Below are 50,222 nucleotides of genomic sequence, written 5' to 3'. Positions count from 1 at the left end.
GCCTGGTGGCCGGGGTTAACATCCCCGTGTCGGTGAGCGACGCCAACGGCTGCACCTCGGCCACGACGGTGACCATCGCCCAGCCCACGCTACTAAGCGTGACGGCGGTATCAGCCAACGTGCTCTGCTTCGGCGGCACGGGCAGCATCACGGTGACTGCCAATGGGGGGACGCCTGGTGCCGGCTACCGGTATGCCTTGGACGGCGGGGCCTTTGGCTCGGCTAATGTGTTCAGTGGCCTGCGGCCCGGCATCTACAACGTGAGCGTAATCGACGCCAACAACTGCATAGCCACTCGCACAGATGTGCGCATCACGGAGCCCGCCTTGTTGGGGATTACGCTCTCTAACCTGATGAGTGCGACGTGCACTACAGCCACGGGTTCGGCCACACTGACGGCCACGGGCGGCACGGCTCCCTACACGTACTCGCTGCAGCTGGGCACCAACGCGCCCATCGTGCTGACGGGTAATGGTGCGGTGAACTTCACGGGCCTGCTGGCCGGCACCTACCAGGTGCTGGTGCGCGACGCCAACAACTGCACGGCCACGTGCGCCGCGATTACCATTGAGGGCGCGAACGCTGTTACTTTGAACCGTCTGTCGGTTATCGATGCCACGTGCTTTGGTGGAACAGGCAGCTTCACGGTAGTAGCAAATGGTGGCTCAGGCTACCAGTTCAGCCTCATCAGTGCTTCGGTGGTCACCGCACAGGGAACGATTAACAATCCTCCTTACATCACTCTTAACGTGCTTCAAAGCTCTGCGACCTTCTCGGGTCTCCCAGCTGGCACGTACGGTGTGCGTGTGATTGCGGCTGGCGGCTGCACTGCTACGGTGAACGTGGCCATCGGGCAACCGGCACAATTGGTGTTGGGAACGCCTTCGGTCACCCAAATCACCTGCTTCGGTGCTAACAACGGCCGGGTACAACTCTCTGCTACCGGTGGTACAAGGGATTATACCTTCACGTTGGATGGCATGAGCAACGGAACGGGCTTGTTCACGAACCTGGCTCCCGGTGTTTACCCCATCTCGGTGCGCGATGCCAATGGCTGCGTAGCAACGGGTGTTTCGGTAATCATCCTGCCACAGCCTGCTCGTCTGAGTGTCATCTTCTCCAGCACGGTGAATGCTTGCGGCAGCGCGGCTGGCCAAGCTACGGTAAGCGCAGTAGGCGGTACGGCTCCGTACACCTACCAGCTCCGCATTGTCTCGACCAATTCTGTTGTAGCAACCTCTCCTGCGGTGAATGGGTCATACAACTTCACTGGCTTAGCAGCTAGCACTTATCAACTCGTCGTAACCGATGCACGTGGCTGCGTGGCTGAATGCCCGACGCTGTTGCAAATCACCAACGCCTGCTCTGCATTCAGCAGCAACGGTTCTTCGAGCGCTAAGTCTGCCGACCAGATTGTGGTGTACCCGAACCCCTTCAAAGAGAAGGCAACGGTTGAGTTCCGTGTAGCCGAAGGTGAGCACTACTCGCTCGCCATCTACGACATGGTAGGTCGCGTGGTGAGCCGCGTAGCCGAAGGCACGGGCGAAGCCAACCACACCTATCAGGTGGTGGTAGGCCAAGGCCTGGAAGAAGGCATCTACATGATGCGTCTGACCCTCGGCAACAAAGTGAAATCGGTCCGTCTCCACGTACAGAAGTAAATCTGTAGCAAGGAGTGTCTAAGAAGCCGCCGGCAATTTGCCGGCGGCTTTTTTGTTTTTGCCAGCCCAACTAGCTCCAAATTGACCTAGCTCGGAAAAGGGCAGGGGTGAAGCGCAGCAGGGGCTTCCATCATTCGATGGAAGCCCCTTTGCACGTATTGCAGCAGCAACCAATCGCCAGGGACGAGGAGGTGGGGTCAACTTTCGGGGGCGCAATGGCTGGCCGTTACCTGCCGGGCCCCGGTTTCAACTTCTCTGATCTACCACGGGTAGAACGAAACAGGTTTTGGAAAGGCCTCCAAAGTTCAATTTTTAATTGAGCCAAGATGAGCCTTCAGTAGGAACCGTGCGCTTGCCGTTCGGCCTTTTTGTTGCCGTGCTGAGAAAATTTTTACCGGCGAAAAAACAGGCGGTCACTACACCTTGGCCTTGGCCGGGACGAAGCCAGTGTTTTACTGGCCTTTAGAAGATGAGTGGAGCTCGGCAGTATAAGATTATTGGGCAATTAATTTTATATATACCGTTGTTTTATAGAATTTTAATCGCGAATCTGGAGCGATTTGAGAATCAGATTCTCGCGAAAAATTCAGGTCGAGTAGTAATGATTTGCTTATGGTCGAGCCTATGATAATATCTATTTTTTATTTGACTAATACAATGTATATTCAGGTGCTCAATTACGCCGCGGCCTGCTAAGCTCAGCCGTAGCATTTGCTGGTGATAGTGTATGGTATGGCAGGAATTTACTCCATTGGCTTCCCTGCGAAATATAGTAGAGTGCTACTGGGCTTACGAAGATCCGAACCCTGCTGCCCCCCGGCAACACGCGGTGTTGCCCTCGCCCAAGCCGTCGATTATCGTAGTGTTGGGCAAGCACGACGAGCCGGTGGCTTTTGAGAGCACCAATGGGCAGCGCATTACGGAAAGCTGGATGCTGGGCCAGGTCACCGACCATCGCCTGAGCCTGCGCTGCGCCCGGCCGGCCGGCCTATTCGGCATCATGTTTCAGCCCACCGGGTTTTACCAGCTGCTGGGTATATCCATGGCCGCCGCGGCGAGCATGGCCCCGGAGCAGGCGTGCGCCCCGCGGCAGTTTGGCGAGGCGCTTACGAGCCGGGTGCAGGCCGCCGCCACCCACGCCGAGCGCGTGGCCGCCGCCGAAGACTTGCTCCTGGCCCAACCCATGCGCCCCACGCCGGGCACCCCAGTGGTGGAGGTGGTAGCGGCGGCCCTGCGGCAGCGGCGCGGGCAGGTATACGCCGACGAGCTGGCCCACTTGGCCCACCTTAGCCGGCGGCAGCTCGAGCGGCGCTTTCGGGAAGCGGTGGGCGTCTCGCCTAAGCTCTTCGCCGAGATTAGCCGCTTCGCCCGGGTATTCGAATTGCTGAAGGAACAGCCCCAAACCAACTGGCACGACCTGGCTCAGGCCTGCGGCTACTTCGACCAGGCCCACTTCATCCGCGAGTTTCGGCGCTTCACGGAGGAGACTCCCGCTGCCTTTTTCCAGCACGGCCGCGATGCTGACCCGCTGTTTTGGAGCGGCTGAAAACGTCGCATCTGTACAATGCTGGCTGTAGATATGGAATTAGGTTTGCACCATTTTCGGTATATTGTGTAAATAATTGATAATCAACCTGAACACTATTGGCCCACTTATTTATTGTTCAACTTTTAACCCTAAACGCTATGACATAACATTAGGCCATATCCCTCCGCTTGTGTATTGCAAGCATGTGGCAAACTGGTTTGTATCAGTATCGCCACCTTTTTTAGTCCGGGGCCGATGCTTAAGTAAGTCGTGCCGCGGTGGCTGCTTGGCAGCCAAACAAATGTCCTTTAACCCTTAAGCCTCCTTTATGTAACACTTCATTATTATGAACAAGCTATCATTGGCTCTCACGCCTGCCAACATAACTGGTCCTAACCACTGTTACGAATCAAGCGTCACAGCTACTGGACTAAAGCCCCGGCATTTGCCAAAGACCTTACCAAGTAGAGGGTGGCTGCTACTGCTGCTATTGATTTGCAGCCTCTTCTCCTCGAATCTATTTGCGCAACCAATACAACCTACCTATTGTGATGGTACGCTCGACAACCTTACTAGTTTTCACACGGTTCAAGACGCAGTAAATAGCCATACAGACAACCAATTTACGGAGGGTTCCAAAGACAAAGACGCCATTGCAGACTGGCACTGGAGCCCAGGCAACGCCAACAACAAAGGCGATATAAAGACCGCCGGGGTGGCCTTAACGGGCACAAACAATTGCATCCTGCGCTTCTACAGCGACCGGGTGTCTAGTAACGGGGACGGCTCCCTTGGCTTCTGGTTTTTTGTAAGCTCCGTCAGCACCAATACTGATGGCACGTTCAGCGGCACTCACACCAACGGAGACATCCTCATCTTGAGTGATTTTACGAATGGTGGGAAAAAATCTGAACCCAAGGTCTACGTGTGGACCAATGGTCAACTAGTACTAAAAAATAATGCTATTTTCTGCATTGGAACCAACAGGGATAATACCCTTATCGAAGGAGCTATTGACTTATGCCAATCGGGCCTTCAAACCTGTTTAAGTTCCTTTTTAGCACAAACCCGGAATTCGCAATCGATAAACGCTTCGTTGCAGGATTTTGCGCTGGGCGACATGAGCCTCACCTTGGGCCAGCCGACAGTCACGAATGCCGGGTGCGCACCTAACAACACGGGCAGCATTCGCTTCGCAGCTAGTGGCTTTGGCAGCGCCACGCCCGCGTTTGCCCTCGCCACAATTACAGGCACAACGGTTGGTACTTTCAACCCAGTCACAGCCACACTCAGCGGGGGCTTCTATACTATCTCGGGACTGGCCCCGGGCACCTATCGCCTGCGCCTAAGCGCGCCCGGCTTCTGCCCCGTGTACCGGGATGTGACCATCACCAACACTTGTCCGCCGTGCACGCTGGCTTTGACGGCGGGCAACGTGTCAACCCAAGGGGTGCTGTGTTTTGGCGGCAACACGGGCAGCCTCACGGCCGTGGCCTCGGGCGCCGGCACGGCGCCCATTGCCTACGAGCTGGTGGGCACGACCAACACGACGGGCGCGAGCAGCGGCATCTTCACGGGCCTGACGGCGGGCACCTACACGGTGCGGGCCACGGCCGGCACGGGCTGCACGGCCACGGTGAGCGGCGTGGTGGTCGGCGGGCCCACGGCGGGCCTCAGCCTGGTGTATTCCATTCCGACGAATTCGTGCGGTCAGCTGCGGGTAACGGCAGCCGGCGGCACGCCGCCTTACGTGTACACGTTGCGCAACGCGTCGGGTACGTTGGTCGGCACGTCGCCTTCGGTGGCTGACGGCTTTACGTTCATGAACCTGGCCACGGGCGTGTACACGGCCACCGTGGTCGACGCCCACAACTGCGTGCTCGTCTGCCCGACCAGCATCGCGGTGACGGGCTGCCCCCCGCCGTGCACGCTGGCTTTGACGGCGGGCAACGTGTCAACCCAAGGGGTGCTGTGTTTTGGCGGCAACACGGGCAGCCTCACGGCCGTGGCCTCGGGCGCCGGCACGGCGCCCATTGCCTACGAGCTGGTGGGCACGACCAACACGACGGGCGCGAGCAGCGGCATCTTCACGGGCCTGACGGCGGGCACCTACACGGTGCGGGCCACGGCCGGCACGGGCTGCACGGCCACGGTGAGCGGCGTGGTGGTCGGCGGGCCCACGGCGGGCCTCAGCCTGATATATGGCATCCCAGGAGGTTGCGGTCAACTTACGCTTACTGCCACGGGCGGAACAGGTCCATACCTATACTCGCTGTATAGCAATGTAGGTACGATTTATACCGCAAGCACGACTACTTCTGGCTCATTCACGTTCACAGGCTTGCCTACAGGTACGTATACCGGTTTCGTTGTCGACCACAATGGCTGCACCCTGGCATGCCTTTTCGGTGTAAATATTACTGGTTGCCCAATTACCATTCCATGCAACTGCACTACTCAGACAGCTGTAGCTGCCAACGGGGCTGCGGTACAGAGTGGCAAGTTTGAGCCCTCGCTGGCGGTATTCCCGAACCCGGTGACCGACAAAGCTACAGTGGAGTTCCGCGTGGCCGAAGGCCAAGCTTACTCGTTGTCTCTCTACGACATGGTGGGCCGGCTGGTACGCACCGTGAGCACTGGCGTAGGCCAAGGTACGCACACCTCGAAAGTTGCGTTAGGCAGTGGCTTGGATGAGGGCATCTACCTGATGCGCCTGACCACGGGCAGTACTGTGAAGACCATTCGTCTCAACGTGCAGAAGTAACGCTGCAGCCTTGAGTGTACAAAAGCCGCCGGCACCCGCCGGCGGCTTTTTTGTTGCCGACGGCTGGGGTCGCGGCAGCTTGTTTAAAATTGGGCTGATTAGCAAGTTGGGCTAAACTCAAAAGCGCCCTGCCAGCCATGCAGAGCGCAGCGAAGCATCTCGTGAAGAGTTGTAATCAAACCAGATAAACAAAGCGAGCAAGAAGCAAGATGCTTCGCTGCGCTTTGCATGACCGTTTAAAACGAAAAGCCAAACAGCTTCAATTAGAAGTTGGGCTAAATGCAAAAACGGCTTCCATCTCAGATGGAAGCCGTTTCTTATGTGGGAGGGCTAGCCTTACTTGGGCTCTTGCTCTTCGGGCAGCGTGAAGGCCCGGTCGCTGGGGTTGGTCAGTTCGCGGGGCAGGTTCTCGTCCGACGCGGGGGCAGGGCCGGAGGCCATACGGGCTTCGCGGTCCATGCGCATGGAGTCGTCCTCCAGGTCGGCCATGGCCTGGCCCGAAGGGTTGTTGTCGTCTACAATCTGACCGTACGTTTCGGCGTCGAGCATGGGCGTCGATGCCCCGTCGCCGGCGTTTGGGTCTTGGTTGTTTTCGAACTGGTCTGAGTTTTCGGGAGACATGGTTTCGGTTGGTTAGTGGAGCGCCCCAACAGGGTCGGGGCGCTTCGAGTAATTAGGGGCAAATGCTATTCCTGGCCGGTTTTGGTGCTGGCCGATTCGTCGCGCGTATTGTGCGAGCCACCACCTGCATAGCGGGGGTCGTCGAGGGCCCAGGCGGCGCGCTGCTCGTCGTTGTCTTCGTTCTGGGTGGCGCGCACGGCGGCGGGGTTCTGGTTTTGCTCCACGTGGCCGGGCTGGTCGGCGGGGTTGCTGGGAGCCTCATGGGCATCTTTTTCCCGGCTGCGGAATTCGCTGAACTCGTCGGGGTTGTCGTTGGAGCCGTCGCGGCCGGAATGCTGGGCAGCAGTAGGCGCGTTGGGGTCGATGCCGCCGAACTCCCCGTAGTTGGGGCTGCTGGCGGTTAGAATAGGGTCGTTGGGATTGGGGCGGGCCGTGGCCGCGCGCTCCTGCTGGTCTACGGGGCGGGTGTCGTTGGCCGGCGAATTGGGCGTGTTTTGCGTATCCATGGGAAAGAAGAAAGTAAGAAACCAAACGGGCCAAGCCCGTCTTTTAGTCTCTTTACGCAAACCAGCCGCCGCCGGCTATTTTCACGTACTGGGGCAGCCTTTCCCCATCGATTTACCCAATACCAAGCATGGCAATTCAGCACAATTCCAACGACCAGCAGTTCACCGTAATCCGACGCGGCCACGAGGGCGAGCTGGCCTATTCCCTTCCAGCCGAGGGCATCATCGATTTCACCCACACCTTCGTAGCCGAGGAGCTGCGCGGCGAGGGCGTGGCCGACGAACTGGCCCGCGCCGCCCTGGAGTTTGCCCGCAACGAGAAGCTGAAAGTGAAAACCTCCTGCACCTTCATGGCCAAGTTCGTTCGGCGCAATCAGTCGGAATACGCCGACCTGCTGGCCTAGATTCTGGGTACTCGCCGTCATCCTGAGCGTCGTCAGTCATGCTTGGGTGCGTCTGTCATGCAGAGCGCAGCGAAGCATCTTATCAGGTCAGAACCAATCGTTGAAGCGTGATAAGATGCTTCGCTGCGCTCTGCATGACAGATGATTAGCGTTTTCGTTTTAGAGCAAGCAAAAGCCCCGGCCGTATGATACGGCCGGGGCTTTTGCTTGCTCTAAAACGAGGTTGGGCTACTGCACCACCACGCGGCCCGTGTATTCCAGGCCGGCGCAGGTTACGCGCACGGCATACAGGCCGGCGGGCAGGCCGTGCAGGTCCACCAGCGTTGCATCGGTGGCGCTAAGCTGGGCGGTGCGCTGGCGCACGGGGCGGCCCAACATATCGAGCACGGCCACGGTGGCGGCGCGGGCGGTGGGCACGCCGGGCAGGCGCAGCTGCACGGTTCCGGTGGCGGGGTTGGGGAAAATCTCCAGGGCGTTGCGCAGCACCGTAGCGGTGCGGGTGGCCGTGGGAATGAAGCAGCCGGCACTCACGTAGCTACCGACACCAGCATAGTTATCCACGCCGCCAGCCGACCATGTGACGCTGCCGAAGGGGCCGTACCAGCGGCCGCCCTGGCTCACGGTGGGCTGGCGCACCAGCGTGTTGTTCAGCGTAGAGCCGTTGGGCACGGTCCAGGCGCCACCAGCGGGCGCCTGCCCAATCACCCCAATAACGTCGAGGGTATCGGTGCCATCGAAAAGCGCTATTGCATCGTCGCCATTGAAAAAAGCCACCCCGCTCTGAAGGTCGGTTTGGGCGGCTACGCCGGGGTCGGTTACGCCGGTGTTGGCAACCACGTAAACATCGCCGGGCGCGATGGTGCCCGTGAGCTGCTGCGTGGTGGTGGGGGTGGTGGCGCCGTTGGAGTACAGCACCACGCGTTTGCCCGTGAGCGACATAGGCGCGTTGGTGGGGTTGTAAATCTCCACCACTTTGGTATTGCCCAGCTGCGACTCCACGTACTGCGAGAAGTAGGCTTTGGTGCAGGGCGCCCCCGCCGGGGCGGCGTCATCGTTCACGATGGTGAGCACATGGGCCCCGGGCGTGCCCCGGATGATGGTCGTGTTGGAGGGCGCGCCCAGCACCAGCCGCACGGTTTCGCTGGGCTCGTAGGTGGCGTCGCCGGCCACGGTCACGGTCACGGGCTGGGTGAGCGCCGTGGCGCTGGGGAACGTGACGGTAGTAGTGGTGAAAGTATAATCGTTGGGGCTGGTGGCGGTGGTGCCGGCCGCATCCACCGTCACGGGCACCGTGATGGGGAAGGTGAGGCTGCTCGGGTTGGTCAGAACGACGTTGGCGGTGTAGGTGGTGGTGCCGGTGTTGCCCTCCGGAATGTTGCCCGCGGCCGTGGCGAAGGCCAGAGTAGGAGCGGGGCCGTCATCGTTGGTCAGGGTGAGGGTGTGGGCACCGGGGCTCCCCACGCTGGTGCCGGTGCTGGGGTTGGTCAGGGTCAGAACCACAGTTTCATCGGCTTCGGGCTGGGTGTCGCCGTTCACGGTCACGGTCACCGTCTGGCTGGTGGAGCCGGCGGGGAAGGTGACGGTGGTGGGCGAGGCGAAGGCGAAATCGGTGCCGCTGGTGGCCGTGGAGCTGGCGGCGTCCAGGTTCACCTGCACGGTGACTGGGGCCGTGGCGGCCGGGGCCAGGTTCAGGGTCACGGTGTAGGTGCTGGTGCCGGCGTTGCCTTCGGCGATAGTACCGGTGGTGCTGGCAAAGCTGAACAGCGGGCCGGGAGGCGCCAGGCCCCAGGCTGTGGCTACTGTGGCTGGGTAGGCAATGTAGGGGTTGAAGTTGCCCTGGCTGGCGGCCACGCGGTTGTTGCGCTCGATTTCGTGGGCATCTACCGGGTCGGCGAGGTGCCAGGCGTAGAGGGTGTTGATGTCGGCGGCGGCGCTGATGTTGTTGTGGCCCGTCAGAATCAGGTCGGGCTGGTCGGCGTGCACGGTATAGAAATAGAAGATGGCGCGGGCCACGTTGCCCTTGTGGTCTTCGCGGGGCTCAAACTTGGTGTTGGTGTCTTCGCTCCACTCGTCAATATTGGTGGCCGGGATGGTGGGCTGGCTCACGAGGCCGCGCATCCAGGTCTGGGTGGTGGCGTCGGGAATGTCGGCGTAGGGGTCCGAACCGCGCAGATTGTTCCAGGTATCGTAGGTCGGGAACAGGTGGTGCATGTCGGAGCGCATCCGCACCGTCTGGTTGAACCACGACTGCGGCACGGTGTGCTCGCAGTTGATGCGGCTAACTACGGTGGTGCTCGTATTGGTGGCGCTGTAGGGCACCGTTTCCTGGTAGCCCGAGTACACGCAGGTCACGGTGTTGTTGTAGTTGTCGGCGTAGTTATACATCTTGCCCCGGGCCGTGGCGTAGCTCAACTCCACGCGTTTGCCGTCGTACCAGTTGGTGCGGTACCAGTCGCGCAATTGCACACCCGATAAGTTGGCCGGCGGGGCGGGTGGCATGGGCGGCACGGTCTGGGCCTGCAAGGCCGCCGGTGCTAGCCCAAGCACGACCACCAAAGAAGCGAAAAAGTGTTTCATAGATTTGAATTAGAGGGGGGAGTAACAAAGGTAAGCGCTGGAGTAGCCGCTGTGATAAGCTCGGCCGTTACCATATCAAGATGACTTCCGGCGTACTTTCGCCCACCCGTTTATCCGTTCACTTTACCACCCATTTTCCATGGCTGACATCACCCCCGCCGAACTCCTCCAGCGCCAGAAAGCCGGCGAAGCTCCCATTATCCTCGACGTGCGCGAACCCTGGGAGCACGAGGAAGGCCGCATTCCCGGTGCCCAAAACATTCCGCTCAACTCGCTGCCCGAAAAGCTCGACGACCTCGACGAATGGAAAAACCAGGAAATCATCGTGCATTGCAAAGGCGGCGGCCGCGCCACCTCGGCCAAGGCCTACCTCACCCAGCAAGGCTTCACCAACGTGCGCAACCTCGAAGGCGGCTTCCAGGCTTACACCGCAGCTGGGATTTAGTATAAACGCACCCGGCGGAACCTCACCCCCGGCCCCTCACTATGGGGATAGGGGAGCCAAGTGACAGCCGGACGGCGCCCCTGTCATTGCGAGCGCAGCGCGGCAATCCGTCCTGTCAACACCAGACATTTTCTAAAGCGACAAGCCCCGGTACTGCGCAGTACCGGGGCTTGTCACATTTCAGGGCTGGTCGCTGAGAACAGGACGGATTGCCGCGGCCTGCGGCCTCGCAATGACAAAACGCGCTGCGGTGGCTCCCCTCTCCGCGGGGGCCGGGGGTGAGGTTCCGCCAGTAGAGGTTCACCGCCCCAGCAAAAACTGCATCGGCAGCGGCACCCGCTTTTTCCAGGCCGCCTCGTTGTGCTCCGCGCCGGGGAAGCTGCGCGTCAGCCACGTTTTGGAGTCGTAGTGATGGGCCCGCAGCACGCTGTCGATGCGCAGTTGGTGGGGCTCATACCAGGCATCGAGGGTAGCGGAGCCGTAGTCAAAGTACAGCTTGGGCTTATTGCGACTCGGCAGCTTCTTGTCCAGATACTGCACCATGGCCTCGGTAAAGGCCGGTGAATTCTCTTTGAGGCTCAGCGGCCAATGCGTCGAAAAGCAGGCCGCGCCGCCGAATACTTTGGGGTACTCCAGCGCCGCATACAGCGAAATCAGCCCGCCCATGCTGGAGCCGGCCACGAAGGTGTCGGCGCGTCGGGGCGAGGTCTGGAAGTGCTGGTCTACATAGGGCTTCAGCTCCTGCACCATGAACTTCAGGTACTCATCGGAGAGAGGCGCACCAGGACGTTCCAGCTCAATTTTGGCGCGCTGGGCGGCGCTCATGGTGTAGTAGGGCTTGGCTGGGGTGTACTCCGGAAAGCGGCGGTCGGTGTTCCAGATGCCCACCACAATGCACGGGCGCACCTCGCCGCGCTGGCGCAGGGCGGCCAGGGTGCTGTCTACTTCCCAGGCCACGCCGTAGCCGGCCTTTTTGGGGTCGAAGAGGTTTTGCCCGTCGTGCATATACACCACGGCGTAGCGCGTGCCGGGCTGTGGGTAGCCGTCCGGCAGCCAGACATCGATGTTGCGCGGCTTCACAAACCGCGACGGGAAATCGGCCACATGCTCTATCCGGCCAGGTGCAGCAGGGTTGGGGGCATCGGCACTTACCAGGGCCAGGAGTAAAGGCAACGCGGCCAACCAGGAAGAAAAAGCCATGGGAGAAGGAGAAATTGAGCTAAAAAAAGCTAGCCATTAACTGGCCGGTACCTGCAATTTGCCATCGGCCGCATAGGCCAGCTCGCCCCGGTCCACCAGCTCGCGCAGCGTGGCCGTGACGGCGGCCGCTTGCTGCGGCGCGAAAGCCGCCAGCAGCTGGCGCGGCGTTTGGGCGGCTTGCCGAACGTGCTGCAGTAGCGGCTCCCGCAGCGAAGCCACCTCAGCGGCGGCCTGGGCTGCTTTTTTCTCGGTTAGGCACATGTCGCAGACCCCGCAGCGGGCCGGGTCAGTCTCGTCGAAATACGTGAGCAGCAGCTGCTGGCGGCAACGCGTGCCCACCAGGTATTGGGCTACGGCGTTGGTCTTGTGGCGGGCCAGGTCGCGGGCCGCCGTCATGCGCACCTGGTCGATGGGCAGCTTGGGGGCATCGAAGCGCGGCGTGGTGAACATGGCCTGCGGCGATTCCCGCCGGGGCTGGTAGTGCAGGATGCCCGCCGTGTGCAGGTAGCGCAGCTGCTGGCGCACCTCCACCACACTGCGGCGCAGGTGCGTGGCCAGGGAGTTTTCCGAAATGGTCTGGAAATCGGCAAATAGCTCGCCGCCGTGCACCCGCAGCAGGGCCTTTATCAGCAGGTCGTGCTGGGCATTGGCCACCTGGAAGGCGTACAAATCTTGGTGGTTCATTACTAGGTGCACCCGCGCCGGGGTGTTTACGGCCTCGTTGAGCTGCACAAAGCCCTCGCGCTGTAGAATCTTGAGCGAGTTGTGCGCGTCCATGGCCTTGATGCGGTAGGTTTCGGCAAACTGCTGCAGGTCGAAATCGAACGCGGCCAGCTCACCGCCGCCCACGGCCGTGCGCGAGTAGTTGGCCAGCGCCTGGTACACGCGGCGTACCGTATCGAGCGGCGGAAACGACTGGTTGGTGCGGCGCCGCAGCTCGTCGCCGTCGTTGGGCCCGGCCAGGAGCACGGCAAAGGCATACTGCCCGTCGCGCCCGGCGCGGCCGGCCTCCTGGTAGTAGGCTTCCAGGGTATCGGGCGCGTCGAGGTGGGCCACCAGGCGTACGTCGGGCTTGTCGATGCCCATGCCGAAGGCGTTGGTGGCCACAATGAGGCGGACTTTGTCGGCTATCCAGTCCTGCTGCACCTGCGTGCGTTTGTCGGAGGGCAGCCCGGCGTGGTAGGCCGCTGCCGAGAACTTGTGCTGCTGCAGAAAGGCCGCCGTGTCTTCCGTTTGCCGGCGGGTGCGGGCGTACACAATGCCGGTTTTGCCGGGCCCCACGCCGCGTACCACTTCCAGCAGCCGGCGCAGCTTGTCCTCGGTTTGCAGCACCGAGTACGACAGCTTGGGCCGGGCAAAGCTTTGCCGAAAAATGCCGCTGCCCGGCCGAAATTTTAGCTTCTCTACAATGTCAGCCTGCACCTGGGCCGTGGCGGTGGCCGTGAGCGCAATCACCGGCACTCCCGCCGGCAAGGCCTCCCGCAGCTCGGCAATGCGCAGGTACGGCGGCCGGAAATCGTAGCCCCACTGGGAGAGGCAATGCGCCTCGTCGATGGCCAGCAGGCCCACGTTCATCTTCTTTACCCGCACCTGAAACAGCTCGGTGAGCAGCCGCTCCGGCGACACGTACAGAAACTTTACGCTGCGGCCGTACACACAATTGTCCAGCGCGTGGTCGATTTCCTGGTGGCTCATGCCCGCGTAAATGGCCTCGGCTTTCAGCCCCCGCTTGCGCAGGTTGTCAACCTGGTCCTTCATCAGGGCAATGAGCGGCGACACCACCACGCAGATGCCCGGCCGCGCCAGGGCCGGCACCTGGAAGCAGATGCTCTTGCCGCCGCCGGTGGGCAGCAGCGCCAGCGTATCGTGCCCCGCCAGCACCGAGGCAATGATTTCTTCCTGCCCCGGCCGAAACGCCGTGTGGCTCCAGTGCTCGCGCAGCAGCGCCAGGGGCGAGGTTTCGGGAGGGGAGGAGGGCATGGGGCGAAGATACTGCCGCCGAAAAGCCGAATCGTACTTAAGTGAAAAGAGCGGTCACCGTTGCGTTAAGGCTTACGGGCGGCACCGTGCTCCAAGAATGGGCATTACCGTACTTGTTCATGTGGGGCGCGATGGCCCTGGAAGAGAGTTGGACGCCCCGCGAAGGAGGGAATGTGCCGGCGGGCCGAGTGGAAAAAGTGCCCAACAAGTATTTGTGTACCGACTGACGGAACTGCCCAATCGGCCAACCGTTCAGGGTCCGCTTCGGAACCATGGGGGATGCCCTTTGGAGAACTCAGCTGTTTGACGAGGTAAGGCGTATACGGGCACACCCCGCGACGCCCCTTCCCCTCACCCCTTGAACCCAAGGCCGTCGGGGCGCTGGTCTGGTGGTTTTTCCCATGCCTGCGAATACTCCCCAACTATACTACCGCAACGCGCTCGGCACTATTAGCTACGACCCCCTCGGATTTGTGGTCTTGACCTGGTCGGATGTGCCGGTTGCCTCTGCCGAGTTGCATTCCCTTTACACCCACACCCTACAGGCCCTCCGGCACTACGCCACCTGCAAATTACTCACCGACCAAACGCACCGGCAGCCGTTGTCGGACGAGATGCAGACCTGGATTGTGGAGCAGTGGATTCCCCAGGCCATCGCCGACTGCGCCTATAGCCACTGTGCAATTGTGGAAAGCACCCAAGAAGGTAGCCGACAGGGAGCACGGGCCGTGGGCAGCCGCCTTACCGGCCCGCTCGAGTTTCGGTACTTTCCGGAGGAAACCGAAGCCCGCCAGTGGCTCCTGACCACGTAATGGGCATTATTGGGCTCATATCCCGAACAGGAGGCTGCAAGACGTAATTGGTAGGAGCGAAGTGCCTTCAGCGGGGTGGCAATGTCAGAAAGGGCGCAGCGTGTGCTAGGCCGGCCAGCACGGCCGGCCGCGTTACTTGCCCCTGATTGCGTATGTTCGGTCTGTGAAGCCGGCGCGGTTTCGGTGCAACACTAGGTCTCCCACAGGCCGCTGCATACGCCGAAACCACGCTGGTCCTGCCCCTGCTGTAGGCTCTCGCACACTTCAGCAGGCTTCTCTGCTCAATGGTCTCCCAATGCAACTTCTGGCATCCTACCCATATTTAGAGCTTTACCTCCACGAGGGTGCTGGCCGCGCGCTGGAGGCCCAGTGGACCGGCGTGGCCGCCAGCCCGGTGCTGCGCCGGGCCACGCTCGAATGCATCGAGTTGGCCCGCGCGCACGGCGTCACCGGCTGGGTGGCCGACGACCGGCGACTGGGCCCGATCAGCCCAACGGACCTGTCCTGGATTTACACTTACGTCTTTCCCTTGTTGGTCCAGGGAGGCGTCCTGCGCTTCGCCTGCCTCGAGGCCGAGGACCCGCATACCCAGCGGGATGTGAACCAAGTCCATGAAATCGCCGCCCAGCAACTGCCCTTCGAGCTGCGCTCGTTCACTGACCCCACGGAGGCGCGGGCCTGGGCTTGCGGGGCGCAACCCTAGGTAGCCCAATCGAGGCTATAAAAACGGTTCGAAAGGCAAACGAGGATTTTCAACATGAGCCCACTGCCAATTGCGGCACGCGTCGAAAACCAGCACCTCGGGTAAGTGGGTACCAACTCAGCCCAGGGGCAGACCGCTGGAAAACAAAAACGCCCTGCTAAGCCAGGGGCTCGGCAGGACGTAATGAGTTGTTGAGCTAATTTACTTGGCCGCCGGGTACCAGTTGCGCAGCCGAACGTCAATTTTCTTGTTGGCCGCGTTCACGGTTTTCTTGAAGGCGGCCACGTCGCTCAGGCCGTTCTGGCCCCGGTAGTGGTACGGGTACACAATGCCCGGCTTGAAGGCCAGTACGCCCTGCGCGGCCTGGTTCACGTCCATGGTATAGGGCAGGTTCATGCACACAAACGCCACGTCGATGCCCTTGAGGGCGCGCATTTCGGGAATGTCTTCGGTGTCGCCAGACAGGTACACGTTTTTGCCGCCCAGGCCCAGCACGTAGCCATTGCCGCGGCCTTTGGTATGGGGCGCGTCGGCCGCTTCGGGCAGGTTATACATCGGAATGGCCGAAACCGTCATACCCAGCGTGTCCAGTCGCTGGCCGTTGCTGAGAATGCGTACCTGCGGTTTGTACTCCGCCGGCAGCTTCTCGGCTACTGCTTTCGGCACCACCATCAGGGCCTTGCCCACAGGGAGGCCCGCCAGCGTCTTCGGGTCCAGGTGGTCGCCGTGAATGTCGGTGATAAGGATAACATCGGGCGCAGCCAGTCCCGCATAAGCGTCGGCACCACCGTAGGGGTCCACGTAAATGGTCTTGCCGTTCCACGTAAATACTACGCTACCGTGCGTGATGGGCTGCACCGTGAGCAGACCTTTTTTGGTCGGAATCTGGTCGGCGGCCACACGCGGCGCGGCAGCGGTGGCGGTAGTTTGGGCTTGTGCCTGAATTGAAAAAACAGCCAGAGCAGCCGTGAGGAGGAGTGTTGACTTCATCAATTTTGTGCCTGTTGATTAAGAGTTATTAGCGGATTTTTCCAGTAGCATGGCTCCGTAGCAGTAGCTGCCACCGAAAACCGTGACCATAACCTGCTAGCCTCGCACAAGTTTAGGCCAGATTACAGCCAGGCCAATAGCGGCCCTAGTGTGGCCCTTGTTGCCTGGGTGCTCCGTAATGGCCTTAGTTAAAAGTTTGGCCTAAAAGACAGCTGGGTTCATCACCAGGACGAAGCAGGCTAGGCCAAAGGAGCCGTGTACTAGCTGCCCTGGTCGGAATGCACGACGAACCCGGCCGGGGGCCGGCGCACGGCCAGCGCGCGACGCAGGGCCTCCGCCTTAGACGCCTCGTCGTATGTGCGTCGTTTATCGGGCGACGTTCCGCTCTTTTTAGCTGTCATCACAGAAGAAATATATGTCCTTCTTCTGTTCGGCTTAGCTAGACCACCTCAGTACACGGAGCTCAAAATAAATTAAATTTTTAATACATAAAATACAGTAACTTATTTGAATCTTACCTTTAACAGGCCACGCCACGCTGCTCTTCGCCATGCTATCCGTACTTAATTGGCTGCGGGCGCGCCCCTGGGTGCCCACTTTGCTGGCCCTGTTGGTGCTGCTGCCCGCGCTGCTGCTCAACCTGGGCCTGCTCCCGCTCATCGGCGATGAGCCCATTCGGGCACTGGTGGCCCTGGAACTGAAGCTGCACGGCAATTTCTTTGTTTCGACGCTCCAGGGCGAGCATTATTTCAACAAGCCGCCGTTGTTCAACTGGCTGCTGGTGGGGCTTTTCCAGCTTTTCGGCTCTGTCGAGGAGTGGGTAATCCGTCTGCCCACGGTGCTGGCGCTGCTGGGCATGGGGGGTAGTCTGTACTACTTCGTGAGCCGCCGGCTGGGTTGGGCGCTGGGCGTAGCCGCCGCGCTGGCCTTCATCACCAGCGGGCGTATGCTGTTCTACGACTCCTTCCTGGGGCTGATTGACACCCTGCACGCCTTGGTTACCTACCTCGGTTTCATGGCGGTGTTTGAGTTGGGCGCGCGGCGGCGCTGGGTGGCCCTGTTTGTGGTGAGCTACGCCCTCACGGCGGCCGGCTTTCTGCTCAAGGGCCTGCCGTCGCTGGTGTTTCAGGGGGTGGCGCTGGGCGTGTATTTCGTTTTTGTTGACGGCCACTGGCGGCGGTTGCTGTCGGGGGCGCACGCCCTGGGGCTGGGCGTGCTGCTGGGCGTGACGGGCGTTTATTTTGCCGTGTACCGCCATTTTTACCCCCTGCACGACTACCTGACCACGCTCCTCGACCAGTCGATGCAGCGCACCGTGGCCGCCCACACCTGGCGGGAATCGTTGGCTCATCTGGCGAAGTTCCCGTTTGATTTCATCTCCTATTTTCTGCCCTGGACCCTGCTGTTGGTGTGTTTGGCCCGGCCCGGCTGGCGCCAGGTGCTGCGCGAGCAGCCCTTCCTGCGCTTCAATGCGGTGCTGTTTGCCGCGCTCACGCCGGTGTTCTGGCTGTCGCCGGGCACTATTCCGCGCTACTTGTTCGTGCTCACGCCGCTGTGCTTCACGGTGGCGGTCTATTTCTACCAGCAGTTCTGGGCCGAGCGCCGCTGGCCCCACCGGGTGCTCGATGCCGTGCTGCTACTGGCCATGGCACTGGTCAGCCTTAGCCTGGTGGCCGTGCCCTGGATACCAGCGGCCGCCGTGCAGCCCGGCGTGGTCTGGAAATCGGCGCTGGGGGCGCTGGCGCTGGCCGGCTGCACGCTGGCCTTCGGGTACCTGCCGGCCCAGCGGCTGGCGTGGCTGGGGCTGTTTTTGCTGTGCGCGCGCGTCGTTTTCAACTGGTTTGTGCTGCCGGCCCGCCTGCTCACCCGCGACGAAACGCCCTATCGCGCGGCCGCCATCCGGGTGGCGCAAATAGCCGGCCACGCCCCGGTGTACAGGCTAGCCGATACCCACGTCGATAACGACGAGGCGTTTTACATCACGCGGGGCACGAGCCACATCTTGTATTCGTCCACGTCGCCGCAGCTGCCCGCCGCTCCCGCCAAAAACGCCTTCTATCTGGCCGAAGACCGGTGCCTCACCGGCCGGCGCTACCGCCAGTACTACGAGTTCGTCATCGACCGGGGTATCTGTCTGCACTTGGTGAAATTCAACTAGCAGTCCATATTTTACTTGCCAAACGGCGGTTTGCACTGCCACTTCTACCGGTGCCTTGACCCTCCCGCCCCCCTTGCGCGCCGCCCTTCTGCTGCTGCTGAAGCTGGGGCTGCTGGCGGCCGCGCTGTGGTTCGTGTTTCGCCGCATCAGCCCGCGCCAGGTTGCCCAGGTGCTAGCCAGCGTGCAGCCAGGCTGGCTGGTGCTGGCGGTGGGGCTGTTCGCCGTTTCCAAGTGGCTGGCGGCCCGCCGCCTCAACGGTTTTCAGCGGGCCATCGGGGTCGATTTATCCGAGACGGCCAACCTGCGCCTCTACTGGCTGGGCATGTTCTACAATCTTTTTTTGCCCGGCGGCATCGGCGGCGATGGCTACAAGGTGCTGGTGCTGCGGCGGGCCTACCCGACCAAAACCACCGCTTTGGTGCGCGCTCTGGTGCTGGACCGCGTTAGCGGCCTGCTGGCACTGGGGGTGCTGCTGGTAGCCCTGGCCTGGGTGGTGCCCCTGCCACTGCCCGGGCTTTGGGTTTGGCGCTGGGTGGCAGGCCTTGGCGCAGCGGGCCTGCTGCTGGGCGGAGCGGCCGTTACGGGGCGGTGGTTCGCACCTTTTGGCCCCACGTATTGGCACACCCAGGCGTTGGCGCTGGGTGTGCAAGCGGCCCAGCTGCTGTGCACGCTGGCCTTGCTCGCCGCCACGCATACCACCACGCAACTGCCGGCGTATTTGCTGGTTTTTCTGGCTTCATCGGTGGCCGCGGCGTTGCCCTTCACGGTGGGCGGGGCGGGAGCGCGCGAGGTGGTCTTTCTGCTCGGGGCGCAGTGGCTGGCGCTTAATGCGGCGGTATCGGTCAGCCTCAGCTTGCTCTTTTACCTGCTTTCGGTAGCAGTGGCATTACCGGGGGCATTGGTGGGCGGAAAAAGCTTGCAGGGGACAATGGAACGAGGTTAAAAAACCGATTTTTACCCAGGTGCGGGTCAGATTTCATCGTACCGAATCAAGCTGCCGCCCAGCTCCGCCAGATGGTCGCGCCAGGTACCCGCGCGCCAGAACTCATACTCCGTGCGGCGGGCCAGGTACGAGTCGGGCCGGTCGCTCAGGCCGGGGTGGGTCATAAATTCCACGGTGGGGCCGTGCCGCCGGGCGCGGGCCAGTCCCTGCGCAAACAAGGGCAACGTGGCCGCCTGCGCCGCCGAGAAATCAGCCACCAGCGCATTTGGTGTGGCGAAACCCCTTAGGCCGCGGGATGAAATGCGGCCGAATACGTTCAGAATGCGGCCGCGCTGCCCGTAGCTGGGCTGGGGCGTCCAGCGCCGGAGCCGCCGCACGCCCAGTTGGCTCAATATGCGCGTAAGGGCGGGCCCCAGCTGGGGGAAGAGGTGCAGGTGCCGGTGCGAATCGGCATGGCTCGGGGGGAGGCCGTGGGCGCGCAGGCGGTCAATTTGCGCGGTCAGCTCCACGGCCAGCTCGGCCGGTCGCACCTGGCCGGCCAGGTAACGCAGCCACAGCTGTTGCGCGGGCCAGAAATGGCCATCCGGCCCCAGCAAACTAGGCACTGCGGCGGCAGGGGCCACCGACGGCCCCAAAATCAGGTTCAGGTGGTAGCCCACCGATACGCGGCCGGCGAACCGGCGCAGGGCGGCTAGGTCCATCTCGCTGGCCAGATTGGCCATGACGGTGGTGCTGCTGAGGCAATCCTGGGCGGCCAGGTCGAGAATGGCGGCCGTGGCGGGCGCATCCCAGCCAAAGTCGTCGGCGTTGATGATGAGACGCAGGGCCATGCTTAAAGCGTTGGGGACGGCGCTCGCAACTCGTGCCGCACCACGTAGGGTGCCCGGTTGCGGCGGGCGTAGTAGGCGTGCGTGCCGATTTCGGCCAGCAGGCCGAAACAAATCAAAAAGATGCCGCTCATTATCAGGAACAAGCTGAAAATAAACTCCATGGGAAATCGATGGGAAATATTCACCCCAAAGAAAACGGAGCCGACCAGCAGGCCGGCAGTGGCCAGCAGCCCCACTGCCAACGTCACTATCCCGAGCACCCCAAACAGCCGGAACGGCTTGCGCGAGTAACGCAGAAAAAAGCGCAGCATCACCAAATCGACCACCACCACCAGGGCTTTGCCCAAGCCGTAATGGCTGGCCCCAAACGGCCGTTGGTGCACCTCAATCGGAAATTCGCGGTAGCGAATGCCGCGCTGCGCTACCAGGGCCCCCAAAAAGCGGTGCGAGTCGCCGAGCAGCTCCACGTTGCGCAACAGGTAGCGGCGGTAGGCCTTGTACGTGGCCCCAAAATATTCGAGCTGCACCCCCGATAACAGGGAAATGACCTTGTGAGCCGTGTTGGCGAGCAGCGAATGGGCGCGGCCTTCGGGGCGCTTGGCTTTGGCCCCGCTCACCATGTCGTAGCCCTCGCGGATGTAGGCCACAAACTGCGGCAAGTAAGCGGGGTCGTGCTGCAGGTCGCCATCCATGGCCACCACGATGGCGCCCCGGGCCCGCTCAAAGCCCGCCCGTAGGCAGAGGGTCTGGCCGTAGTTGCCCGCCAGGTCGATGCCCACCACGGCCGGGTTTTCGGCGGCCAAGGCGGTAATGCGCGCCCAGGTCTGGTCTTCGCTGCCGTCGTTCACCAGCAGCAGCTCGTATGGCAGCCCGTGGGCAGTCATCACGCCATCAATCTGCTCGGCCAGGGGGCGTACACTGTCTTGCTCGTTGTAGAATGGCACCACGATAGATACCAATTCCTCAGTTTCCACGGCTGGTTCAGTAGCTGGGACGGCCGGTGGGAGAGCAATAAAATCAGTGCACATGGGTTGCTGACCGGTCAATGGGGCCTAGTTGTAAATATAAATTTATTTTATTTATTATTGGTAAAGCACAACTATTGCTGAAGAACAACTCAATCAATTTTGGAGAAAAGCCGCATGCGGCGCCTTTTAGAGGGTTTTAAGGTCACAGGGTTATATCTACACACCAGTGGCTGGTTGGTCAGCAACTGAAGGTAGGCGGGACAGCTGCATCCAGGGCCGAAAGTGCCGCTGCCCTCCCCACTTCGGCGCAAGCCATGCACGCAGCGACATCAGTGGCAATTGCTGACCTAGATGGCGACGAGGACGTGGATTTCGTGGCGGGCGTGGACAACGCCAGTCCGCTTCGTTGAGGTGCGGCCTTCCTGTTTTATCGATGCACAGTATAATTTTAGCCCACCGCTCCTCAAAAGAAGGTCAAATAAAAAGCCCGGCACCTTGCGGTACCGGGCCTTTTGTTTGAATTAAGCAGCTCAGGCGGCGGCCTTCTCGCCGTTCTCACGGTCGTCGATGGCTTTGCGCAGCTTGGCGATTGCCTGCACGGCGCGCTCCTCATCGAGGCGGTTGATGTTGAGCAGCATCTTGGTCTTCTCCGGACGGGTAATCACCGGGTGGTTGAGCAAGCGGATGATTTCCTCTTTCTGCGAAGCCGTGGCGTACTGCACCGGCGCGGCTTGCTCGGCGGCTACTGCTGGCACTTCGGCGGGAACGACCTGCATGGCGGGCACGGCCTGGGCTACGGCTGCTGCCGGAGCGGGCGCCGCTGCTGGCGTGTTGGTGTTGTACTCCATTTCCTCAGCGGGCGTGGGCTCGTAGCCAGCGGCGCGGATAATCCAGGCCAGGCAGTTGCGGTACGCCTTGCCAATGGCCCGGGTCTGGGCCATGCTCATGATGGCAAATTCCTGGTAGAACTTCTTGCCGCTCTCCTTATTCGAGCACACGGCAAAGCCGGCGCCCACGGTGAGCTGGTGGCGGATGTCAAACAGCGTCACCTTGGCTTGGTATTTTAGTTCCTGGTCGCTGCTCACGTTGATGACGTGCTCCACGATGGGCACGATGCCCAGGCGCGAGCCTGCATACTGCCAGCCTTCGACGTTCACGAACTCCTTGCCCTGCACATTCGTGGTGAGCTTGTTGTCCTTGATGAACTTAGCGAGGTCCTTCGCCAGGTCCAGCGTCTCGTCGGAGCGGCTCAAATCCAGGCTCTCGATTTTAACTTTTTTGGTAATGTCCTTGGTGGTTTTGGTGGCCTCGGTCATGGCTGTGTTTTTTATTAATGTGTCCAACTGATGTTCGGATGTATAACCCGCAGCTTGCACGAAACGTGCCAGAAAAGCCAGAAATATTAGTAAATTTTATGGCTGTCTATCAGCTGTTTGTGGGCAATAAGAAAAATATAGTAAACTAATGAGGTTGGGAGAGCTGCGGTGGGCTGGAAAAGTCCGGTTTCGCCAGCAGGCGGCGGACCGCTGGCCCCGCGTTTGCTCCGGTTCGGGTTGAGCCATTTCCCTTGCGGCTGATTTTTACTTGGCCGAAACAACCATTATTCGCTTCGCTCCGAGTATCAGTTTGTAGCCCCAACAGACGCGTTTGGCTGGTACCCAACCTGCAGCGCTTGTGGTTGCCCTGGCCGGCTTTTGGCCCAGCGTTAGTTCAGCAGTCGGCGCCGACTGCGGGCTGCGGGCTCTCTGCCGCCGGGTGGTTCTCGTCGTCCTTTTCTTATCAGGCTAGGCGCCGTGCCGGGCCCGCCTTTCCCGCCATTGCCCTGGCCGGGAACGAGGCTTCTTGTGCCCAATTTTTTCGGCCCAGCAGTCTTGCCGCAGCCTTTTCTCAAAAGCTTAACCCCCACATGTCATGGTAAAATCGACACATACTTTCTTGATGCGCTTTTGGTCGCTTGGGCTGATTTTCGCGTTCATCGGCTCGCTGAGCCTGGCAATAGTCAGCTGTAAAAAAGACGCCGCAGCACCGGCCGAAGACCCGGATGCCGTGGCCACCGTGAAGCTGGCCAACTCGGCCACCCTGGGCACTTATATGACCGATGTAAACGGCAACACGCTCTACTTCTTCGCCCGCGACGTGGACGGGGCCAATACCTGCACCAGCGCCACTTGCAACCCCCTGTGGCCCGTGTACTACGAGGCCAACCTGAAAGTGCCCAAGGCCCTGAAAGCCGAAGACTTCGCCACCAAAACCACCGCCGACGGCCGCCAGCAAACCACCTATAAAGGCTGGCCCCTCTACTACTACGCCCCGGCCGCGAGCGGCGTGTACACCCGCGAGGCTGCCGGCCAGACCGGCGGCAACGGCATTGGCGGCATCTGGCACGTGGTAAACCCGAGCTACGGCGTGGTGCTGGCCAGCAAGAGCGTGGAAGACAAAACCACCCACGTCGTCAGCACCAAAACCTTCCTGACCGATGCCCTGGGCCGCACGCTGTACTTTTTTGCCAAAGACAACACCAGCTCAAGTACGCAGGCTACCAACTGCACAGGCGGCTGTGCCGCCATCTGGCCGGCGCTATACATGAGCGCGCCCGCGGTGCCGTCCACGCTGTCGGCCAGCAACTTTGGTACACTTACCCGCGAGCAGAGCGCGGGCACCGGGCCCTATGGTACCGGCGCTACCTCCCGCGAACAGCTCACCTACAAAGGACACCCGCTGTACTACTACGCCGGCGATGCGGCCACTCGGGGCAAAGTGGAAGGCCACGACTTGGATGATTCCGGCGATAAGTGGTTTGTGGCCACTCCCTGATTGAGCTAAAAGCGGGCGAGGAGGGAAGCGTACGAACGTCATCCCAAGCTTGCCGAAGCATCTCTACCGCTTCGTTGCAGCGAGGCAAATACTCACCTGGTAGGGGTGCTTCGGCAGGCTTGGGATGACGTGCTTTTTATTACCAATCAGCTCAATTTGCGAAGGGCGGCGCAGTTAAGGCCATTTAGAGCCAGTGTATAGACCGCTGCATGTAGCGCGAGCAGTAGCGCGGACTTTGTAGTCCGCGTCGCCGCGCCGTTCGGGAGTCGTTCTGGTTTCCGTCGGAGACGCGGACTACAAAGTCCGCGCTACTCAACACTAACCCTGAGACTACTTCAGCCGCCTTCCAGAATGTGGCCGTCGCGCATCACAATCTTGCGGTCGGCCATTTCGGCCAGCTGGTCGTTGTGCGTCACAATCACGAAAGTCTGGCCCAATTCCTTGCGCAGCAGGAAGAATATCTGGTGCAGCTCCTGGGCGTTTTTGGTGTCGAGGTTGCCGCTGGGCTCGTCGGCGAAGATGATTTCGGGCGAGTTAATCAGGGCGCGGGCTACGGATACACGCTGCTGCTCGCCGCCGCTCATTTCGCTGGGCTTGTGGTCGGCCCGGAATTCCATGTTGAGCATGGCGAGCAGCTCGCGGGCCCGCACGCGCACTTCTTTTTCGGAGCGGCCGGCCAGGTAGGCGGGCAGGCACACGTTTTCGAGGGCCGTGAACTCGGGCAGCAGGTTGTGAAACTGGAAGATGAAGCCGATGTGCCGGTTGCGAAACCGGGCCAAGTCGTTGCGCCCTAAGGAGCTCACCGATTCGCCGTCGAACAATACTTCGCCAGAATCGGGGTTGTCGAGGGTGCCGAGAATGTGCAGCAAGGTGCTCTTTCCCGCTCCCGAAGAACCGACGATGCTCACGATTTCCGACTTTTCAATCGTTAAATCGATGCCCTTGAGTACGTTCAAGGAGTTGTAGCTCTTGTGAATGTTGATAGCTTGCAGCAACGGGGGGTAGCAAAAGACGTGAATGGTGCAGTAGTGGCAAAGCTACGCACAATCCCGCCGGAGCGGAACCCTAGCCGTTGTGCCGCCAACCAACTGGCACAGACAAGATTTTGGCTTCACTAAAGAAACGACCGTTGACTGGATTCTTTTCCATGGCCCTACCTTCCTTTTCGTGGCGGCGCTGGGTGCCGCTGGCGCTGCTGGGGGTGGTGCCGCTGCTGGCCTTGTGGTGGCCCCGCCGCCCCGGCACTACCGGCATGGACCGCGCCGATGCTAGCGAATTAGCGGCCCCGGCTGCTTCGTTTGGCGGCCTGGGCGGGTTCGACAGCACGCGGCTGCGCGGGGTGAGCTGGGTGGGCGGCGATTCCATTACGGCCGCCGAGCTGGAGCCGCTGCGCAAAGCCCACGTGACGTGGATAGCGCAAATGCCCTTTGGCTGGCAGGGCGGGGCCACCGAGCCGGTGATTCGGGTGCAAACGGCGCGGCGCTCCGGCCGCGGCGGCATGTGGGGCGAAAGCGATGCCGGCCTCGTGTACACGGCTCAACTGGCCCGGCAGTACGGCATTCATACTTTGCTCAAACCGCACTTGTGGGTGCGCGGGCGCGGCACTTGGCCCGGCGACATCAACATGACCAGCAAAGCCGACTGGGACGCCTGGTTTGCCAGCTACGCCAGCTACATCCTGCACTACGCCCAGGTAGCCGAAGCGGCGCATTTCGACGGCCTGTGCATCGGCACCGAGCTGCTGCACGCCACCGAGCCGGCCCATGACCGGGCCTGGCGCAGCCTCATCCGGCAGATTCGGCGGGTGTACCACGGCCCGCTCACCTACGCCGCCAACTGGAGTGGCGAGTACCAGCAGATTAAGTTCTGGGACGCGCTGGACTACGTGGGCATTCAGGCGTACTTCCCGCTTAGTACCGCCGCCAGCCCGTCGGTCGATACGCTGCTGCGCGGCTGGCAGCCCCACTTGCGCGCGCTGGCGGCCTGGCAAAAGAAAATTAAGAAGCCAGTGGTTTTCACCGAAATTGGCTACAAAACCACCCCCGACGCCGCCGCCCGCCCCTGGGAATGGCCCGAGCGCACGGCCGCTTTTGCGACCCCCGACGAGGCCACCCAGTCGCGCTGCTACGAGGCCATGTTCCGGGCCTGTTGGGGCCTGCCGTGGCTCAAGGGCATGTTTATCTGGAAATGGTACCCCGGCCTGGCCCCCGACGGCCCGGCCCGCCGCCACGCCGATTTTACGCCCCAGCACAAGCCCGCCGAAGCCGTGTTGGCCCGGTGGTATGGGCAATGACGGGCTAAGGCGTACTTTCGTGCCACCAACCTAGAGTCAGCCTAGCTAAACCACCCCTTTACCGTTTTTATGAACATTCACGAATACCAGGGTAAGGACATCCTGAAAAAATACGGCGTGCGCGTGCAAGAAGGCATCGTGGCCGATACGCCCGAGGAGGCCGTGGCCGCCGCCGAGCGGCTAACCGCCGAAACCGGCACCAGCTGGTACGTCATCAAGGCGCAAATCCACGCCGGCGGACGGGGCAAAGGGGGCGGAGTGAAGCTGGCCAAAAACCTGGAGCAGGTGAAGGAAATTGCCGGCAACATCATCGGCATGCAGCTCATCACCAAGCAAACCGGCCCCGAAGGCCGCAAAGTGCACAAGGTATTGGTAGCCCAGGACGTGTACTACCCCGGCGCTTCGGAGCCGAAGGAGTACTACATGAGCGTGCTGCTGGACCGCACGGCTGGCAAAAACGTCATCATCTACACCACCGAGGGTGGCATGGACATCGAGGAAGTAGCCGAGGCGCATCCCGAGAAAATCAACCGCGAGCACGTGGACCCCGCTGTGGGCCTGCAGCCGTTCCAGGCGCGCAAAATTGCGTTTAACTTGGGCCTCGAAGGCGAGGCGCACAAGGAAATGGTGAAGTTCGTGACGGCCCTCTACAAGGCCTACGACGAAACCGACAGCGCGATGTTCGAAATCAACCCCGTGCTGAAAACCTCGGACAACAAAATCCTGGCCGTTGACGCCAAGGTAACGCTGGACGAAAACGCCCTGTACCGCCACAAGGATTTCGTGGCCCTGCGCGACTTCAACGAGGAAGACCCCTTGGAAGTGGAAGCCAGCCAGAACAACCTGAACTACGTGAAGCTCGACGGCAACGTGGGCTGCATGGTGAACGGCGCCGGCCTGGCCATGGCCACCATGGACATCATCAAGCTGAGCGGCGGCGAGCCGGCCAACTTCCTCGACGTAGGGGGTGGAGCCAACGCCCAGACCGTAGAAGCCGGCTTCCGCATCATCCTGAAGGACCCGAACGTGAAGGCCATTCTCATCAATATCTTCGGCGGCATCGTGCGCTGCGACCGGGTGGCTAACGGCGTAGTAGAAGCCTACAAAGCCATCGGCGACATTCGCGTGCCCATCATCGTGCGCCTGCAAGGCACCAACGCCGAAGAAGGCGCCCGCATCATCGACGAAAGCGGCCTGAAGGTTTCTTCGGCCGTACTGCTGAAGGATGCCGCCGCCCGCGTGAAAGAAGTACTGGCTACCGCATAGTTGTTGGTTGCTCGTTATTAGCTGTTAGTAAAAAGGCCCGCCTGATAGTTCAGGCGGGCCTTTTTATTAGCTCAAGTTGAGCTGAAAATCGACGACTATTTATGCTCGGCTACGCCAAGGTTTTCTTCGGCTTTCACCGGGAGGGGCTTGCCCAGCACGCGCAGCTCAACTTCCATGTTACCGCGGGTGCCCACCGAGTAGGGGCAAATCTGGTGGGCGTGCCGCACCATGGCAATGGTTTTTTCTTCGTTGAACTTCTTCAGGTCCACGTCGAGGATGGCGCTGAGCCCAAAGGCGTCGCCTTCCTGGAACAGCGTCACCGAGCATTTCACGGTGCTTTCCTTATCGAGGGTGTCGCCGGCCTTCAGGGCCGTAACGAGCAGCGCCTGCTGAAAGCACGAAGCGTAGCCAGCGGCAAACAGTTCTTCGGGGTTGGTGGCGCCTTTCTTTCCGCCCAAGCCTTCGGGTACCGACATTTCCATATCAATGGCACCAGTCGCGGAGCGGACGTGGCCGCTGCGGCCACCAACGGCCGAGGCATCGGCCGTGTACAGGTTCTTTTTCATAAAAGGATGTAGAGGGTTGAGGTTTTAAAGCAAGCACACGGTTGACTTAACTGCTTTTGCGCCCCCTGGGTTTTTACGGTTGAGGATAAGGCGCCGAGAATTATGCTGCATATTTGGTCGCCCTTGCTTTTGTGGCTACTTTTGCAGCCCTATCCAGGCCCGGTGATGTCGTACAACGGATAGTATGAGAGTTTCCGAAGCTCTTGATCTAGGTTCGATTCCTAGCATCACCACTAAAAGCCCCTTCTGCACTAGCTGGAGGGGCTTTTCTCATTCAAGGGGTATCGGTAAGCAGACTTTTATGGCAATTTCCTGCTCCTTTTCCAGGGCAGGCATCTGCAAGTCCTTGCTGGAGAAAGAGGCCCGGGGTGGAGTAGAGGCGTAGTTCCGGGCCTCAGCTTCGCTCCCTTATTTCTTCCTGGGGGCGGCCTGGAACTGAGCCAACGGCACCCCCAGGGTATCGGCGGTGTAGAGGCTCAGGGTGTTTCCCCGAATGCGGTAGTGCCGCGCTTTATTCAAGGCTTGAAAAAAGCTGGCTTCGGCGGTGAGGTCGGGGCAGGCACTCCGGGTCGTGACCAGCGGGCCCAGGCGGAGCTGGCCCTGGGCAGGCGCGGTGTAAGGTCCCGAAAACTTATTGCAGTTCGCCCGGCCTTCGGCGCGGGCGCGGCCGTCGTGCAAGACCAGAAACGGGGTTTGCTCCGAAAATGGCGCCGGTTTGCCACTGAGTTCGCTCAGCTCCCACCGGATGTCGCGCAAGGGGGCTGCCGTGGGAGCCGTTTTGTCGACTGCCGCATCTACCGGGCCGCCCGTGGGCCGTTCGGCCAGGTCATAGCTGCACGCCGTGGGCACCAGCAGCACGACGGCCCAACCCAAACAAGCAAGTGACTTCATCGCAATCAGGGCTTGAATGAAACGTCAGGCTTGTTTACGTGAGCAAACTGGTTTGGTAGACAAGCGCCGGGGCTGGCTCAGCCATTGCTTGCGGGAGGCAAGAGGAGGCCGTCACCGTGAGCCATCGGCGAATTCACAAGATGGAGCTAAAAATAGGAGCGGTGACGCTTGCTGAATAGCTCGATTTCGTGGACTCTATATGGTGGCGCTCCGCTACAATTTGGCAATTATCAAGTGTTGTAATTTTTCTTAATTATCTCATCCATAACCTTGTGTAATGAAATAAGTATATCCGATGTATTTGCGCGTGCCCGGCCGGGCAATGCGTTCGGACCCTTTAACCCCCTTTCTGCATTATGAGACTTTCTCTACTCCGCATGCTCGCCCTACTGTGCGTGACGGTGCTGGCAACTTCGCAGGGGCGCGCGCAGAATTCTGACCAACGAACGGCCGTGAGCCTCTCCGGCAGTGCTTACCAGTACAAGGGCAGCCTGGGTTCCGATTTCTGGAAATGGGACCGCAACAAATACGGCCCCGGCATTGGCATCAACCGCTACCTCACATCCGGCGCCGACCTGGGCCTGCACCTGGGCTACGTTGAGCTGAAAGGCAGCCAAAGCTCTGCCACGTTCTTTAACACCAACGTGGTGAACGCGAATCTGGCCCTGAAGCTCAAGCTCAACAACGGCTGGGCGCTGAAGGAAGAATCCGTGGTGCAGCCCTACCTGCTGCTGGCCCCAGGGCTGGCCTTCACCAGCCGGGAAGGCCAGGTGCGGGGCCGGAACATCGACGAAAACAAAACCTATTTCGACGCCTTTGGGGCGGCCGGCATCACGTTTCGCCTCAGCGATGCGGTGGGCATCTTCCTGCAAACCGGCCAGCACTTCCCGCTCAATGGAAACATCGACGGCGAGTTTAACCGGGACGCCAACAAGATTGACGACCGCTACCTGCAGCACACGCTGGGCGTCACCTTTGGGGTGGGCAAGCCCAAAGACACCGATGCCGATGGCGTGCCCGACCGCAAAGACAAATGCCCCGGCACGCCCGCTGGCGTGAAAGTGGATGCCAACGGCTGCCCGCTGGACGGCGACGCCGACGGAGTGCCCGACTACCAGGATAAGTGTCCCACCGAAAAAGGCCTGCCCACACTGGAAGGCTGCCCCGACCGCGACAATGATGGCGTGCGCGATAGCGAGGACGCCTGCCCCGACGCGGCCGGCACTGCGGCCCTCAAAGGCTGCCCCGATACCGATGCCGACGGCGTGGCCGACCCCAACGACAAGTGCCCCGGCACGCCCGCCGGCACGCCCGTGGATGCCAATGGCTGCCCGCTGGTGGTAGATAAGGACAGCGACGGCGTTCTCGACAGCTTGGACCGCTGCCCCGATACCCCCGCCGGCGCCCGCGTTGATTCGGTGGGCTGCCCGCTGGCCATCGACCCGAAAACCAAGGCCTTGGAAGTACCCATCCGCTTCCGGACCAACAGCACCATCATCGACCGGCGCTCGTACCCGACTGTCAACAAGTTGGTGCGCGCCCTGAAGGACTACCCCGACTACATGCTGCGGATAGCAGGCCACGCCGACAGCCGCGGCACCGAGGAGTACAACCAGGGCTTGTCGGAACGGCGGGCGGAGGCCGTGAAACGCTACTTCACGGGCAAGGGAGTCGACCCCAACCGCATAGTCACCGAAGGCCACGGCGAATTGGAGCCGGTGGTGCCCAACACCACGCCCGCGAACATGGCCCGCAACCGCCGCGTCGAGTTCCATTTCGACTACATGCCTGCGCCCACTCCCACGCCGCCCCCCACGCCCCAGCCCTAGGCTGGGGCACCGGGCGCCGAGGCGTCGGGCCCTGAAAAAACTCCCGGCTACGGGCCGTCCAATTCCAGTTGGGCGGGCCGTAGCCGGGAGTTTTGCTGTGTGGTGGATACCTGGCCCGACTATATTTTGCCGAAGCGGTACGTGAGCGCCGCATTAAAGCGGCGGATGACCACCCGGGATTCCTGCACTTGGTGGAAGGTGGGGTCGGTTAGCTCACTGGCGTTTCGGCGGTACTGCTGGAAGGGACTGCTGACGGAGAGGCTGAAGCGCGCCTTGTTGTTTTTCAGCAAGTCCTTGTTCAGCGCCACCGTATTCCAGAGGGTGCTCGCCGTCTTTCCCTGCAGCAGAATGCCGGAAGAAGAGTAGCCCAGGCTGCCACTGGTGCGCCAGGTCTTGCCGAGCCGATAGCTGGCATTGGCCGAGGCCTGGAGGGTATAGCCCGCATTGGTGCGGGGCCTGCCGCCCAGCTGGCTGCTGTACCGGGCATAGCCGAGGCTACTGTTGGCGCTGAGGGTGAGCTTGCGGAGCACCGTGGTATTGCTGTTTAGGGAGAGGCTGGTGCGCTGGTTTCGGCCGTTGTTGGCCGAAGTGGTACGGGCCACCGAGTCGGGCCCGACGGTGGTGAGCTGCTGGATGGCACTGGCCGTGAAATCATGCGTTAGGCTCACGTTTATCGACGTGCTTTTTACAAAGCTGCTGAAGCTCGCACTGAAGACGTGGCTGATGGTAGAATGCAGGCCGGGGTTGCCGTAAGAGATATTTTGCGGGTCAGTCAGGTCTACGTACGGGTTGAGCAGGTACAGCGCGGGCCGCAGCAGGCGCTGGGTGTACGAGGCGCTGAGCGTGCTTGCCTCCTTGAGCCGGCGCGAGATGTTCAGGTTGGGCACCAGGTTGGTGTACTGATGCCGGGCCAGGGTGCCCGAGGTTTTAAAATCGGCATCTACGCGGGTGAGCTCCAGGCGGGCCCCGGCTTGCAGCCGCCACTTATTCTTCTTCAGAATCAGGCTAGTGTAGGCCGAGTGGATGGCCTGCTGGTAGCTGAAATTGTTGCTCAACTTGGGGTCGAGCACGAATACATCGGTGAGCGAATCCCGGGTTTGGTAGAAGTAGTCGCTGCTGTTGCGTTGGAAACTGGTTTTCAGGCCCATTTCCAAGGTTTGCTTCCGGATTGGCTGCACATAATCCAGCTGCAGCGTTTGCTCCTGGGTGCGGTCGTCGTTGTGGGTGGTGCTTACCCGGCCCTTGTAATTTAGCAGGGGCAGCACCGTGAAATCCGAGCCGTTGGTGCTGGTACTGGAGCTGGTTTTGTAGGCCAGGGTGAGCAGCCGCGCTTCGTTGTTTTTAAAGCTGTGCTGGTAATTCAGCCCCACGTCGTAGCCGGATTGGGCATTCTGGCCGGCGTTCAGGTTTTGGTAGGCCTGCTTCAATTCGCCCGCGCCATTTAGCAGCTGAGCTTGCTGCACGCTGCTATTGGCGCCGTTGCCCCGGCTCAGGCCATAGTTGAGGCTCAGTTGGTTCTGGGCATTGGACTCGAAGCCAGCCTCGCCGCTCAGGTAGTAGGAGCGGCTGTTATTATTGCTCGTGCCGGTCTGTTCCAGCCGGCTCCGGCGCAGGAAGTCCTCTCGGAACATGCTACGGCGGGAAGTTGGGCTGGTGCGTTCCTGCCCGCCCGCGTTAGCCGACAGGCTAAACAGCCCAACTTTAGCGCTGGTGTAACCCCCGTATGACAGGCCATTGGGGCTGCTGGCGCCCGCATTTGCCGAACCGTTGTAGCCATTAAGGCTTTTCTTGTACGTAATGATATTCAAAACGCCGCCCACGCCCTGGGCATCGTAGCGGGAAGGCGGATTGGTAATCACTTCGATGCGCTTAATCATGCCCGCGGGCATGCTGCTGAAAACCTCGCTGGGGCTTTGCGCAAACAAGGCAGAGGGTTTCCCATTGATGAGCACCTGGTAGTTGTCTTTGCCGTTGAGCTGCAGGTTGTCGTCGGCATCCACGGTCAGCAGGGGCACTTTGCGCAGCATTTCCAGGGCCGTAAGCGTGCTGCTTTCCGGGTCGGCGTCCACGTTGTAGCTGATTTTGTCGAGGTCGTGCTCAATGAGGGGTTTTGGGGCCACTACCTGAACTTCGCTGAGCTCGGTGGCGGTAGGGGCCAGCACGATGGTGCCCAGGTCAAGCGTTGGGGTAGTAAAGGCTGGAATCTGGATGGTTCGGGACCGGTAGCCAAGTCGGCTAAGCAAAAGCGAATGAGTTCGATTGGACAACACCTCAAATTCAAATCTCCCATAATCAGTGGTAGTTGTTAGCGCAGTTCCAGCTTTGCCGTTCTCCTGCGATAGCACCACAATGTGGGCCAATCCTATCTGGCTAATCGAATCTATAACCGTTCCCTTTATAGTGCCTGCAGCAATGTGGGCAGGACTTTGCAGGGGCTCAGCCATACCTACCAAACAACAAAGTGAAGTCAGCAACGCTGTTGGTGCCACCAGCTTCTTCATTACCACGCGGAAGTACTGCTGCAGCATAACCAAATTCTTCCATTACAACGCTAGAGGCTAATAAGCAGCGCATGATAAGAAGCAGTAGCACTACTTCCCATCATGCGCTGAGTCCTAAGATAAGGCCTTTGGCAAGGCCAGCACTGGTGCTGAGCGGCAGCACAACAGCATGCTGAGAGCTGCTTCTTTGCCTTACTAGCTAACGTTAGGGCACTACATTGGTGGGAGTACCAGTATAGAAGGTTTTGCCGGCCAGCGTAAAGGTTACCTTACTGTATATGGCATCGGCAATCTCAGGGCGCCACTTTCCATTTGGGCAGTCTGCTTGGGAAAGGTCCACTGTGGGAGCCGGGGTCGTGTAAGAGCCTTTTGCACGACCGTTTTTATCGACGCGCACAGGGAATGTCTGGTCGACACTCGTGTACTCGAAATCCTGACCGGGAGCAATGTTTCCACCGGGGTTCCGGCACTGGGTTTTAACTAAGACGTCATAGTTAAGCGTGCCTGTAGTGGAGCTAACATTTCCCAGACCCGCGATGTCGTATGACACAGTAAGCGTGAGGCCATTATCCACCACAGTGGTGGGTTTCATCTCGTGAGGGTTCTGGGCCAATACCTTACCATAGCTGAGAAGGGCAATTATAAAGAGGACGAAGGATGAAATCTTGGTTTTCATGGCAATAGGAGTTAAAGAAATACGAATAATGATTTAAAGTGTCCCGATAAAGCGAAGGCTTTACCATCAGGCAGGAGGTTGTTGGCGTATGATTGATTCTAAGGCCTTGGGCGAAATTGGGCTGCAATGAATAGTTGGGCAAGAAATGGTTAATAATCAGTGATATAACTTGACTCATAGGCATCCCAATCAGGCACATAAAGGTCACTTCCTCATAGGCAAGGATGATTTTAGGTTCCGTTTTCATACAGGGCCACACGACAGCCATCGGGCTGGAAGACCGGGTGGTACTAGCGCCGCCGCGCGGCAGACCCGGTAGTTGTTAAGGGCATTGGTAGCTGTGAAACCGGGCCCGGTTAGGCACAGCAGCGAGTAGCAACTTCCTGCAAGGAAATTGAGCCGACGTCGGAGGAGCTGGCGCCGCCGCGCCAGTAGACCAGAAAATAGGTGTGGGCTATCCGGGATAGCGAATACTGCGCTACGGGAATAGCGGTAGGTCCCTAAAGGTTCGTTGTAAGGAGCTTGTAGTGGTTCACCATAATATCAATATCTCAGTGTTCTCCACGCTTGTGGGCTCACAAGCTGAGGGGTAACAGCTTGTGAATAGGTATATTGTTCATTATTAGGTAAATACTGACCTTGAAACCATTCGTTGCCATTACCAATTTACAATGAAAATCATAAAAAATATCAAAGTTATACAAAAAATATTTCTATTGTTGAGTCCGCTTGTTTATCTTAGCTCAAGGCCAAATAATGCTCTGATATTCCTAATATTTATGAATAGCGGATGTTATAGGTAAGAAGCTTCCACGCCATCAAACGGTTAGGAACACTATCGAGCCCCTTGTTTATTTTGCCGAATTCAAGAATAGGGTAGGGAGAATTTTAAGTGTGAGAATGTCCTTGGCGGAGAAGAAATGCTTGTTTTTTTTCTTCTCCGCTTAGCTATCCAACTGCTACTTGGCAGCGCAACGCCATTGGGCTCTTCCGTACCGATGCTCCGGGCGGATGCTTCGGGCAAATCAGGGCTTCCACCGAAACGACTGCGGGTCGATGGCGCGCATGGTGCACAGTACGCCGTCGAGGTGGTCGCATTCGTGCTGGAGCAGCTCGGACAGCGCGTCTTGCACCGGCCAGACTTGCGGCTGCCAGTGCTCGTCGAGGTAGCGAACCGTCACGGCTTGGTGGCGCAGCACCCGCACCAGCAGATTGGGGAAGCTCATGCAGTCGTCCCACAGCTCAAACATGGCCTCGCTGTGGTCGGTCAGCTCGGGGTTGATGAGCACCATCGGGCGGTCGAGGTTGAGGTACACGAGGCGTTTCATGATGCCCAGTTGCGGGGCGGCGATGCCGCGCCCGAAGTGGTACCGGGCCCGCACTTCGCTCATCACGTTGTGCAGGTCGGCCACCCACCTGGCCAGGTGCGGCAGGTCGGCTTCCACCACCGGCGCACACGCCTCGTACAGGCGCGGGTCGCCGAGCAATACCATGTCAGCTAGCGTTTTCATTCGCGAGGGAGGTATAAGGAATGTAGGGGTCTAAAGTAAGGCAGCCCGATTAAGTTAAGCTGATTGGGGGCGCGAGGCGTGTGCAGCAAAAGGTTTGAAGTGGGAATGGGGCACTGAGCAGCCCGAGCACTCTACCACGCAAGCGGCTCGCACCCAAGCCCGGTTACCAGTTGGTGCGCCGGAGCTTATCCGGCTGCAGCACCCGGATAAAGCGGGGATTCAGCTCCAGAATGCCGGCCTGGCGGAACTCGCTCAGCGTGCGGCTCAACGACTCGGGGGCGGTGCCGATGAGGGCGGCCATGTCGTCGCGGGAGAGGGGCAGGCGCGGGTCGGTGGGCTCGAGGGCGAGCTGCTGGGAGTGGAGGCGCAGGAGCGTGTCGGCCACGCGCTTGCGCAGCGAGTTGTAGGCCATGTCGAGCAGCAGCTCTTCCTGCTCGCGCACGCGGCCGGCCAGCAGGCGCACAAACTGCTGGCTCACTTCGGCGTTGCGATTGAGCAGCTGCGTGAAGTCATCGGCCGGAATGTAGAGCAGCACGGCGTCTTCCACGGCGGTGGCGGTGTCGTGGTGCGCGGTGCCTTCGAGCAGGGCTTTGTAGCCAAAGAATTCGCCTGCCTGATACAAGCCCGTGATGAGCTCCTTGCCGGCGGCCGTGTTCTTGCTGGTCTTCACCCGGCCGCTCTGCACGAAGTACAGCCGGGTGGCCTCGTCGCCTTCGGCGTACACCACCTGCTTGCGGGGCACGGCGTGGGGCTTGCGGTCGGCCGAGAGGCTTTCGAGGTTGCCCACCTGCTGGGCATCGTTCAGGAACTCGTTGAGGCCATCGGCCTGCAGGTCGTAATCGGGGCGCAGGGTGGCAAAGCGCGCCAGGCGCCCGCTGATGGCGCTGAGCAGCTCAATTTCGGAAAACGGCTTGGTGAGGTAGTCGTCGGCGCCCAGCTCCATGCCGCGGCGCAGGTCCGAGCGCTCGGTTTTGGCCGTGAGGAAGATGAACGGCACGCCGGCCAGCTGGGGGTTTTGGTTGAAGATGTGCAGCACCCCGTAGCCATCGAGCACCGGCATCATGATGTCGCACACCACGAGGTCGGGCTTGGTTTCCAGGGCTTTTCCCACGCCTACCTTGCCGTTTTCGGCCGTGAGCACCGTGTAGCCGGCCAGGGTTAGCAGCTCGGCGGTGTTTTCGCGGATGAAGTCGTTGTCTTCAATCAAAAGAATGGTTTTCATTCGGCGGCGTGCGTTTGGTAGGGGATGGCGACGGTGACGGTAGTGCCCACGCCGAGGGTGCTTTGCAGGGAAATGGTGCCGTTCATCAGCTCAAGGTACTTGGCGATGATGTACAGGCCCAGGCCGGTGCCGGGCACGTTGGTAACGTTGCGGGCCCGGAAGAAACGCTCGAACAAGTGCTCCTGGTCTTCGGCCGAAATGCCCACGCCCTGGTCTTCCACGGTGAGCGTGAGCACGCCCGCCTCGCAGTGGGCCTGCACCCGCACCCGGGCATTCTCGCCCGAATATTTTAAGGCGTTGGAAAGCAGGTTGACCAGGATTTTGCGCAGCAGCGAAGGGTCGAGCCATACCGCTTCGGGGCAGTCCACGTCCTGCTCAATGGTCTGGCCGGGCTTCATCAGGGCCTGCACATCGGCTACGGTACTCGTGAGCAATTCCGGGATGCTTAGCTCGGCGGGCCGGGCCAGGATGTTGCCTTCTTCTATGCGCCCCACGGAGAGAAACTCCTCCAGAATGTCGTTGAGGTGATTCACGGACTGGCGGATGCGCTCTATGTGGCGTTGGCGCTGGGCCTGCTGCCCGGTCTCGGGGTACTTTTCTATAAGGGCCGCTGAGGAGAGCACGGCCGTGAGCGGGGTGCGAAACTCGTGCGACGCCATGGACACGAAGCGCGACTTGAGCTCGCCCAATTCCTGCTCGGCCGCCAAGGCTTTGGCCAGCTCGTCTTTGCGCTGCTCCAGCTGCTCGAGGGTGCTGAGCAGCGCGTGCGTGCGCTCTGCCACCTTCTGTTCGAGCTCGGCATTGAGCCGCTCCACCCGCTGGCGCTGGGCGATGAGCTCGCGCTCGGCTTCCTTTTTCTGGGTGATGTCGACGCTGTACGACACCACATAAAGCTCGTCGTCGAGGTGGAAGTAGCTCAAGCTCACCTCTACCGGAAACACTGAGCCGTCTTTGCGCAGGCCCTGCAGGTTGCCGCGGTGGGCGCCCATGGCCCGCACCGACGGCTGGGCGTTGAACGAAGCCCGCAGCTGGTCGTGGTGGCGGCCCGGGGCCATGGGCACCAGCTGGTCAATCTTGTGGTGGGCCAGCTCGCCTTCGGCGTAGCCAAACTGCTGGTGGGCCATCTGGTTGGCCGATACGATGGCGCCAGCACGGTCGCACACAATGATGCCGATGGTAGCGTTGGCCACCACCGCCTCGAAGCGGCTTACGCTTTGCGCCAGGTTGTGCTCGGCCTGGTGCAGGCGGTCGATGTCGCTGATTTTCACCAGGAAGTACAGTTTGCCTTCGATGAAAAAGCCAGTTAGCTCAACCCGGGCCCAGAAGGTGTCGCCGGTTTGGCGGCGCAGCACGGCCTCAAACTCCTGGTGGCCGGCTTTCGGGCGCTCGGCCGCCTTTTCGCCCTGGGGGCGCAGGCGCAGGGTTCGGTCGGGGTCGTCGTAGAGGGCCTGCGCCGATGGGTAGCCGAGCAGCCGGTATCCCGCCGGGTTTACTTGAGTAAACCACTCTACTTCAACGTCATATACCCCTACAAATTCGGAGGCCTGGTTGAGCAGAATATCGGCTAACGCCCGCGCAAAAGGGTCGTGCGGCATAGTGAAAAGCAAAACAGCTGAGCAGCAGCAGCCTCCGCCCAATCGTTGGGGTTGCCCGGGCGCTAGCTCATGATAAAGGTCAAGCGTCCGCATGAGAAACATCATGGGGAGGCCGTCGGACCGAAAAGTAATTTTACGACAACAATCCGATTTATCAATTGACCCCTACTCACTCGCATCACTGATGGCTCCTGTCTCAACCTCACCTGTGCTGCTGGGTACAGCCGTGTTGCTGGTGCTTTTGCCACCGGATTCTACCACTCAAGCCCCCGTCGAGCCCGGCATTAGGGCCGCGCTGCGCAGCCTGCAAGACCAGCTGGGTAGCTCCATTCGGGTGCTTACCATAGATGAGGCCAGCCACCCGGCCGTAGTGCGCAGCTTCGGCCTCGATGAGCTGCCGGCCTGCGTGCTCGTGCGCCAGGGCGTGGAGCTGTGGCGGCAGCAGGGCCTCCCGGCCGAAGATGGCCTGGCCTCGACGCTGCTGAGCAAGGTCAGCCCCTAAGCGCGAACAAATGGCGGGAATACGGCCAGCCTACGGCGCTGCTTGCTAATAATACAGCGGAGCCGCAACCCCTGCGATTTGGCTCGTGTCTTTCACCCGTACTGCCGAGGCGCGCGGGTGATTTTATCATTTAAGCACGGTTTATGCGACTTTTTGGTTGGTTGTGGCTACTGGTAATGCTGCCGTGGGGAACTCCGGAGAGGAGGCCCGCGAACGGCCTATTATCCAGCGGCCCCCAACCGGAAACGGCCAGGTCCAACACCACAGACTCGCTGGCGGCCCGCATTCATGCAGTGCTCGATTCGGCTGCCCACGCGCCGGGCGGGGGGCTGCTGGCCGAAGTGCCGCAGCTGAACACGTTTTATGCCCGCCGCGCCTACCAGCCGGCGTGGAGTGAAGGCCGCCGGCCCAATGCCATGGGCCGCGCGGCATTGGCGCTGATGGGCCAGGCCGAGGACTACGGCCTGCTGCCCCGCCGCTACCACACCGCCGCCCTGCAGGCACTGGCCGATTCGCTGGCCCAACCGGCGCTGCCCTACCGCCACCTGGCGCAGCAGGCGCGCTTCGACGTGCTGCTCACCGATGGCGTGCTGCTCTTTGCGCGGCACCTGCGCCGCGGCCAGCTGCACGCCGATGTGCCCTCGCCGCTGGAGAAAGCGGGCTCGCCCTTTAAGCCGGCCGGGTGGGTGGCGGCGTCCCTCACGGCTCCCGACTTTAAGGCAGCCTTGCTGCGCTGCCAGCCCCCGCACCGCGAGTACCGGCAGCTGCAGCAGGCGCTGGTGCGCTGGCGCAAAGCATCGGTGGGGCACGACACGCCCGCCCGGCGGCGCCGGGCCCAGCAGCTGGCCCTTACGCTGGAGCGCTGGCGCTGGCAGGCCATTCCCGAGGCCCAATACGTGCTGGTGAACTTGCCCGCGTACCGGCTGGAAATGGTGCGGGCCGGACGCGTGGTGCACGCGCACCGCGTCATCATTGGGCGCACTGGCAGCCCCACGCCCACGTTCAGCAGCCAGATTACGTCCTTCACACTGGCCCCGGAATGGCGCGTGCCGCGCAGCATTGCCACCCAGCAAATCCTGCCTTACCTGCAGGCCAATGCCCGCGCGGGCTCGGAGCACGACTTTCTGGCCGAGAACAACTACACGCTGTACGATGCCCAGGGCCGCCCCGTGAATCCGGCCACGGTGAACTGGCTGAGCGTGTCGGAGAAGAATTTTCCCTACACCATTCGCCAGAACCCGGGCTGTGGCAACCTGCTGGGCAACATCGTCTTTCGCTTTGCCAACCCCTACGGGCTGTATCTCAGCGACGCCACCGAGCTGAAGGATTTCGACCGGCCCTACCGCGCCCTCGAAAAAGGTTGCATGCACCTCGAGCGCCCCATGCGCCTGGCAGCGTTGCTGCTAGGCCGCGACAGTGTGCAGGCTGCCCTGCCGACGGAAGCAGAATGTGAACTAGCACCCAAGCCCCGCAGTTTCTACCTCAGGCACCCCATGCCTTTACACGTGCGCTACGCCACCTGTGCGGTGGTGGCCGGCCAGCTTCGGTTCTACCCCGATGTATACGGCCGTGATGCTATCCTTCGGCGCCAATTATTCGGCAGCCAAGCTCCTGACCTGTTGTAAGCAAGCTGGCCCAAGGTGGGTGGCCAGATTCTTTTCAGCTCCACACGCAAGCCCCGCTGCCGAAGCTCCCTAGTGGCCGGCCCGCCGCTTTGCTTCCGCGCCTTTGCGGCCCCTCACTCCAATGCCCCATCCTCCTTGAACGCTCTCCCTGCTTTCCAGCCACCATGAAAACCATTCTCGTTCCCATTGACTTCACGGAGCCTTCCGAAAACGCTTTGGTGTATGCCAATAGCCTGGCCGCTCGCCTGCCCGCCAGAATTGTGCTGGTAGACAATGGCTCAGCAGATGAACCGCCGCCTGAGCTGCGCGCGGCCCGCCTGCGCCGCCTCGAAGCCCTGGCCGAGCGGCTGCGCTACCAGCAGCTGGCCCGCCAGAGTGGCCGGCGCATCAATTACTGGTACCACTTAGGCACGGGCCCCATTCCCGAAGTACTGGAGGCCCTGGTGACCAGCTACAAGGCCGACCTGCTCGTCACCGGCCTGAACCTGACCAAGGGCACCGCCTCCACGGCCGCCGGCGACGCCGTGACGCTGCTGCCCGACCAGTTGAGCTGCCCCGTGCTCATCGTGCCGCCCGGCGCCCACGAGCTGCCCACCTACGTGGTGGTCGCCGGCGATTTTGCGAACTTCCAGGGGCAGCGGCTGGCCTGGCTGCCCTGCCTGGCCCGCACCACCAGCGCGCACTTCGACCTGGTGCAATTTCAGCCCGACGACAGCACGTGCCTCGGGTCGTTGAAAAAAGCGCTGCTTAATGCCCACGCCCACCTGCCCAGTGCCGCCGTGCACTTGCTGCCCCAGGAAGATGCCCTGGAGGGCATCAGCGGGTATTGCTCGCAGCATTCGGCCGAGTTGCTGGTGATAGCTAGCTCGGCCGGCGAGCTGTTGCATCAGTTCTTCAACCCCAACGCCACCCGGTCCAATCCTTACCACCTATGCATTCCGGTGTTGCTGCTCCCCACCTGGACCCGGCCCACCGAGGCCAATTGGGCTGAATGCAGCTTGAAGCTGGCCGTTGAGAACAGAATGGCAGACGTTTCCATGGAAACGCTGTAAGCAGGGGCCTGGTGGCCAGCCCAGTTTCAAGATGCTGAAAAACGGCTGGCAAAAGCGGCGGCTATCGAAATCATTCTGCTGGAGAAGGTTCTCGTTCTCCTTTGCTTTTAGGCTGTGTCAATACGGGTTATATCGCTGCTTGCTGGTGCTTTGCTGGCCTTAATAATGGCCGTGCAGTTGTGCTCGCGAACCCAGGAGGCCGTGAGCGGGGCTAGTTCTGCGCACAGACCCCAGGTCCAGCCCCAGCAGCAGGTTGAGCTACCCATAGACAGCTTGCTGCGCGCCCTGCTGGATACCACGGCCGGAGGTATGAAAGCTGCCGATGCCCGCCGGGGCTTCCGGGCTGCCGCTCCGCTGCGGGCCTTTTATGGAACTGAGCCGGCCCCAGCCTGGACGCTGGCATCGGGCAACCTGACTGCGGATGCCACCACGGCCCTGGCCCTGCTCGCCGACACACCGGCATTCGGACTGCGCCCCACCGACTACGGCGTGCCGCACCTCATGGCCCTGAGCGACTCCCTGGCCCTGGCCGCCCCGCTCCCCGGGCGCACCTCCCGGCAAGCCCGCTTCGATATTGAGCTGAGTGATGCGGTGCTGCGCTTTATGCTGGATTTGTACCGCGGCCGCTTGAGGCCATACGGCCTCTCGCCGAGAGAGAAGCGCGCCAAACGGGCCTTCGACGCCGCCGCGGCATTGCGGGCGGCCCTGGCCGGGCACCAGCTCAAGTCGGCCGTACTGGCCTGCCAGCCCCCCAACCGCGAGTACCGGCAGCTGCAGGCTGCATTGGCCCAGCGCCTGCACCAGCCCCCGCCCGGCGACACCTCTGCCCAATGGCCAGCCCAATACCAGCAGATAGCCCTGAATCTGGAGCGCTGGCGCTGGGAACCCATTCCCGATTCCGAGTACGTGCTCATCAACCTGCCGGCTTTTGCGCTGCAGGTGGTGCGCGCCCGCCGGGTGGTGCAGCAGCACCGCGTCATCATCGGCAAGGCCGAGACGCCGACGCCCACGCTCAGCAGCGCCATTCGCTACTTCACCACGGCCCCCGACTGGCACGTGCCGCGCTCCATCGCCCTCAAGGAAATCCTGCCCGAGCTCCGCAAGGATGCCGGCTACCTGGCCCGCAACAACATGGCGCTCTACGACCAGCGCGGCCGCATCCTGGACCCGAACCGCATCAACTGGAAGCAGGTCACGCCCGGCAACTTTTTCTATTCCATCCGGCAATCCTCGGGTTGCGACAACGCGCTGGGCAACATTGTTTTTCGGTTCGATAACCCGTACTCCATCTACCTGCACGACACGCCCTATCGGGAGCTTTTTACGCAACCCGGCCGGGCTATGAGCAGCCACGGCTGCATTCGGCTCGAAAAGCCCCTGCAGCTGGCCGCCTACCTGCTGCGGCGCGACGGCCGCCCGGTGCGCCTGCCCAGCGAGGAGGCGTTTGCGGGGCAGCTGCAATCCAAAGACTACATCCTGCGGCGCCCCATACCGCTGTACGTGCGCTATGCCACCTGCGCCGCCGAAGCAGGCGAGCTGAAGTTTTATGCAGACTCGTACGGCCGCGACAGGGCCCTATGCCGGGCCCTGTTTCCGGCTGCGGCGAAAGCCGGCTCGCCGATGTAAGGTGCTGAAATTGAGATAAAAAAAATCAAGGTTTTTCTACAGACTCTGCATTCAACCAATACCAACCGTTGTCGAGTGCTCAGGCGCAGGGTTCCGGATTATGTCGCTTCGGGTCAGCGCTTTGTATCCTTCAAACCACCCCGTGCTCAGGGCCGCCACCCCGGCGCAGGCCGCCAGCTGCGGCCAGGTGAGCGGCTGCAGCTGAAATAGATGCTGCAAGGCGGGCACGTACAGGCACAGGGCCAGTAGCAGCAGGGTGAGGCCCAGCATGGCGGGCAGCAGCGGGTTGTGGTAGCGCAGGGTAGTAAGCAGCGTGTGCTGCCTCGAGCGGCTGACGATGGTAAGCAGCACGTTGGCCAGCACAAGGGTGGTGAAGGTTAGGGTGCGCGTCAGCGGCTCGGAGTAGCCCTGCGCCAGTGCGTAGCCGGCCATGCCAAGCACGCCGGCCGCTACCACCAGCCCCTGGGCAATGCTCAGGCCCAACTCCTTGAGCTGCAGAAAGGAAGTGGTGGCCGGGCGGGGCGGGCGCTGCATGGTACCAGCCTCAATGGGCTCATTCTCAAAGACGATGGAGCAGGTGGGCCCCATGAGCAGCTCGAGGAAAATGACGTGCACCGGCCCCAGCAGCACGGGGTACTGCCAGGCCAGCAGCGACGGCACCAGCACCGTCAGAATCAGGGGGATGTGGATGGCAATGATGTATTGCACGGCCTTTTTCAGGTTGTCGTAGATTTTGCGGCCGAAGCTGATGGCCGTGACCATGCCGCTCAGGTCATCGTCGACGAGGACGAGCGCCGCGGCCTGCCGGGCCAGCTCGGTGCCGCGCTGGCCCATGGCCACCCCAATGTGGGCCGCTTTCAGGGCCGGGCCATCGTTTACGCCGTCGCCGGTCATCGCCACTACTTCGCCGTTGGCTTTCAGGGCTTCTATCACGCGCAGCTTGGCCTCCGGAAACATGCGGGCGTACAAATCCACCTCGCACACCCGGCGCCGTAGGGCATTGGTGTCCAGGGCCAGTACTTCCGTGCCGGTCAATACCGCTTCGGAATGCCGCAGCCCCACTTCCCGGGCTATGGCCTGCGCGGTAAGCGCGTTGTCGCCGGTTATCATCTTCACCTGCAGGCCGGCCGTGTAAAACTGCTGCAGCACGGCCGCCGAGTTGAGCTTGGGTGGGTCGGTAAAACAGACCAGGCCCTCGAACTCCCAGGCGAAGTCTTCCTGCGAGGGCGGGTACTGGGGGGGCGGCACGGGGCAGCTGGCCACGCCCAGCACGCGCAGGCCGGTGGCGGCCAGCTGCTGCAGCGCCGCCAGGGCGGCCGCGCGCACGTCGGCCGGCAGGGTGCAGCGGTCGATAATGCCTTCGGCGGCGCCCTTGCAGGCCACCAGCCGGTGGCCGGCCGCATCGCCGAATACGTGGGTCATCATGGGCGGCTGGCCCCCCAGCGGGTACTCGTGCACCAGATGGAAGTTGGGCCGTTCTTCGTGGGCGGTGCTTTGGCCATAGGCCCGGTGCAGGGCTTGCTCCATGGGGTCAAAAGGCTGGGGCTCACTGGCCCACATGGCCGTTTTCAGGAGGCGGGCATAGCGGGGCGCCAGGGGCAGGCCTTCCTGAAAGGGGAGTGGCGCGGCCTCGCCCGGGCAGTAGAGCTGGGTCAGGGCCATGCGGTTTTGGGTGAGCGTGCCGGTTTTGTCCACCCCGATTACGGTAGCAGAGCCCAGCGCTTCCACGGTTTGGGGCTGCTTGGTGATGATGCGCTGCTGCAGCAGCCGCCAGGCTCCCAGCGCCATGAAGGAAGACAGCGCCACCGGAATTTCTTCCGGCAAAATGGACATGGCCAGGGTGAGCCCATGGAGCAGGCCGTGCACCAGGCTGCCCGAATCCCACCAGTTGTAGCCCCACACCAGCACGAAGGCCACCGCGCCCACCAGCGCCATGCGCCGCACAAAGGCGCTCACCTGCTGCTGCAGCGGGGTAGGAGGGGGCGTCACCTGCTCAATAAGCCCGCCGATGTGCCCCAGGCGGGTGCCCCGGCCCACCTGCGTAACGCGGGCCACGGCCGCCCCGCTACTGACCGAGGAGCCCGCAAACAGCTGTTGCTCGCCGTCGGCCGTTTTCGTCACCGGCATCGACTCCCCGGTCAGGAAGGACTCGTCGGCTTGCAGGTCGTGGGCTTCCAGCAAGAGGCCGTCGGCTACCACCTGCTCGCCTTCCGAGACCAGCAGCACGTCGTCGACTACCACTTCTTCGGCGGCTATTTCGGCTTCCTTTCCGCCGCGGCGCACGCGGGCCCGGGGCTGCGTGAGCTGCTGCAGGGCCTGCAGGGCCCGGTCGCTGCGCGCTTCCTGGTACAAGGAAATTCCGGCCACTACCGCCGTGGCCATCAGCAGCACCCACGCTTCGGTGTAGCTCCCAATTATGAAATAGACGCCTGCCGTGAAGACCAGCAGCACAAACATGGGCTCGACCACAATGCTGCGGATAATGTTCAGCAGCCGGTGCTGGTTGGCTGGGGTCAGGATATTGGGGCCGTAGCGGGCGCGCTGCTGCTGGACTTCGGCGGCGCTGAGCCCACCGCTCAGGACTGACAAGGGCAGCGGTTCGGGGAGCGAAGGAGACATGGCGCGGAAGTCAGGGTAGCAGTGCCGGCTTTCCGGCTTCGGAAGCAGGCTGCTGGGCAGTGCGGCATTGGACGCGCAAGTGCGCCACACAAAGAACGGCGGGGGTTACGCGGGCGGAGGATGAGAAAAATCAAGGAGGTGCATGATAGTAGTCAAGGCAGGGAACAAGTTTAAAATGCATTTTTGTATGTGTAAAATCCTGAATCCATTAATGGCCGAGCCAGCGGTTCTGGCATCACTTCTTTCGTTACTCGTCATGGTTACTACATCGTTTTGGCTGGCGCTGGTACCGCTGGCCCTTGTGTACCTGGCCGTGGTTTCCCTGGCCATGCTGGGGGCACGGGTGCGCAGCACTGCCCACCTGAGCTAGAGCTAGTTGCGCGCTGGCTCCCCATGGTTGGGCTGGCTCAACAAAGCCTCCCGCCTTCAGGAGCCTGTAAATCAGGGAATGGCTTGAACTGCCATGCTGATTATCAGCACTGCGCGACCTGCCGCCCGACCACCTCTACTCCATGGCCAGCCCAACGCCCGAGGCCGGTGCGTTGCGCCGGCCACTGGCTTCTCGCCAATCTTATAAGTCCGGAATACGCCTTTCAACATAACCGTAACCGATTAATTATGAATAGTCCAGCATTTAAAAGCAATTCCTCCCCTTCCTACCAGCGGCCCACGGCGCGGACCACGTGGCCTACGCTCCGCTTGAGCCGGAAAGAACGGCCGTCTGGCTACGCGGTGGCTCAACTCAAGACGGAAGCAAGTGCCCTGCTCGGTGATACGCTCACCGAAGCGGCCGGCCTGGCCCGCAACCCGGTGGAGATGGATACCTACGCTGGGTCTTTTTAACCCCTTTTCTCCCTTGCCATGAGCCTGAGCCCCGCCTTCGTCGTCCTGACCGACTTCTTTGCGGTCACCAACCGGGCCCTATCGTATGCGGCGGGGCTGGCCGTGCCGCTCAAGGCGCCGCTGGTGCTCTTGCACGTGCGGCACGATGAGTTGCTGTCGCCCGAGGAATACGCTAACCGCTACACGCTCAGCGGCGAGCGGGAGACCTTGTCCGGGCTGCACAAGCTGGCCGACAGCCAACCCGTGCCCACCGAAGTGGAGGTCTCGGAAGAAAACCTGCCCGAAGCCGTGGCCGATGCCGTGCGGCACTACCACCCGCAGTTGGTGGTGCTGGGCCGCCCCGGCGCGGCCGCTACCCCTACCGACGTGGTGCGCGCCGCCGCACGCGACCTGCTGCACCACGTGCCCTTCCCGCTGCTGGTGGTGCCCACCGTGGGGGGCTCGTTTCCGCCGCGCAAGCTGGCGCTGGCCGTCGATGGCGATGACTTCACGCTTTACGAAACCCACAGCATCGTGCAGCAACTGCTCAGCGGCTTGCAAGCCACGCTCACCCTCCTCACCGTCACGAGCCCGAACGACACGGGGGACATGGCCGGGCCGCGGGCCCGGGAGTCGGTGCGCAAGAGCGGCCTGGTGCCCAGCCAGGCCATTGCCGGCCAGCCCCACGTCGTGTCCAGCCCCAGCATTCCGGACGGGATTCTTCAGGGCGCCGCCGAAGTGGAAGCCGGCCTGCTGGTGGTCATTGCCCGGCGGCACAGCTTGTTGGGCCGGCTGTTTCACCACAGCACCACGGCCCAGCTTATCAGCGAAAGCCCCGTGCCGGTGCTCCTGATGCCCACCCTGGACTGAAAGCCCGGCGCTTCTGAAATGGAGCCGGCTCCTCCCGCATAAACGGGCTTTCAGCTTCTTGCCAGCCTCACTTCCTTCCTTCCTTCTCGCCATGAAACTTACGTTCGTCGTCCTGACCAGCTTTTACCCGGCATCGCAGCAGGCGCTGGAATATGCCGATGCGCTGTGCAATGCCGTGCATGGCCGGCTGCTGCTGCTGCACGCCAAACGGGTCTCGTTTTTTGACCCCTACATATTTGCGGGCGAGGCCTGGCACCAGCAGGAGCTAAAGGAGGAAGCCGATACCAAAGCCCTGCTCGACCGCCGGGTGCAGCAGCTCCACTCGCGGGCCACTCTGGAGATGGCCACCGACTTGCTGCCGGACATGGCCCGCGACCTGGCCAAGAAACACCAGCCGGCACTGTTCGTATTGGGCCGGCCCGGCCCCGAAAAAATCAGTTTTGAGCACCTCAGCCCCGTGGCCATGGAGCTGCTGCGCGTGGTGCAGCTGCCCATGCTGCTGGTGCCGCTGGGGGCGCCAGTGCCGGCGGTGCCCCAGCGCGTGCTCATCGCGGCCGACGACGAAGATTTTGCGCTGGGCGATACCCACGGAGCGGTGCACCAGCTGCTCACCAGCCTCCGGGCCGAGCTCACCGTGGCCCACGTAACGCCCCTGGAGGACGACGCCAGCTGCGCCCGTGCCCTGCACGCCGTGCAGCACAGCGGTCTTACCAAGGGCCTGCCCGAGCCCACCTTGCGCGGCTACCAGGCCGAGCTGCCGGCCGAGGGCGTGCTCGCTGCCGTGCGGGATATCAACGCCGGCCTGGTGGTGGTCATGGCCCGCACCCGCAGCTACCTCGGCGAGCTGTTTCATAAGAGCGTGACGGCGCAGATTATCCAGCACAGCCCCGTGCCGGTGCTGGTGGTGCCCGCCAAAGCGCCGGCCACCGCGCCCCACCAGCGGGTGGGGCACCAGCACGGTTCCGACGACATTCTGCTCTGGCCCACGGTGTAGGCTAAGTTGAGTCAAATGGTATTATACCGTTGAGCTCACCTTTAATAAGCGGCTGATTATAGCTTGTGTCCCATGAGACAAGTCATTTTGGGCTTTGATAATCGTCATGGGATTAATGACTTGTAAATAAGAAATTTGATACGTCATCATCTTCTCAACTACTTGTCAGTGATGCATCAGAATGTGGGATTTAATGACCGGCTGCTGCGCATACTGCTGGCGGCCGTGGCGGCGAGTGTGCTGCTCACGCGGGGATTCAGCGGCCCGGTGCTGCTCGCTTGGATGGTGGCGCCCCTCGTGCTGCTGATTACGGGGGCCACTGGGTTTAGCCCCATTTATGCCGTGTTGGGCCTGAGCACGCACCACCCGCCTTTGCAGAAATGAACGGCCTGCCCGGCTGGCTTGGCCGGGTGCGGTTTTCTTAATAGTTCTTGCTCAACATCGATTTATAAGTCAGGGCCTTGCCGCGCGGGGGGCCAGGGCTGGCTTATGCACTTCTCACTTTCACATTTCGCCCTTTTCTTTCTTCACGAGCCATGAACACCTCAAAAAACAACTCCCGGAACACCTCCCGGAAAGCCGCCAATAGACTATCAGCCAACAAACTATCGGTGCCGGCGCTGCTCGCGTTTGGGGCCGCTTCTGCCGTTGGCATACTGGCGGGGGTGCTCTGGGCGCCTTCCGCGGGCCAACAAACGCGCAGCAAGCTGGCTAACCGCCTGCGCACCATGACGCAGCCGCTGATGGGGCCGGGCCGCTCGCAGCAGGGGCGGCCCACGGGAGCCTCGCGCGGCGGCGACCTCTCCATGCAGCCCGACCACTTGCTGGAAAAGCCCAAGGCCTAGTCTTCGATTTCCTCTCCGTTTCCTTTCCCATCCTTTTTCCTTTCATTGCCATGAGCAACATTCAGCGTTATCAGAACTCGTTTTTCGACGTGATGCCAACCCGACTCGGCACCATGCTCGACCGTTTCTTTTCCGAAAATGGGCCCACTTTGGGCATGGGCGTCACGTTCTCGCCCAAGGTCGATACCTACGAAACGGAGAAAAGCTACAACATTGACGCCGCCCTGCCCGGCCTCAAGCAGGAAGACATCAAGGTTGACTTCGACCAAGGCGTGCTCACGATTTCGGGCGAGCGCAAGTTTGAGAACGAGCGCAACGAGCGCCAGTACCACGTAGTGGAAAACGGCTACGGCTCATTCATACGCACTTTCCAGCTGCCGAATGCTGGAGACGCCGACAAAATCCAGGCAACTTTCGACAACGGAGTGCTGCACGTGGAGGTACCCAAGGATGGGCGCAGGCCGTCGCAGCATCAGATTCCCATCAAAAGCGGGTCGAAAAACAAATAACCGTCAGCCAGCTGCTGCATTCGAATCATCGGGGTGCACGGTGCTCGGGGCTGAGTTTGCAAGATTCTTCACCACCAGGGCCGGGCAAGTCCGGACAAACCTCTTCTGTATGGAACCGACCTTTGTAGTGCTGACCGATTTATCGGCCGCTGCTGAAGCGGCCTCAACCTATACCTCGCGCCTGGCCACCCTGATGGGCGGGCAGGTAGTGCTGCTGCACGTCTACCACGACCCCTTGCTGGAACCGGAAGCGGCCATGATGGCCGTGCCCGCCCTCGAGGCCAACCGCCAGCAAGCCCTGACCGAACTCGTGCAGCGGGCCCAGCAACTGCCGGTACCGGGCAAGGCCGAAATGTCGGAAGAGTCGCTGGAAGTGGCCCTGCAGCAGGCAATATCACAGTACCACCCGCTGCTGCTGGCGGCGGGGCGGGAAGCGCCGCACACGGCCCTGGACCGGCTGGTGGCCAACCTGGCCCTGCCCGCGCTGCGCCAGGCCCGCTACCC

General features: G+C 61.4%; 43 protein-coding genes and 1 tRNA gene. 25 read left to right on the top strand and 19 right to left on the bottom strand.

Going from position 1 to position 50,222, the window contains the following annotated elements:
* From LJ738_RS19150 to LJ738_RS19140, 3 genes are all read left to right on the top strand, one after another.
* On the top strand, nucleotides 1-1,661 hold a 1,661-nt coding region (locus tag LJ738_RS19150), incomplete at its 5' end, for a T9SS type A sorting domain-containing protein (RefSeq protein ID WP_227787956.1).
* Nucleotides 1,662-2,388: 727 nt separating this feature from the next.
* Nucleotides 2,389-3,207 (top strand): helix-turn-helix domain-containing protein, encoded by an 819-nt coding sequence (locus tag LJ738_RS19145; RefSeq protein WP_317206812.1) that lies wholly within the window; start codon nucleotides 2,389-2,391, stop codon nucleotides 3,205-3,207.
* 1,102 nt (nucleotides 3,208-4,309) lie between these two features.
* Nucleotides 4,310-5,953, top strand: a complete 1,644-nt coding sequence (locus LJ738_RS19140) for a T9SS type A sorting domain-containing protein (protein WP_227787954.1) — start codon at nucleotides 4,310-4,312, stop codon at nucleotides 5,951-5,953.
* Between the two features lie 336 nt (nucleotides 5,954-6,289).
* On the opposite strand, the gene LJ738_RS19135 is transcribed toward LJ738_RS19140, so the two are convergent.
* Complete coding sequence (locus LJ738_RS19135; protein WP_227787953.1) at nucleotides 6,290-6,574, bottom strand: hypothetical protein; 285 nt, start codon at nucleotides 6,572-6,574, stop codon at nucleotides 6,290-6,292.
* A gap of 65 nt (nucleotides 6,575-6,639) precedes the next feature.
* Nucleotides 6,640-7,080 (bottom strand): hypothetical protein, encoded by a 441-nt coding sequence (locus tag LJ738_RS19130; protein ID WP_227787952.1) that lies wholly within the window; start codon nucleotides 7,078-7,080, stop codon nucleotides 6,640-6,642.
* A gap of 128 nt (nucleotides 7,081-7,208) precedes the next feature.
* Here LJ738_RS19130 and LJ738_RS19125 point away from each other — a divergent pair, with 128 nt between their 5' ends.
* Nucleotides 7,209-7,484, top strand: coding sequence for a GNAT family N-acetyltransferase (locus LJ738_RS19125; RefSeq protein WP_227787951.1), 276 nt, complete (start codon nucleotides 7,209-7,211; stop codon nucleotides 7,482-7,484).
* 228 nt (nucleotides 7,485-7,712) lie between these two features.
* Here the strand turns inward: LJ738_RS19125 and LJ738_RS19120 are convergent, their stop codons facing one another.
* A complete protein-coding gene (locus tag LJ738_RS19120; RefSeq protein ID WP_227787950.1) occupies nucleotides 7,713-10,061 on the bottom strand; it encodes an endonuclease in 2,349 nt (782 codons plus the stop codon).
* Nucleotides 10,062-10,200: 139 nt separating this feature from the next.
* Between LJ738_RS19120 and LJ738_RS19115 the strand changes: the two genes are divergently transcribed.
* Nucleotides 10,201-10,506 carry a rhodanese-like domain-containing protein gene (locus tag LJ738_RS19115; protein ID WP_227787949.1) on the top strand — a complete coding sequence of 102 codons (306 nt, stop codon included), beginning with the start codon at nucleotides 10,201-10,203 and terminating at the stop codon, nucleotides 10,504-10,506.
* A gap of 300 nt (nucleotides 10,507-10,806) precedes the next feature.
* Here LJ738_RS19115 and LJ738_RS19110 read toward each other — a convergent pair whose 3' ends face one another.
* Together LJ738_RS19110 and LJ738_RS19105 are read right to left on the bottom strand one after the other, a co-directional pair.
* Nucleotides 10,807-11,706, bottom strand: coding sequence for an alpha/beta hydrolase (locus LJ738_RS19110; protein WP_227787948.1), 900 nt, complete (start codon nucleotides 11,704-11,706; stop codon nucleotides 10,807-10,809).
* Between the two features lie 36 nt (nucleotides 11,707-11,742).
* Nucleotides 11,743-13,686: a RecQ family ATP-dependent DNA helicase gene (locus LJ738_RS19105; RefSeq protein WP_227787947.1), complete on the bottom strand. Its 1,944-nt coding sequence runs from the start codon at nucleotides 13,684-13,686 to the stop codon at nucleotides 11,743-11,745.
* Nucleotides 13,687-14,087: 401 nt separating this feature from the next.
* Between LJ738_RS19105 and LJ738_RS19100 the strand changes: the two genes are divergently transcribed.
* Together LJ738_RS19100 and LJ738_RS19095 are read left to right on the top strand one after the other, a co-directional pair.
* Nucleotides 14,088-14,498: a hypothetical protein gene (locus LJ738_RS19100; protein WP_227787946.1), complete on the top strand. Its 411-nt coding sequence runs from the start codon at nucleotides 14,088-14,090 to the stop codon at nucleotides 14,496-14,498.
* A gap of 295 nt (nucleotides 14,499-14,793) precedes the next feature.
* Nucleotides 14,794-15,201 (top strand): hypothetical protein, encoded by a 408-nt coding sequence (locus LJ738_RS19095; protein ID WP_227787945.1) that lies wholly within the window; start codon nucleotides 14,794-14,796, stop codon nucleotides 15,199-15,201.
* A 201-nt stretch (nucleotides 15,202-15,402) separates the two neighbouring features.
* Here the strand turns inward: LJ738_RS19095 and LJ738_RS19090 are convergent, their stop codons facing one another.
* Together LJ738_RS19090 and LJ738_RS19085 are read right to left on the bottom strand one after the other, a co-directional pair.
* The gene (locus LJ738_RS19090; protein WP_227787944.1) at nucleotides 15,403-16,191 is read right to left on the bottom strand and encodes an MBL fold metallo-hydrolase; all 789 of its coding nucleotides are present in this window, start codon (nucleotides 16,189-16,191) and stop codon (nucleotides 15,403-15,405) included.
* Between the two features lie 260 nt (nucleotides 16,192-16,451).
* Nucleotides 16,452-16,592: a hypothetical protein gene (locus LJ738_RS19085; RefSeq protein ID WP_227787943.1), complete on the bottom strand. Its 141-nt coding sequence runs from the start codon at nucleotides 16,590-16,592 to the stop codon at nucleotides 16,452-16,454.
* A gap of 149 nt (nucleotides 16,593-16,741) precedes the next feature.
* On the opposite strand from LJ738_RS19085, the gene LJ738_RS19080 reads away from it, so the two are divergent.
* Nucleotides 16,742-18,349: an ArnT family glycosyltransferase gene (locus LJ738_RS19080; protein WP_227787942.1), complete on the top strand. Its 1,608-nt coding sequence runs from the start codon at nucleotides 16,742-16,744 to the stop codon at nucleotides 18,347-18,349.
* Between the two features lie 55 nt (nucleotides 18,350-18,404).
* A complete protein-coding gene (locus LJ738_RS19075) occupies nucleotides 18,405-19,292 on the top strand; it encodes a lysylphosphatidylglycerol synthase transmembrane domain-containing protein (RefSeq protein WP_227787941.1) in 888 nt (295 codons plus the stop codon).
* A 26-nt stretch (nucleotides 19,293-19,318) separates the two neighbouring features.
* Here the strand turns inward: LJ738_RS19075 and LJ738_RS19070 are convergent, their stop codons facing one another.
* The 3 genes from LJ738_RS19070 to LJ738_RS19060 form a co-directional block, all read right to left on the bottom strand.
* Complete coding sequence (locus LJ738_RS19070; protein WP_227787940.1) at nucleotides 19,319-20,122, bottom strand: carbohydrate deacetylase; 804 nt, start codon at nucleotides 20,120-20,122, stop codon at nucleotides 19,319-19,321.
* A gap of 2 nt (nucleotides 20,123-20,124) precedes the next feature.
* The gene (locus LJ738_RS19065) at nucleotides 20,125-21,096 is read right to left on the bottom strand and encodes a glycosyltransferase family 2 protein (RefSeq protein WP_227787939.1); all 972 of its coding nucleotides are present in this window, start codon (nucleotides 21,094-21,096) and stop codon (nucleotides 20,125-20,127) included.
* Between the two features lie 524 nt (nucleotides 21,097-21,620).
* Entirely contained in the window at nucleotides 21,621-22,406 is a 786-nt protein-coding gene (locus LJ738_RS19060; protein WP_068196828.1) for a hypothetical protein, read from the bottom strand.
* Between the two features lie 622 nt (nucleotides 22,407-23,028).
* Between LJ738_RS19060 and LJ738_RS19055 the strand changes: the two genes are divergently transcribed.
* A complete protein-coding gene (locus LJ738_RS19055) occupies nucleotides 23,029-23,904 on the top strand; it encodes a COG4315 family predicted lipoprotein (RefSeq protein ID WP_227787938.1) in 876 nt (291 codons plus the stop codon).
* 335 nt (nucleotides 23,905-24,239) lie between these two features.
* On the opposite strand, the gene LJ738_RS19050 is transcribed toward LJ738_RS19055, so the two are convergent.
* Nucleotides 24,240-24,899 carry an ABC transporter ATP-binding protein gene (locus LJ738_RS19050; protein WP_068196816.1) on the bottom strand — a complete coding sequence of 220 codons (660 nt, stop codon included), beginning with the start codon at nucleotides 24,897-24,899 and terminating at the stop codon, nucleotides 24,240-24,242.
* Between the two features lie 152 nt (nucleotides 24,900-25,051).
* Here LJ738_RS19050 and LJ738_RS19045 point away from each other — a divergent pair, with 152 nt between their 5' ends.
* Nucleotides 25,052-26,197 carry a glycoside hydrolase family 113 gene (locus LJ738_RS19045; protein ID WP_227787937.1) on the top strand — a complete coding sequence of 382 codons (1,146 nt, stop codon included), beginning with the start codon at nucleotides 25,052-25,054 and terminating at the stop codon, nucleotides 26,195-26,197.
* A 69-nt stretch (nucleotides 26,198-26,266) separates the two neighbouring features.
* Nucleotides 26,267-27,463 carry an ADP-forming succinate--CoA ligase subunit beta gene (sucC, locus tag LJ738_RS19040; protein ID WP_227787936.1) on the top strand — a complete coding sequence of 399 codons (1,197 nt, stop codon included), beginning with the start codon at nucleotides 26,267-26,269 and terminating at the stop codon, nucleotides 27,461-27,463.
* Nucleotides 27,464-27,558: 95 nt separating this feature from the next.
* Here the strand turns inward: sucC and LJ738_RS19035 are convergent, their stop codons facing one another.
* On the bottom strand, nucleotides 27,559-28,029 hold the full coding sequence (locus tag LJ738_RS19035) for an Ohr family peroxiredoxin (protein ID WP_227787935.1): 471 nt from the start codon (nucleotides 28,027-28,029) through the stop codon (nucleotides 27,559-27,561).
* A 161-nt stretch (nucleotides 28,030-28,190) separates the two neighbouring features.
* Between LJ738_RS19035 and LJ738_RS19030 the strand changes: the two genes are divergently transcribed.
* Nucleotides 28,191-28,262: transfer RNA gene (locus LJ738_RS19030), tRNA-Arg, on the top strand.
* 175 nt (nucleotides 28,263-28,437) lie between these two features.
* On the opposite strand, the gene LJ738_RS19025 is transcribed toward LJ738_RS19030, so the two are convergent.
* Complete coding sequence (locus tag LJ738_RS19025) at nucleotides 28,438-28,902, bottom strand: META domain-containing protein (protein ID WP_227787934.1); 465 nt, start codon at nucleotides 28,900-28,902, stop codon at nucleotides 28,438-28,440.
* A 374-nt stretch (nucleotides 28,903-29,276) separates the two neighbouring features.
* Here LJ738_RS19025 and LJ738_RS21550 point away from each other — a divergent pair, with 374 nt between their 5' ends.
* Nucleotides 29,277-30,749, top strand: a complete 1,473-nt coding sequence (locus LJ738_RS21550) for an OmpA family protein (protein WP_302718166.1) — start codon at nucleotides 29,277-29,279, stop codon at nucleotides 30,747-30,749.
* Between the two features lie 119 nt (nucleotides 30,750-30,868).
* Here the strand turns inward: LJ738_RS21550 and LJ738_RS19010 are convergent, their stop codons facing one another.
* The 5 genes from LJ738_RS19010 to LJ738_RS18990 form a co-directional block, all read right to left on the bottom strand.
* Nucleotides 30,869-32,992 carry an outer membrane beta-barrel protein gene (locus LJ738_RS19010; RefSeq protein ID WP_227787933.1) on the bottom strand — a complete coding sequence of 708 codons (2,124 nt, stop codon included), beginning with the start codon at nucleotides 32,990-32,992 and terminating at the stop codon, nucleotides 30,869-30,871.
* Between the two features lie 463 nt (nucleotides 32,993-33,455).
* Nucleotides 33,456-33,926 (bottom strand): hypothetical protein, encoded by a 471-nt coding sequence (locus LJ738_RS19005; RefSeq protein WP_227787932.1) that lies wholly within the window; start codon nucleotides 33,924-33,926, stop codon nucleotides 33,456-33,458.
* A 1,025-nt stretch (nucleotides 33,927-34,951) separates the two neighbouring features.
* Nucleotides 34,952-35,437, bottom strand: a complete 486-nt coding sequence (locus tag LJ738_RS19000) for a peptide deformylase (RefSeq protein ID WP_227787931.1) — start codon at nucleotides 35,435-35,437, stop codon at nucleotides 34,952-34,954.
* Nucleotides 35,438-35,600: 163 nt separating this feature from the next.
* Nucleotides 35,601-36,659 (bottom strand): response regulator, encoded by a 1,059-nt coding sequence (locus LJ738_RS18995; RefSeq protein ID WP_227787930.1) that lies wholly within the window; start codon nucleotides 36,657-36,659, stop codon nucleotides 35,601-35,603.
* On the bottom strand, nucleotides 36,656-38,254 hold the full coding sequence (locus LJ738_RS18990) for a sensor histidine kinase (protein WP_227787929.1): 1,599 nt from the start codon (nucleotides 38,252-38,254) through the stop codon (nucleotides 36,656-36,658). Before LJ738_RS18990 ends, LJ738_RS18995 begins: the two co-directional genes overlap by 4 nt.
* A gap of 184 nt (nucleotides 38,255-38,438) precedes the next feature.
* Between LJ738_RS18990 and LJ738_RS18985 the strand changes: the two genes are divergently transcribed.
* The 4 genes from LJ738_RS18985 to LJ738_RS18970 all read left to right on the top strand — a co-directional run bounded on the left by LJ738_RS18985 (nucleotide 38,439) and on the right by LJ738_RS18970 (nucleotide 43,059).
* Complete coding sequence (locus LJ738_RS18985; RefSeq protein WP_227787928.1) at nucleotides 38,439-38,756, top strand: thioredoxin; 318 nt, start codon at nucleotides 38,439-38,441, stop codon at nucleotides 38,754-38,756.
* A 293-nt stretch (nucleotides 38,757-39,049) separates the two neighbouring features.
* Nucleotides 39,050-40,381, top strand: coding sequence for a L,D-transpeptidase scaffold domain-containing protein (locus tag LJ738_RS18980; protein WP_227787927.1), 1,332 nt, complete (start codon nucleotides 39,050-39,052; stop codon nucleotides 40,379-40,381).
* A 164-nt stretch (nucleotides 40,382-40,545) separates the two neighbouring features.
* Nucleotides 40,546-41,433, top strand: a complete 888-nt coding sequence (locus tag LJ738_RS18975) for a universal stress protein (RefSeq protein ID WP_227787926.1) — start codon at nucleotides 40,546-40,548, stop codon at nucleotides 41,431-41,433.
* 150 nt (nucleotides 41,434-41,583) lie between these two features.
* Nucleotides 41,584-43,059 (top strand): L,D-transpeptidase family protein, encoded by a 1,476-nt coding sequence (locus LJ738_RS18970; protein ID WP_227787925.1) that lies wholly within the window; start codon nucleotides 41,584-41,586, stop codon nucleotides 43,057-43,059.
* 51 nt (nucleotides 43,060-43,110) lie between these two features.
* On the opposite strand, the gene LJ738_RS18965 is transcribed toward LJ738_RS18970, so the two are convergent.
* Nucleotides 43,111-45,678, bottom strand: a complete 2,568-nt coding sequence (locus LJ738_RS18965) for a cation-translocating P-type ATPase (protein ID WP_227787924.1) — start codon at nucleotides 45,676-45,678, stop codon at nucleotides 43,111-43,113.
* Nucleotides 45,679-46,296: 618 nt separating this feature from the next.
* On the opposite strand from LJ738_RS18965, the gene LJ738_RS18960 reads away from it, so the two are divergent.
* The 7 genes from LJ738_RS18960 to LJ738_RS18930 all read left to right on the top strand — a co-directional run.
* Nucleotides 46,297-46,521 carry a hypothetical protein gene (locus tag LJ738_RS18960; protein WP_227787923.1) on the top strand — a complete coding sequence of 75 codons (225 nt, stop codon included), beginning with the start codon at nucleotides 46,297-46,299 and terminating at the stop codon, nucleotides 46,519-46,521.
* A gap of 18 nt (nucleotides 46,522-46,539) precedes the next feature.
* Nucleotides 46,540-47,370: a universal stress protein gene (locus LJ738_RS18955; protein WP_227787922.1), complete on the top strand. Its 831-nt coding sequence runs from the start codon at nucleotides 46,540-46,542 to the stop codon at nucleotides 47,368-47,370.
* 91 nt (nucleotides 47,371-47,461) lie between these two features.
* Nucleotides 47,462-48,364: a universal stress protein gene (locus LJ738_RS18950; protein WP_227787921.1), complete on the top strand. Its 903-nt coding sequence runs from the start codon at nucleotides 47,462-47,464 to the stop codon at nucleotides 48,362-48,364.
* Nucleotides 48,365-48,535: 171 nt separating this feature from the next.
* Entirely contained in the window at nucleotides 48,536-48,748 is a 213-nt protein-coding gene (locus LJ738_RS18945) for a YgaP family membrane protein (protein WP_227787920.1), read from the top strand.
* Between the two features lie 152 nt (nucleotides 48,749-48,900).
* Nucleotides 48,901-49,209: a YtxH domain-containing protein gene (locus tag LJ738_RS18940; protein ID WP_227787919.1), complete on the top strand. Its 309-nt coding sequence runs from the start codon at nucleotides 48,901-48,903 to the stop codon at nucleotides 49,207-49,209.
* Nucleotides 49,210-49,259: 50 nt separating this feature from the next.
* The gene (locus LJ738_RS18935) at nucleotides 49,260-49,718 is read left to right on the top strand and encodes an Hsp20/alpha crystallin family protein (protein ID WP_227787918.1); all 459 of its coding nucleotides are present in this window, start codon (nucleotides 49,260-49,262) and stop codon (nucleotides 49,716-49,718) included.
* A gap of 109 nt (nucleotides 49,719-49,827) precedes the next feature.
* On the top strand, nucleotides 49,828-50,222 hold a 395-nt coding region (locus LJ738_RS18930; RefSeq protein ID WP_227787917.1), incomplete at its 3' end, for a universal stress protein.

Origin of the sequence: Hymenobacter plasmatis (assembly GCF_020711255.1) — a bacterium.
Taxonomy (GTDB): domain Bacteria; phylum Bacteroidota; class Bacteroidia; order Cytophagales; family Hymenobacteraceae; genus Hymenobacter.
This window is presented reverse-complemented; position numbering and strand designations above follow the sequence as displayed.

Coding starts and splice junctions, on each gene's coding strand:
- LJ738_RS18990 (WP_227787929.1), bottom strand. CDS start 38,254: ATGCCGCACGACCCTTTTGCGCGGGCGTTAGCCGATATTCTGCTCAAC.
- LJ738_RS21550 (WP_302718166.1), top strand. CDS start 29,277: ATGAGACTTTCTCTACTCCGCATGCTCGCCCTACTGTGCGTGACGGTG.
- LJ738_RS19055 (WP_227787938.1), top strand. CDS start 23,029: ATGCGCTTTTGGTCGCTTGGGCTGATTTTCGCGTTCATCGGCTCGCTG.
- LJ738_RS18965 (WP_227787924.1), bottom strand. CDS start 45,678: ATGTCTCCTTCGCTCCCCGAACCGCTGCCCTTGTCAGTCCTGAGCGGT.
- LJ738_RS19135 (WP_227787953.1), bottom strand. CDS start 6,574: ATGTCTCCCGAAAACTCAGACCAGTTCGAAAACAACCAAGACCCAAAC.
- LJ738_RS19080 (WP_227787942.1), top strand. CDS start 16,742: ATGCTATCCGTACTTAATTGGCTGCGGGCGCGCCCCTGGGTGCCCACT.
- sucC (WP_227787936.1), top strand. CDS start 26,267: ATGAACATTCACGAATACCAGGGTAAGGACATCCTGAAAAAATACGGC.
- LJ738_RS18935 (WP_227787918.1), top strand. CDS start 49,260: ATGAGCAACATTCAGCGTTATCAGAACTCGTTTTTCGACGTGATGCCA.
- LJ738_RS19085 (WP_227787943.1), bottom strand. CDS start 16,592: ATGACAGCTAAAAAGAGCGGAACGTCGCCCGATAAACGACGCACATAC.
- LJ738_RS19070 (WP_227787940.1), bottom strand. CDS start 20,122: ATGGCCCTGCGTCTCATCATCAACGCCGACGACTTTGGCTGGGATGCG.
- LJ738_RS18945 (WP_227787920.1), top strand. CDS start 48,536: ATGCATCAGAATGTGGGATTTAATGACCGGCTGCTGCGCATACTGCTG.
- LJ738_RS19000 (WP_227787931.1), bottom strand. CDS start 35,437: ATGAAAACGCTAGCTGACATGGTATTGCTCGGCGACCCGCGCCTGTAC.
- LJ738_RS19095 (WP_227787945.1), top strand. CDS start 14,794: ATGCAACTTCTGGCATCCTACCCATATTTAGAGCTTTACCTCCACGAG.
- LJ738_RS18975 (WP_227787926.1), top strand. CDS start 40,546: ATGAAAACCATTCTCGTTCCCATTGACTTCACGGAGCCTTCCGAAAAC.
- LJ738_RS18950 (WP_227787921.1), top strand. CDS start 47,462: ATGAAACTTACGTTCGTCGTCCTGACCAGCTTTTACCCGGCATCGCAG.
- LJ738_RS19090 (WP_227787944.1), bottom strand. CDS start 16,191: ATGAAGTCAACACTCCTCCTCACGGCTGCTCTGGCTGTTTTTTCAATT.
- LJ738_RS18960 (WP_227787923.1), top strand. CDS start 46,297: ATGAATAGTCCAGCATTTAAAAGCAATTCCTCCCCTTCCTACCAGCGG.
- LJ738_RS19130 (WP_227787952.1), bottom strand. CDS start 7,080: ATGGATACGCAAAACACGCCCAATTCGCCGGCCAACGACACCCGCCCC.
- LJ738_RS19110 (WP_227787948.1), bottom strand. CDS start 11,706: ATGGCTTTTTCTTCCTGGTTGGCCGCGTTGCCTTTACTCCTGGCCCTG.
- LJ738_RS19100 (WP_227787946.1), top strand. CDS start 14,088: ATGCCTGCGAATACTCCCCAACTATACTACCGCAACGCGCTCGGCACT.
- LJ738_RS18955 (WP_227787922.1), top strand. CDS start 46,540: ATGAGCCTGAGCCCCGCCTTCGTCGTCCTGACCGACTTCTTTGCGGTC.
- LJ738_RS18940 (WP_227787919.1), top strand. CDS start 48,901: ATGAACACCTCAAAAAACAACTCCCGGAACACCTCCCGGAAAGCCGCC.
- LJ738_RS19105 (WP_227787947.1), bottom strand. CDS start 13,686: ATGCCCTCCTCCCCTCCCGAAACCTCGCCCCTGGCGCTGCTGCGCGAG.
- LJ738_RS19115 (WP_227787949.1), top strand. CDS start 10,201: ATGGCTGACATCACCCCCGCCGAACTCCTCCAGCGCCAGAAAGCCGGC.
- LJ738_RS19060 (WP_068196828.1), bottom strand. CDS start 22,406: ATGACCGAGGCCACCAAAACCACCAAGGACATTACCAAAAAAGTTAAA.
- LJ738_RS19145 (WP_317206812.1), top strand. CDS start 2,389: ATGGTATGGCAGGAATTTACTCCATTGGCTTCCCTGCGAAATATAGTA.
- LJ738_RS18985 (WP_227787928.1), top strand. CDS start 38,439: ATGGCTCCTGTCTCAACCTCACCTGTGCTGCTGGGTACAGCCGTGTTG.
- LJ738_RS18995 (WP_227787930.1), bottom strand. CDS start 36,659: ATGAAAACCATTCTTTTGATTGAAGACAACGACTTCATCCGCGAAAAC.
- LJ738_RS19140 (WP_227787954.1), top strand. CDS start 4,310: ATGAGCCTCACCTTGGGCCAGCCGACAGTCACGAATGCCGGGTGCGCA.
- LJ738_RS19125 (WP_227787951.1), top strand. CDS start 7,209: ATGGCAATTCAGCACAATTCCAACGACCAGCAGTTCACCGTAATCCGA.
- LJ738_RS19035 (WP_227787935.1), bottom strand. CDS start 28,029: ATGAAAAAGAACCTGTACACGGCCGATGCCTCGGCCGTTGGTGGCCGC.
- LJ738_RS19005 (WP_227787932.1), bottom strand. CDS start 33,926: ATGAAAACCAAGATTTCATCCTTCGTCCTCTTTATAATTGCCCTTCTC.
- LJ738_RS19045 (WP_227787937.1), top strand. CDS start 25,052: ATGGCCCTACCTTCCTTTTCGTGGCGGCGCTGGGTGCCGCTGGCGCTG.
- LJ738_RS19120 (WP_227787950.1), bottom strand. CDS start 10,061: ATGAAACACTTTTTCGCTTCTTTGGTGGTCGTGCTTGGGCTAGCACCG.